The sequence below is a fragment of the Burkholderia ubonensis genome (genome assembly GCF_902833085.1).
GTDB lineage: Bacteria > Pseudomonadota > Gammaproteobacteria > Burkholderiales > Burkholderiaceae > Burkholderia > Burkholderia ubonensis.
This window is the reverse complement of sequence record NZ_CADFEB010000009.1, coordinates 1-56678: the sequence shown is the minus strand read 5'-3', so window position 1 is coordinate 56678 and position 56678 is coordinate 1. Positions and strand designations below refer to the sequence as shown.

Genomic DNA, 56678 nt, shown 5'->3' with positions numbered 1-56678 from the left:
CACCAGCCGTCGGCGCTGATCGTGCGCGCGTGGGCGCAGCGGCTCGGGCTCAGGCCGGACCAATACGTGATTCGCGTGGCCGATTGTGCTTGCCTCGTGTCGGCCGCCGTGCCGTTTGCGCTGTATGAGTCGATCCGGCGGGGCGTGATCCGGCCGGGATCGCTGGTGGTGCTTGCCGGTGCGGCCGCGGGCTGGAGCTTCGGCGCGCAATTGTGGCGCTGGGGCGAGACCGTCGTGACCGATGCGGGCGATGCGGGCGATGCCGCCGTCGCCGTAACGGAACAGGAGGTCCGGGCATGAGCGCCAGACTCGTCATCGCCGGCATGGGCCACGCGCTGCCGGAACGGATCGTCAGCAACGACGAAGTCGCCGGCATGATCGACACCAGCGACGCATTCATTCGCGAACGCACCGGCGTCGTGGCGCGACGCTATCTCGCCCCCGATCAGCATCTGGCGGACCTCGCGTGCCCGGCCGCGGAACGGGCGATGGCCGACGCCGGCGTGACGGCGCACGACGTCGACCTGCTGATCGTCAATACGCTGTCGCCGGATCATCACGATCCGTCGCAAGCGTGCTACATCCAGCCCCGGCTCGGCTTGCGGGAGGTGCCGTGCTTCGACATCCGCGCGCAATGCAGCGGCGGGCTCTACGGGATCGAGATTGCGCGCCATTTCCTCGCGAGCGGCCTGTATCGCAACGTGCTGCTGATTTGCGCCGAGGCGTTGTCGCGGCGGATCGACACCAGCAACGCCGGCCGCAACCTGTCGATCCTGCTGAGCGACGGCGCCGCCGCGCTGCTGCTGCAGGCGACGGACGACCCGGCGCACGGGCTGGTCGACCTGACGCTCGGCGCCGACGGCACCCAGTTCGACCTGCTCAGCACCGAAGCGCCCGGCGCGCGCCGCCCGCGCTTCATCGACGAAGACGACATCGCGGCCGGCCGGCACCATTTCCGGATGAAAGGCGGGCCGATGTTCGAAGACGCGACGCGGCGGATCGTCGACGCGTGCCGGCAGATGCTCGACAAGCACCGGCTGACGATCTCGGATATCGGCCTGGTCGTGCCGCACCAGCCGAACCTGCGCATCCTCGACACGGTCATCGAGCGGCTCGGGCTGCCCCGCGAGCGCTGCATGATTTCCGTCGATCAGCTGGGCAACATGGCGAGTGCGGCGTTTCCTGTCGCGCTCTCTATCGCGCGCGAGCAAGGCCGCATGCCGGCCGGGCAGCTCAATCTCCTGGTGACCTACGGCGCGGGCGCGACATGGGCCTGCGCCCTTTATCGGAGCTGAACGACATGCTGAACGATTCCCCCGGGTGGATCGATTCGCGGCTGGCGCTCATCGGCACGGCGGACGTGCCGCTGTACGTGATCGTCAACGACGAGGCAGCGACGCTGATCGAGGGCGGCCTGAGCGGCATGACGGAGCTCGTGTGGCGGCAGCTTCACGACCTGCTGCGGGACTTCGGCGGCATCCGGCATCTGCGCTACTGGCTGATCACCCACTCGCACTACGACCATTGCAGCCTGCTGATGACGCTCAAGTCGCGCATGCCGTGGCTCCATGTATCCGGGTCGCCCGATGCGTTCGATGCGTTCCAGAGTCCGTCTGCATGCCGAACCATCCGCCAGCTCGACGCGCATGCGTCGCAGTCCTGGGATCCTCCCGCCGGCATCGACTTCACCGAGCTGGCCGAGCTGCCGTTCTACCCCGTCAATCCGGGCAGGCGGCTCGACATCGGCGGCAGTATGGAGATTCAGGCGATCGCGCTCCCGGGCCACAGCCGCTGCCAGTTCGGCTACTACTGCCCGCAACTGGACATCGGTTTCGTGTCGGATGCGCTCGGCGAGTTTCACGGTCCCGCCACCTGGTTGCCGCTGGTGTTTCAGGACCTGTTCGCGTATCGGCAATCGCTGGACGACATCGAGCAACTGCAGGCGCCGAGGCTCGCGCTGGGGCACCACGGCATCCTCACGGGCGAGCTCGCCCGATCGGCCGCGCGGCATGCGCGCGCCTGCCTCGATGCGTGCGAGACCGACGCACGCGCGGTGCGCGGCAACGCCGCCGCCGCGCAGGAGCTGGCCCACCGCTGGACCGCGCGTTATGCGGCAAGGAGCGAACGCGTGGTGCCGCGTTCCCTGCATCTCAAGAGCATGGTGCGGATGATCGACCTGTTCCATCGCGCCGAATAGCCACCTTCGGATTCCCGACATTGCCAACGCATGGGCGCCGGCCGGCGCCCGGCCGCTGCTCGCTGTTTTCATTCCTCTTCCGACGACATCATGACCACTGCGACCTTGCCGACCACGCTTAGCGAATTGCTCCAGACCCGGGCCGCCACGCTCGGCGACAAAACCGCCTTCGTGTTCCTGAGCGGCCCGCCCGAACAGGAGCAGGCCGACTCGATGACCTTCGCGGAGCTCGACGCACGCGCCCGCCGGATCGCCGCGCTGCTGCAACAGAATGCGGTCGCAATCGGCGACCGGGTTTTGCTGCTGTGCCGGCCGGGGCTCGACTATGTGAGCGCCTTCATGGGGTGCCTGTATGCGGGCGCCGTCGCGGTGCCCGCATACCCGCCGCGCAACAAGCAACATATGGTGCGGATTGCCGGCATCGTCAGGAATGCAGGCGCGAACACGATTCTGTGCTCGCCCGAAGACCTGGAACGTTGCACGACATGGATCGCCGATACCGAGGCATCCGGCAGCACGCTGCTCGATGTCGGGGCCGCCGAAGCGATTGCGTTCCTGCACGCGCCGGCCGGCGTGCCGCCGTCCCACGTCGCCTTCCTGCAATACACGTCGGGGACCACCGGCACGCCCAAGGGCGTGATGGTGTCGCACGGCAACCTGATGCATAACCTGGGGATGCTGCGCGAATGGTTCGCCTATGACGAGCGGAGCACGATGGTCAGCTGGCTGCCGCCGTACCACGACATGGGCCTGATCGGCGTGATCCTGACGTCGCTCTACGGCGGCTTCCGGAGTGTCCTGATGGCCCCGGAGCGTTTCATCCAGCATCCGTACCTGTGGTTGCGCGCCATCAGCCAATATCGCGCGGATCTGACGGGCGCGCCGGATTTTGCTTACCGGATGGCCTGCAGGCGAATCTCCGACGAACAATTGGCGACGCTCGACCTGTCGTGTATTCGGACCGCCTATAACGGTGCCGAATCCGTGCGCGCCGGCACCCTGTCGGATTTTGCAAAACGGTTCGCCGCCGCAGGCTTCGCCGCCGGGAGCTTTCGACCATGCTACGGGCTGGCGGAAGGGACGCTGTTCGTCGCCGGCCGCACGGCGCAGCAGCCGATCCGGACGGTTTGCGTCGACCAGGCCGCTCTCCAGCGGCAATCCGTGGTGATTCGCGGTGAGTTCTCGGGCGTCTCGCCGGCGTCTCTGGATCGCCCGGGTGAACGTGTGCTGGTCAGCGTGGGCCGTCCCGCCGGCGACCAGCGCGTGATCGTGCGCGACCTGCAGACGAACGAGCATTGCGTCGACGGGGCCATCGGCGAAATCTGCGTGGCCGGTCCAAGCGTCGCCGCCGGCTACTGGCAGCTGGACGAGCAGACGCAATCGACCTTCCGGCACATGCTGGCGGGCGATCGGGATCAAGCGTTGATGCGGACCGGCGATCTCGGCTTCATGCTGGACGGCGAGCTTTACGTTACCGGCCGGCTCAAGGACATGGTGATTCTGGCCGGCCGCAACTACTACTCGGAAGACATCGAGTACGCGCTGATCGTCGGTGTGCCGGAACTGGTGCCGAACGGTTGCGCGGCCTTCATGGACGATCAGGTCGACGCGGAGCGCCTGATCGTTGTGGCGGAAGTCGAACGCACGCAGCGCAAGGGCAATCTCGACGGCTTCATCGACGCGATTCGCCAGGCGATCTGGAACCGCCTCGACATCGGCCCGAGCGCGATCGTGCTGGTGTCGCCCGGCAGCGTGCCGAAAACGTCGAGCGGCAAGGTGCGCCGCAGCACGTGCCGCACGCAGCTGCGCGACGGCGAGCTGACGATCCTCGCGCAGTGGGACGTCGAGACCGGTGCGCACACGCCGACGCCGGAGCGCCGGCAACCCGCGAGCCCGGTCGCCGGCATCGACAAGCCGGCGACCAACGATCACCGGCGGCACGACAGCGCCACCGTCGACGAACTGAACGACTGGCTCAGGCACTACGCGCGCACGCGCATCGATTCGCGAACCATCGACGAGCGCCGCACGATTCCGCCGCACGTCGTGCTCGATTTCGGGAACCAGGGCCTGCTCGGCATGCCGATCGACCGTTCGTATGGCGGCCTTGGCCTCACGCATCGCGACATGCTGCGCGTGATCTCGCAACTGGCCGCCATCGATTCGACATTGGCTTTCTTCGTCGGCCTGAACAACACGCTCGGAATCCTGCCGATCATGCAGCACGCCCAGCCGGCATTGCGCGACGAATTGCTGCCGAGCCTCGCAAGCGGCCGGATGCTCGCCGCATTCGCGATCACGGAGCCGGCAGCCGGCTCCCATCCGCGCGCGATCATGTCCCGCGCGCAGCGCATCGACACCGGCGACTGGCTGGTCAGCGGGACCAAGAGCTGGAGCGGCTCGTCCGCGTGGGCGGGGATCATCAACGTGTTCGCCAAACAGGCCGACGGCGCGGGGATGGTCGGCCTGGCGGTGCGCCCCGGCACGCCGGGCGTACGGATCGGCGCCGAGGAGCTGACGATGGGCGTGCGCGGGATGATCCAGAATTCGCTGCATCTGGATCGGGCGCGGATCAGCGACGCGTACCGGCTCGGCGACATCGGGCAGGGGATGCCCGTGGCGCAGCAAGCAATGAACATTGCGCGCCTCGCGATCGCGGCCGTCAGCCTGGGCGGAATGAAACGTTGCGCGCAGCTGATGCATCGCTACGGGGCGCGGCGCCGGATCGGCACCGGCCTGCTGCTGGACAATCCGGTGAGCCGCCTGCGCCTGGGCGAGCTGCGGCACCGCATCGACGGGCTCAGTGCGCTGGTCGAGCACCTGGCCGCCGAGCTGGACTTCGGCGTTGCGGTGCCCGAGGACTGTTTGCTGGTTTCGAAGATCCTCGGCTCCGAGCTGCTGTCGCAATCGGCCGACGAGATGATGCAGTTCCTGGGCGGCCGGGGCTATATCGAGACCAACCTCGCGCCGCAGATCTTCCGGGACGCGCGCCTGACCCGCATCTTCGAGGGGCCGACCGAAACGCTGCTGGTTCATCTGGGCAGCCGTCTGCTCAACGGGAGCGACGATCTGCTGCGCTATCTGGAGAATGCGCTGGGCGCCGGCGTGCTGGCACGAGAGCTGCGCCAGCTGGGCGAACAGCTGTCGGAAGACGGGCTCGCCAACGCGTCGAAGCTCGACGGCGCCGCCCACGCAGCCGTCTGGGTCAATTACTGGCTCGGCACGGTCGCGCAATGGGGCGTGCTGCTGGCGGTGATCGAGCGCGCGGCTGCGCAGCAGCGCATCGACGACGGGGCGCTGCGCTGGGCGCAGAGCCAGTACGAACTCGCGATCGAGGCGGCCCAGCGGCAGGTCGGCCTGCGCTCGGCGCTGTCCACGTCGGCGGAGTTGAACGACTGGGCGGCGCGCAACGCGTTCGAGGTCGGCTCGATCGAACAGACGATCCCGGGCGCGAGCCAGCTCATCGATCCGTTGCTGGACGCCGCGGCCGGCGCGCCTTCGGTCTCCCGCGAGCCCGACGAGCGCCATGAACTCGCCGGCGAAGACGCCGGCTCGGCGGCGGCCCCGATCGTGACCGAGCCGGCGAGCCTGATCGATCGCCAGCAGGTTTCTGCGCTCGAACAATGGCTCATTGCGTGGCTGGGCGAGCGCCTCAAGCACCGCAAGCTTCGATTGACGCGCGAGTCGACGTTCGCCGAGATCGGCTTCGACTCGATCCTCGCCGTCGAAATGACGATGGTATTCAGCGAGACGTTCAGCGTGGCCGTCGATCCGTCGGCGGTCTGGGATTACCCGTCCATTCGCGCGCTGGCCGCCCATCTCGCGCCCCGGATTCAAGGCGCCGCGCCGGCGGCGGCCGTTGCGCACGCCGATCACGACACCGATTCGCCCATTGCAGCCCAACCTTCGATCCTGTGAGACCGCCCAACATGCACACCCGATTCGACTTTGGTGATTCCCCTACCGTCCTGGCCCGGCAGCTCGAACATTATCTCGACGCGTATCCCAACGAAACGCGCGCCTTGCTCGGCCTGTCGGCCGGTACCGCGATCGGCGTCGAGGTGCTCGACAAGGAGTTGCCGGTCAGGCTCGAGCAACACACGCACGCGGCGACGCTGCGCATCGGCCGGCGCGACGCGCAGCGCGTGATGGCCTATACGCGCAGCTGCAACTGGGCGAACGGCATCGTGCTGGTGCCGACGCTGGCGCGCCTGGTGTTTGCCGGCGCGTTCCGCGGCTTGCGGGCCGGGACGCCCCGCGCGATGCGCGCGTTCGCGATGTCCCGCCAGCCCGACCCGACCCGCAACCTGGGGGTGCTGTGGGGCGCGCTGAACCTGTTGAGCCTGGCCGGCTGGCTGACCCTCGATCGCGGCGACGAGGACGCCGAATATGCGCTCACCCCGGCCGGCGAATATGTCGTCGCGTGCGTCGAGCGCACCCGGCCGCTGTTCGAGCAACTGGCGAATGCCACGTCGGTGCTCCAGCATCTGCACGCGCTGTGTCATCGAAAACGCACGGCGGCCGACGACAGCGTGCTGTATGCGCAGCTCGCGCGGATCTGCGTCGCGGGCTGGCCCGAGCTGCCGGCTCCGGCCAGCGATCTGGAGCGTCGGGTGAATGGACAGCTGCGCACGGCGATGGACGGACTGCTGCTCGGTCCGACCTGGGTCGCGCTCGATATGCCGGTGTTCGACAAGCAGCCGGACGGCCAGTATTCGCAGACGGCGCCCGCCATCTTCGACAAGCTCGACGAGCAGCCCGGCGGGGTCGCGGTCGGCGCGTGGATGCATGCGGACCCCGTCGTCCTGTACGCGGCGTGGTCGCTGATGTGCAAGTTCGGCATGGCGGAAATCGATCGGGAAAAGGTGCGCCTTACCGAGTCGGGCCGGATTCACCGGCCGATCGCCGCCCCTTATGCGGGGTTGCCCGCGTCCTATCTGCGTTCGTATGCACTGCTCGACGAACTCCTGTTCGGCAATCCCGATCCGCTCGACATCGATAGCGACGGCCACATCGATCGCGTGATGAACGTGTATGCGTCGAGCGGCGCCGGGTCGGGGCCGGCGTCGCAGGAAATCACGACCAAAATCCTGCGCGAGCTGTTCGACGACACGCCGCTGGATCGCCAGCCGGCCGGCATCGCCGACATGGGCTGCGGCGACGGCAGCGCGGTGAAGCGTCTGGCCGAATACGTCATCAACTCGACGCGGCGCGGCCGGCACCTCGCGGACTATCCGCTGCTCGTGATCGGTGCGGACTACAACGAATCCGCGCGAGGCCGGGCCGCTGCCACCTTGTCCGCGCTGAAGGACGTACCCGGCGTGCAGGTGCGCGTGATCGCCGCCGACATTTCCCAGCCCGACCGCTACGACGAAGCGGTGGCCGAAAGCGGCCTGACCGTCAGGCAGCCGGACGGCAGCGTGCGCCCGGTGCGGCTGAGCGATCTGCTGCATACCTTCATGTTCCTGGTCCACAACCGCCGGTTGAGCATCCGGCGCGAGGAGGCGGCCGAAGCGATACTCGAGCGCCATCTCCGCATCGTCGATCGATCCAGCCTGCGCGCGGTCGTCGACCAGTACTATCCGGGCCTCCTGACGGTATCGGAACAGGCCGAATACCCGGTTGCGCTCGACGACATCAAGCGTGCGTTCAAGGTGGCGTACAGCGATGCGGAAGGCCTCGTGCCCGGTTATGTGGCGGCGGCGGACCTGATCGATTTCCTGACTCGCTGGAAGCGCCACGCGAAGCACGGCTTTCTCATCGTCGAAGGACACAGTCCGTGGGCGGAAAATCTCTGCGCGAACGCGCTGGGCGGACCGGACGCGTGGTTGCGCACCGAGCAACTGCCGTCGGTGTTCAACTGGGGCATGCATTTCGTGTCGCGCCAGTTCATGGCGCCGTTCAACGAATTCATGCTCGCGTTGACGCTGGCCGGCCTGCGTCCCGGCAGCCCGATTTATGGGCGGATTCATCCGGAGGGGTTCCCGGGGCCGGACCTGCTGAGCGATTATCGCTTTTTCAGTATTGCAAACTACGTTGCCGATATCGGGATGAATCGCTAGGCGGGCTTGCGCGCTCGGTCGCGGCCGGTGTCGCCGATGCCCTGTCGTTGGGTGGCGGACGCGCACCGGCGCGGATCGATCTGCCGGAGCCGGATGAAGTCATATCAGTTTCCCGCGTTGCGCCGATACAGGCTCAGCGCTACGGCCAAGCCCGCCAGCATGCCGGCGCAGCCGCGATTGAGCCATTGCAGTGCGCGCCCGGACAGCACTTTCATCGCATGGTGACCGCCGATCGCGTACACGCACATCAGTGCGATATCGATCAGTGCGGTCGTGATCGCAAGCGTGACGTACTGCGGCGCGACAGCCGCGCGCGCATGAATGAACTGCGGCAGAAAGGCGGAGAAGAACAGCAGGCCTTTGGGATTGGACAGCGCGACCAGCAGCGAACGCCTGAAGGCGGACCAGCCGTCATTTGCCGCGACCGTCTCCGTGTTTTCGGGACGAGCGAGCGTCGCCGGCGCGCGCCAGAGCGCCCACGCGAGATACAGCAGATAGGCGGCGCCGATCCATTTCACCGCGGCGAACAACTGCTCCGATGCCTGCAGGATTGCGCCGAGCCCGCAGCCCACGGCGCCGATCAGGATCAGATCGGACAAGGCGGCGCCGGCGATGCCATAGGCCGCGACGCGCAGGCCGCGCGTCGCGCCGTTGTTCAGCGCCAGCAGCATCGTGGGGCCGGGCGTGATGGTGACGGCCGAGACCGTGACCGCGTACAGCAGAAGTGTCGTCGAATCCACGTTTCGGCTCCGGAATGGGGGGATAGGCAAACGTCGATCAGGAGGTTCGGCAGCGGAATATTGTCGTCGAATTTCTGGTTTCCGTGATGCGGCGTTGCGCAACTGCGTGACGACGGGCGATTGCACATGCATGGCTTGCGCCAGCGTCATCGTTAGGGAAGCGGCCGCCTGCGCGCTCCGCAAGCGGCCGAAGTCGACGCGACGGACGCACCGATCAGGGCGGCCCACCCCCATCACTGCATCACTTCTTCTCCGGCAGGAACCAGTTCATCACCAGCGCACAGATGCCGCCCGTGGCGACGCCCGATTCCAGCACGTTCTTGAGCGCATGCGGCAAGCTGGCGAGAATCTCCGGCACCTGCGACACGCCGAGGCCCAGCGCCAGCGATACCGCGATGATCAGCAGCGCGCGGTGATCGAGCCGGACGCCCGCGAGGATGTTGATGCCGGATGCGGCCACTGCGCCGAACATCACCATCGCGGCGCCGCCGAGCACGGGCTCGGGCACGGCCTGCAGCACGCCGGCCACCGGCGGGAACAGGCCCAGCACGACGAGCATGCCCGCGATCCAGAGGCCGACGTGACGGCTCGCGATGCCGGTGAGCTGGATCACGCCGTTGTTTTGCGCGAACACGGAACTGGGGAAGGTATTGAACACGCCGGCCAGCAGCGAGTTGGCGCCGTTCACGAGCACGCCGCCCTTGATGCGCTGCATCCACAGCGGGCCTTCGACGGGCTGCTTCGAGATCTTGCTGGTGGCGGTGACGTCGCCGATCGCCTCGAGCGACGTGACGAGGTAGATGATCAGCATCGGCACGAACAGCGGCCACGAAAACCCGATGCCGAAGTGCAGCGGAGTCGGGATCTGGAACAGCGCGGCTTCGTGCGCGCCGGTGAAGTCGAGCCGGCCCATGAACGCGGCCGCGAGATAGCCGACCGCGAGCGCGATCACGAGCGCGGTGCTGCGCACCCAGACGACGGGCACCCGGTTCAGCAGGATGATGGTGCCGAGGACGAGCCCGGAGAGCGTCAGGTTGTCGACGCTGGCGAAGGTGCCCTTGGCCATCGCGCCGTAGCCGCCGCCCATGCTGACGAGGCCGACCTTGATCAGCGTGAGGCCGATCAGCAGCACCACGATGCCGGTGACCAGCGGCGTGATGAGGCGCTTGATGAACGGCAGGATGCGCGACACGCCCATCTCGACGAACGAGCCGGCGATCACGACGCCGAAGATGGCGGCCATCACGGTCTCGACCGGAGTGCCTTGCTTGACCATCAGGCTGCCGCCGGCGATCAGCGGGCCGACGAAGTTGAAGCTGGTGCCCTGCACGATCAGCAGGCCCGCGCCGAGCGGGCCGAAGCGCCGGCACTGGACGAAGGTCGCGATGCCGGAGATCACCAGCGACATCGACACGATCAGCGTGGTGTCGCGGCTAGGCACGCCGAGGGCCTGGCAGATCAGCAGGCCCGGCGTGACGATCGGCACCAGGATCGCCAGCAGATGCTGCAGGGCGGCGACGAAGGCGACGGTCGGGGCCGGCCGGTCGTCGGGGCCGTAGACGAGGTCGCGGGCGGGTTCGGCGTCGTCGGCGCCATGGGAAGCGGGTTGGTCGAGGGAGGCGGGTTGCATGGCGGAGCGGCCGGTCGGGATGGAAAGTGCAGGATTTTAACGGGAAGGCCCGCCGCCCTCCCGGAACGGCCGCCGAACGTCAGTGCGCGCCGGCCGCGCCCGGGTGACGCGATCGGGCCGGCGAGCGCCGTCACGCGGGCGGCGAATAGGGCGTCAGCGCGTCGAAGAATGCGACCGCATGGTCGATGAACGTCCGCACCTTGGCGGGCAGCAGCGTGCGCGAGCTGTACGCGAGACGCAGCTCGGTCGCGGCGTCGACGATCCTGAACGAATCGAGCACGCGGACGAGCCGGCCGGACGCCAGATCGTCCTGGACCAGCGGGCTCGGCAGCAGGCCGAGGCCGAAGCCCTGCAGCACCATGCCGAGGTTGAAGACGGCGTTGTTCGACGCGATTTCGTAGCGAAACGGCACGGCCACGTCGTCGTCGCCGACGCGGAACGTCAGCTCGGCCTTGCGGATCGACGGCGAGATCGCGACGAACACGTGCGCGTCGAGGTCGGCAGGATTCTGCGGCGCGGCGTGCTGTTTCAGATAGTCGGGGGATGCGACGAGCGTAAACGGGATGCGCTCGACGAGCCGCGTGACGACCGTATCGGACGTCAGCATGAACGGCAGCAGCAAGCCCACGTCGAATCCTTCGGCGACGAGATCGACCGGGCGCTCGGCCAGCGTCACGTCGATGTCGATCTTCGGGTGCTTGCGCTTGAAGCTCGCGAGCAGCGGCGTGATGCGGCTCGTCGCGGCCGTGGCGTGTGCGATCACGCGCAGCACGCCGGTCGGCTCGCGCGCCAGCATCGATGCGCCTTCCTCGAGCGCGTCGAGATCGGCGAGCACGCGCATGCACCCTTCGTAGAACTGTTCGGCGGCTTCCGTCAGCGAGATCTGGCGCGTCGTGCGATTGAACAGCCGGATGCCGAGCCGCTTCTCGAGCCCCGCGATCGCGCGCGACACCACCGGCGCGGAGAGTCCGAGGATATCCGCCGCGCGCCTGAAGCTGCGCGCTTCGACGACCGAGCAGAAGATCCGTAAGCTATCGATGTACTCCATTGCAGACCGTAGAGAAGGGCGTCGTGAAAGGGGCGGCAGCAGGTCCGCTTGCGCAGGGCATCCTCGAAGCGCCGGACCGGGGCGGCATGCGCGAATTCTATCGCCCGTCGCACCGGATGACGACGCCGATTCACTCACCGCCGCTCAAATACGCGAGGCTGGCTGTGCGTGCTTTTCTCCATGATCTTGCGTTGCAGCTGCATCAATCCATAGATCAATGCCTCGGCAGTCGGCGGGCAGCCCGGAACGTAGACGTCCACCGGCACGATCCGGTCGCAGCCGCGCACCACCGAGTAGCTGTAGTGATAGTAGCCCCCGCCGTTGGCGCACGATCCCATCGATACGACGTATCGCGGTTCGGCCATTTGATCGTAGACCTTGCGCATGGCCGGAGCCATCTTGTTGGTCAATGTGCCGGAAACGATCATCAGGTCGCATTGTCGCGGTGATGCGCGAGGGATCATGCCAAAGCGATCCATGTCATATCGAGCCCCCGCCGCATGCATCATTTCGACCGCGCAGCATGCGAGACCGAACGTCATGTACCAAAGGCTGTTCGTCCGTGCGGCCGCCACGACGGCTTCGAGCGAGGTCACGACGAAGCCGTCTTTCTCCAGCGTGAATGGTTGATCGATCATGGTTGGAAGGTCGAGATCGGTTGCCCGCCATCGGTTGGAAACGTTTGATGTGCGTGCCAGTCGCCGTCCTTCCGGGTCAGTCGAGCCGAGTTGAGGCCCAGTGGAGCGGGCGCAATCCCGCGCATGTGCGACCACAGTTCAACCCAGGCCGGCTCGCAGGTGACGGTGATCACGCAGGGGTCATCCGGCCCGTTGGGGAACCAGGTGCGCAGCGATTCCTTCCAGATGCGCTGCTTCAGCGCAGTGTCCGCGGAGGTTTTCGGGGCGGTGCCGATCGTTACGTATCCTCGGTCAGCCATACTGAGGAAGGACAGGCTGATCGTCTTCCCTTGGCGAATCTCCAACGCTTTGCGCGTTCTCGAGTCGGTCATGAAACGAATCGTGAGATCCGTCCCGATCTCCAGAATCTCGACGACCCTGGAGTTGATCTGACCGGAAGCGTCGGTCGAAGACATAAAACAGAAGGTGCAATTGCCGACGATTTCGTGCGCGTGTTGAAGGAGTTGACTTGCATTCATGGCGATGTCCGGCAGGGTTTCGGGCTGATCCAGCATGCAATGCATATTAAATGCACTATGTGCAACTGTATACGTCGTGCACAATTATGGCAATATGCGACTGGTCGAGGGTGTCGGATTGGTGTTCAGCACGTGTTCGAACACGTCCATCCGGTATTCGCTCGCGTCGCGGCTGATGCCGACGCCGTTGACGAGCGCGGCAAGCCGCAGCTGCGACGCGATCGTGCCCGACAGCGCATCGACGTCGGTGACGTCGAGCTCGATGCAGCACACGCGCGGATGAATGGGCACATGCGCGCCGTCCGCATCGAGCCCGAGCGCGACGACCGATGCGCCCGCATCCGCGAACCGGCGCGCGATCGCCGCGCCGATACCCGAGGTGCCGCCCGTCACGAGGGCGGTCCTGCCTTCAACGCCGGCTGCTGATCCGGCGCATTTCAGCCGCGCGATCCGCGAGCGCCATGGCGCGTCGCCGATGGCGCTGCGCGAGGCGGCGCGCGGCTGACGCATCACCGCAGCTGCACGGCCGCCAGAAACAGCACCATGCTGCCGATCGCGCCGTCGAGCACGCGCCACGCAACCGCCTTGCGGAACCACGGCGCGAGCAGCCGCGCACCGTATCCGAGGCCGAGGAACCACACGACGCTGGTCGCCATCGCGCCGATTGCGAACGCGAGCCGCGCGCCTTCCGGCTCGCGCGCGCCGGCCGTGCCGATCAGCAGGAACGTGTCGAGATAGACGTGCGGGTTGAGCCACGTGAACGCGAGCGTCATCAGCACGACCGCGAGCCCGCTCTGCGGCGGCGGCGCGACGCCGTCGCCGCGCACGTCGAGCGTCGCGTGCCCCGGCTTGAACGCGCGCCGCAACGCGTTGAGGCCGAACCACGCGAGATAGGCGAGGCCGACGTACAGCACCGCGTGGACGAACGTCGGATAGCGTTCGACGAGCACCGACGCGCCGCCGACGCCCGCGCCGATCAGGATCATGTCGGACAGCGCGCACAGCAGCACGATCTTGCCGATGTGCGAGCGCATGATGCCCTGACGGAGCACGAACGCGTTCTGCGCGCCGATGGTGACGATGAGCGACGCGCACAGCGCCGCGCCATGGGAAAAAGCGAGCCAGTTCATGATGGGGCAGCAGTAGACGAAAGAATCGAGTGACGCTAGTCTGCGGGGACTGACCGGCTAAGAAAAGCTAAATCAGCTAATGGTGATTAAGGAAATCTGATGCTCGACTATGCATTGCTCGACGCGCTCGCGGCGGTGATCCGGCACGGTTCGTTCGAACGGGCGGCGAAGGAGCTGAACGTCACGCCGTCGGCGGTGTCGCAGCGCGTGAAACTGCTCGAGGAGCGCGTCGGCAGCGTGCTCGTGAAGCGCGGGCAGCCGTGCGTCGCGACCACCTCCGGCGCGCTGCTGTGCCGCCATACCGAGCGCGTGCAGCTGCTCGAAGCGGAGCTGTCCGGGCGGATGCCCGCGCTGCCGGGCGCGCTCGCGGCCGACTGGCCGACGTTGCGCGTCGCGGTCAACGACGACAGCGTCGCGACGTGGTTCATCGACGCGGTGGCGCCGTTCTGCGCGGAGCGCGAGACGCTGCTCGATCTCGTGATCGACGATCAGGACCACACCGCGGCGCGCATCCGCGACGGCAGCGTGCAGGGCGCGGTGACCGCGCAGGCCGAGCCGATCCAGGGCTGCCGCTCGACGCGGCTCGGGCGCATCCGCTATCACGCCGTGTGTTCGCCGGAGTTTCATGCGCGCTATTTCGGCGCGGGGATCAATCGCGATGCGCTGCGCCGCGCGCCGTGCGTGATGTTCAATCCGAAGGACGGGTTGCAGGCGCGCTTCATCCGGCGTGTGACGCGCGCGGACCTCGATCCGCCGCAGCACTGGATACCGCACGTCGCGGGCTATCTGCGCGCGTGCGAAACGGGGCTGGGATGGGGAATGTGTCCGGACCGGATGATCGCGCGCCAGCTGGCGGCGGGGGAACTCATCGAGATGTCGGCGGGGCGCACCGTCGACATCGAGCTGTACTGGCAGAGCTGGCGCCTGTCGATCGGCTGGCTCGACGATTTCAGCGCGGCGCTCAAGGCGCGGGCCGCGCTGTTTCTCGATTGACGCGCGAGCGGTAACGCATCGCGCGCTGCAGCCGGCCGCACGCGGTGCGCGCGGCCGGGTTCCGGGTCACACGTGGCGCAGGCCGTCGAAGTCGACGATGTGCACGAGGCGGCCGTGCATTTCGATCAGGCCGCGCTTCTGGAATTTCGACAGCGTGCGGCTGACCGTTTCGAGCGTCATGCCGAGGTAGCTGCCGATGTCCTCGCGGGTCATCCGCAGGTTGAATTCCGTCGGCGAATAGCCGCGCTTCAGGTAGCGCGACGACACGTCGAGCAGGAACGCGGCAACCCGCTCCTCGGCGTTCAGCGAGCCGAGCAGCATCGTCTGCGACGTTTCGCGCACGATCTGCTCGCTCATCAGCTTGTGCATGCGCAGCTGCATCGAGCCGGCTTCGGAGCACAGCGACTTGAGCGCGCTGTACGGAATCACGCAGACGGAGCTGTCTTCGAGCGCGACCGCGGTGCGCGGGTGCGTGTCGTCGCAGATGCCGTCGAGGCCGAGCGCCTCGCCCGCGAGATGCAGGCCGGTGACTTGCTCGCGGCCGTCGTGGCGCGTCGCGACGGTCTTCAGCGAACCCGAGCGCACCGCGTACAGGTTGTCGAAGGCGTCGCCTTCGCGGAACAGCGCTTCGCCGCGCTTGACCGCGCGTGCGGCGCAGATGACCGTCTCGAGGCGGCTGAGCGCTTCGGGCGCCAGGCCCTGCGGCATGCACAGGTGCCGCATCGCGCACGACGAGCAGTGCGCAGCCTGGCGCGGTGCCCAGCTGGCGGTGTGAGTCGTGGTGGCGTGGCGTGTGGCGACGGGCGTCAACATGATCGGTTTCTCCGGCGTTGAATCGACGGAATCATTGTCCCACCGCAAGTTGGTGGCGGTCGGGTGACAAAACGTCGCGATTCGTTATAGGCATGCAGGCATGACCGGCGGCGCGACGGCGTCCGTTGCGCGCGCCGCCGGCCGGGTTCAGTTCGGCTGTTCGCCGGCGTGCGCGGCGGCGGGAATCAGCAGCACGGGCAGCGACGCGTGCCGCACGCATTGCTCGGCGATGCTGCCGAGTACGAGCCGGCGGAAGCCGCGCCGGCCATGCGTGCCGAGCACGAGCAGGTCGGCGCCGAATGCGGTCGCGCCTTCGAGGATCAGCGACGAGACATCCGTGAGCGACGTCGCTTCGCCGAACCGGGCCTCGCCCTTCACACCGGCGGCCTGCATCCGCTGCGTGTATTCCTTCGCGAGCGCGTTGCCCTGCTCGACGAGCTGATCGCGCAGCACGGACGGATCGTAGCCGGGCACGTTGTAGTAGATCGCGGCGTTCTCGACGACGTAATACGGCTGCAGTTGCGCGCCGTGCGCTTGCGCGAGCGCAAGCGCGGCATCGAACGCGTGGCGGGAGGTATCGCTGCCGTCGACGGCAACCAGAATACGCTTGTACATGGTTTCTCCGAGATGCGGGTTGAAAAGGAACCGGCCGGAGGCCGGTTGCACGGCAGCGCTGCTGCGACGCAGGTTAAACGAATGCCGGCGACCTTGCAGTGCCGTCTGCCGTGCAGCACGACGCCGACGTCGGTTGCGATCGGGCGAGCCGCGGCCGATTGCTTCGCGGGACCGCCGCATGACCGCAACAGGACCGCAACAGGACGATAAGCACGTCGGTATTGGGTGCCTGCGCAACGATCGCCGGACCGGCGATGCGCGGGCTTCGCCATTGAATCGCAAATGACGTCACGCGACCTGACGTCGATCAAACGATGTGCACGTTGAAACCGCGCGGCGACATGCCGGATGCGGCACGAACATGCTAGGAAAGCGGCGGACAGGGCGCCGGCGATGGAAGGGAGCGCGAAGGTGCGACGGGGCGTCGCAGCTTCCGGCGTCCGGGCGTCGCGATGGTGGTGGATTGACCGTCAGGTTCGCCGTTCGGGCAGTCGAATGTCTGCTGCCGCGGACGCGGTCGCAAGCGCGTGCACGCCGCCGCGCCATGATGGTGCGTGTCGTTTCGCGGCCGCGCCGACGTCGCGACGCGCGCGGCAACGGCCGTGCAAACGGTTGCTTCAAACGCCGCCGCTAGCGCGGCGTCGTCGTCAGCTCGATCACCCGTTCCGGCCGGCGCGCATGGCCCGGCCAGTGCTCGCGCCCCCGCGCCCGGCGCACGGGGTTCACGACCTCTTCGTCGAGCGGCTGCGGCGCATCGAAGCCCTTCTCGATCATCACGTAGCCCGCGCGCAGCGCAAGCGCCGGATGATTGCCGCCCGGCCGGCTGTCGTATCCCGCGAGGCCGTCGCCGGATTCGGGCATCGCGTTGTCGAGCGACGCATTGCTCGTCGTGATCTGATCGGGCGACATCGGCTCGCCCCGCGCGAGGCGTGCCGCTTCGCGATTCTTGCCGTCCGTGTCGACGGTGCTGTCGTGAGCGTCGTCGTTGTACAACTCGATGCTGCGCGGATGCGCGGAACGCATTTGTGCAGACGATTGCATCGCGAATCTCCTGGCGGCGAATCTCTCCGGATCGAAGCAAATCCCGTTCCGGACGCGACGGGAAAAGGCGCGCGCGCGGTCGCCGCGGCCGTGCGGCGCGCGCTGATTTGTCATGATTTATTTCAGCTAGAAGATGCGTTTTCTACAGAGTATGATTCTTTTCCGATGAAGCGGCGACAGGGGACGCAGCATGGCCGCTTCCGCCCCGACCAGGGCGCCGCAACACCTTGCGGACAGATCGTGAACAAAAGAAAGAAAGGGACTTGAGGTGGCGGACTCATGCAAGCGACTACTGCCTTCACGCATCGCGGTTACCTGTTGAACTGCGCGCCCGCGCGCGCCGGCGACGGTTCGTTCAAGCCCTACGTCGTGATCTCGCGATCGAGCGACGGGGAACTCGTCGCCAATCGTTTCTTCCCGTCGGAGCTCCAGTTCAACGACGCAGACGCCGCGATCGCGCACGCACGCGACTGGGCGGTGCGCTGGATCGACGCGAGCAGCGTCACGATCTGACGCCGGCCTCCGGCTGAAAAACGCGGTAATCTTGGCAGACCCGTCACTTTTATTTGCGGCCGCGCGCGCAGCGCCGGCTGCCTGCCTTTTGCATATGTCGAAATCGCTTGCCCGTCAGTGGGGCCTCGAAGAGATCGTCGCCGGTTTGCGCGAGTCGCGCGAGGAACTGCATCGCACGCGCCATCCGCGCGGCATCCGTGAGCTCCCGTCCCGCGATGCGATCTGCAAGATCGTGACCGGCCTGCGCGCGTCGATGTTCCCGACGCATTACGGCGCGCCGGACCTGACCGACGAGACTGTCGACTACTACGTCGGCCATACGCTGGAGAGCACGCTGCGCGTGCTCTCCGAGCAGATCCGCCGCGCATTGCCGTTCCTGCCCGAGCATGAGGATACGCCGGCCGCGGAACTCGACGAACGCGCGTTCGACATCGCGCGCAGGTTCGGCAAGCAGCTGCCGGCGATTCGCGCGCTGCTCGTCAGCGACATTCAGGCCGCGTATGCGGGCGATCCGGCCGCGCAGCACATCACGGAAATCCTGCTGTGCTACCCCGGCGTGCTGGCGATGATGCATCACCGGCTCGCGCATGCGTTGCATCGCCTCGGCGTGCCGCTGCTCGCACGCTTCATCAATGAAATCGCGCATTCGGCCACCGGCATCGACATCCACCCGGGCGCGCAGATCGGGCCGAGCTTCTTCATCGACCACGGCACCGGCGTCGTGATCGGCGAAACGGCGATCATCGGCGAGCGCGTGCGCGTGTACCAGGCCGTCACGCTCGGCGCGAAGAGCTTCCCGGCCGACGGTGACGGCGCGCTCGTCAAGGGCAATGCGCGGCACCCGATCGTCGAGGACGACGTGGTGATCTACGCGGGCGCGACGATTCTCGGCCGCGTGACGATCGGGCGTGGCTCGGTGATCGGCGGCAACGTGTGGCTCACGCACAGCGTGCCGCCCGGCACGAGCGTCGCGCAGAGCAAGGCGCGCGAGGGCGACCGCGCGGAGAAGCCGTAACGGCGGCGCGCGCGTCAGCGCTCGCCTGACGGCGAACGGTGCTTGTACAGCACGTCCTGATCGACGCGGATCAGGTTCTGTCCCGCATCGACGACGAAATCCACGCCGTTGTATGCGGCTCCGGTCAGCAGCAGGATCGCGCGCGCGACGTCGCTCGGCCCCGCGATGCGCGCGAGCGGCGTCGACGCGCGGCTCGCGTGTTCGAAATCCGCCTGGGTCTGGTCGTCGCTCGGCAGCATCAGGCCCGGAAACACCGCGTTCACGCGCAGCACCGGCGCGGCCGACAGCGCGAGCATCTGCGTCAGGTTGCCGAGCGCCGCCTTCGCGACCGTGTAGCTGAAGTGGTCGCGATGGAAGTTCTCCTTGATCTTCTGGTCGACCACGTTCACCACGACGCCTTGCGCGCCCGCCTTGCGCGCCCGCTCGTAGAACGCGCGCGTGAGCAGGATCGGCGCGCGGCAATTGACGGCCCACGCCTGGTCGAGCGCGGCGAGGTCGAAGCTCGGGAAGTGGTCCTGCCAGAACACCGACGCGTTGTTGACCAGCACGTCGAGGCGGCCGAAGCGCGCATAGACGGCGTCGATCAGCGCGGCCGCCTGCGCGGCGTCCGACAGGTCCGCCTGCAGCGCCACGGCGTCCGTCCCGCGTTCGACGATCGCGTCGGCGGCCGCGTGCGCGGCGTCGGCCGAGCGGTCGAAGTGGATCGCGGTGCGATAGCCCTGCGCGGCGAAATACTCGGCGAATGCGCGCCCCGCCCGGCGCGCCGCGCCGGTCACGAGCACCACCGGCGCATCCGCCGTCTGCTTCGTAGGCTCCATTTACGTATTCGTCAGGTTCACGGAAGAAGGATTCGCGACGATCGACAGGAATTCGCGCCGCGTCGACGGATCGGTGCGGAACGTGCCGAGCATGCGCGACGTGACCATCTCGACGCCCGGCTTGTGGATGCCGCGCGTCGAGATGCACTGGTGCGCGGCTTCGAGAATCACGCCGACGCCTTTCGGCTGCAGCACGTCGAACAGCGTGTCGGCGATCTGCACGGTCATCTTTTCCTGGATCTGCAGACGCTTCGCGAATGCGTCGACGAGCCGCGCGAGCTTCGAGATGCCGACGACGCGGTGATTCGGCAGGTACGCGACGTGCGCGCGGCCGATGATCGGCACCATGTGGTGCTCGCAGTAGCTTTCGAAGCGGATGTCCTTCAGCACGATCATCTCGTCGTAGCCGTCGACCTCGCTGAACGTGCGCGCGAGGATGTCGCGCGGTTCGATCGCATAGCCGGCGAAGAACTCCTCGTACGCGCGCACGACGCGCGCCGGCGTGTCGACGAGGCCTTCGCGCGCGGGATCGTCGCCGGCCCAGCGCAGCAGCACGCGGACGGCTTCCTCGGCATCCGAACGGCTCGGCCGGGACGCGGCCGGCTCGGGCCGCGAGGATTTTTTACCCATGTATTCGCTCCATCGAGTATGGCCGCCTGCGGCGGCGGCGAGATGGGGAGCATTGTTTCATGCTTTCGACGGTCGTGCGTCGCGCGGCGGACGCACGGCCGGCTCACTTCGGCCACTCGTCCTGCTCGTCGTTGAACAGCGACGTGACGACGCCGCGCAGCCATGCGGTGCGTGGATCGTTGTGAAACTTGCGATGCCAGTGCTGCTTCAGGTCGAAGCGCGGGAGCGCGAGCGGCGGCTCGACGGGCGTGATGAACGCGTGCTCGGCCGCATACGCGTAGCCGATCGCGTGCGGCACCGTCGCGATCAGGTCGGTGCGGCTCAGGATGAACGGCAGGCTCATGAAGTGCGGCGTCTCGAGCACCGCGCGCCGATGCATCCGCTGCTTGGCGAGATATTTCTCGAGCACTTCCTGGCTGCGTCCCTCCGCGCGCACCACTGCATGCCCGCACGCGAGGTACTGCTCGACCGTGAACGGCCGCGCCTGTTCGAGCGGATGGCCGCGCCGCATCAGGCACACGAAGCGGTGCGTGAAGAGGCGCTGCTGGAAGAAGTTGTTGCCGTCGAGATCGGGGAAGTAGCCGACCGCGAGATCGAGCGAACCGGCTTCGAGGCCGCGCGCGACTTCGTCATGCGACAGCGACGCCGAGCGCAGGTTCGCATGCGGTGCGCGCGTCGCGAACGCCTGCAGCAGCTTCGGCAGGAACACGATCTCGCCGACGTCCGACAGCGCGATCGAGAACGTATGCGTGCTCGCCGCCGGATCGAAGTCGTGCGGTGCGACGAGGCCGCGCTCGATCTGCGCGAGCGCGTCGCGCGCGGCGGGCAGCAGCGCCAGCGCGCGCGGCGTCGGCTCCATCCCGCGCGACGTGCGCACGAACAGCGGATCGCCGAAGTATTCGCGCAGGCGGCCGAGCGCCGCGCTCACGCGCGGCTGGCTCACGCCGAGCCGGTCGCCGGCGCGGCTCACGTTGCGGGTGTCGTCGAGCGCGACGAGGTAGGGAATCAGGTTCAGATCGAGCGCATCCATCAGAGCACCACTATTTGCGAGACGTATACAAGTTATCTCCTGAATCGCGTTGCCGCATAGTCGGGAAAGCGCTGAAATTCGTTTCATTAATCGAACCAATGTTCTGGAGACGAACAATGCGCACCCAGGTCGCCATCATCGGCGCCGGCCCGTCCGGCCTTCTGCTTTCCCATCTGCTGCGCCTGCAAGGCGTCGATTCCGTGCTCGTCGAAGCCCGTTCGCGGGAATACTGCGAGAACCGGATCCGCGCCGGCGTGCTCGAGCAGGGCACGGTCGACACGCTGAATGCGGCCGGCCTCGGCGATCGGATGCGCCGCGAAGGGCTCGAGCATCACGGCATCGAGCTGCTGTTCGGCGGCCAGCGTCACCGCATCGACCTGACCGGGCTGACCGGCGGGCGCGCGATCACCGTGTACAGCCAGCACGAAGTGGTGCGCGACCTGATCGCGGCCGGCGTCGAGCACGGCCATGAAATGCACTTCGAGGTGAGCGACGTCGCGCTGCACGACGTCGACGGCGACAAGCCGTACGTCACCTTCAAGCATGCGGACGGCCGCGCGGACCGCATCGACTGCGACTACGTCGCCGGCTGCGACGGCTTCCACGGCATCGCGCGGCAGACCATTCCCGCCGAACGGCAGCGTACGTTCGAGCGCGTTTACCCGTATGCATGGCTCGGCATCCTCGCCGACGCGGCGCCGTCGCTCGACGAGCTCGTCTATGCGCACCACGAGCGCGGCTTCGCGCTGTTCTCGATGCGCTCGCCCGCCGTCACGCGCCTCTACCTGCAATGCCGGCCGGACGAGAACGTCGACGAATGGTCCGACGCGCGGATCTGGGACGAGCTGCACACGCGCTTCTCGAACGACACGGGCTGGACGCCGTCCGAGGGCCGGATCACGCAGAAAAGCGTGACGCCGATGCGCAGCTTCGTGTCGGAGACGATGCAGTACGGGCGCCTCTTCCTCGCCGGCGACGCCGCGCACATCGTGCCGCCGACCGGCGCGAAGGGGATGAACCTCGCGGTGGCCGACGTCCGCGCGCTGGCTCGCGCGCTCGGCGCGCGCTACCGGGATGGCGACGCGGCGCTGCTCGACGCGTATTCGGCGACCTGCCTCGACCGCATTTGGCGCGCCGAGCATTTCTCCTACTTCATGACGAACATGCTGCACCCGTCCGAGGACGACACGCCGTTCGTCAACCGCCTGAAGCTCGCCGAACTCAAGTATGTGACGCGTTCCCGGGCCGCCGCCCAGGCGCTCGCGGAGAACTACGTCGGGCTGCCGTTCGACGACGAGACCCCCGAGGCATCCCGCCTTGACAACGCGCTGTGCGCGACCCTATGATCGGCCGTGGTTCGCTAATCGAATCATGGTTCGAATAGCGAACAAAACCGGGCCCGGACACGGGCCCGGCGCGGCACGCGAGACGCGCGTGTCCCCTCGACAGGCCGCGCTTCGTGCCGCGGGTACGTATCAGGAAGAGACATGGTCAACAAGATTTTCGAATCGCTTCAGTCGGCGGTCGCCGACGTTCACGACGGCGCGACGATCATGATCGGCGGCTTCGGCACGGCCGGCATGCCGTCCGAGCTGATCGACGCGCTGATCGAGCAGGGCGCGCGCGACCTGACGATCGTCAACAACAACGCGGGCAACGGCGAAACCGGCCTCGCGGCGCTGCTGAAGGCGAAGCGGGTGCGCAAGATCATCTGCTCGTTCCCGCGCCAGAGCGATTCGCAGGTGTTCGACGCGCTGTACCGCGCGGGCGAGATCGAGCTCGAGCTGGTGCCGCAGGGCAACCTCGCCGAGCGCATCCGCGCGGCGGGCGCGGGCATCGGCGGCTTCTTCACGCCGACCGGCTACGGCACGAAGCTTGCCGAAGGCAAGGAAACGCGCGAGATCGACGGCAAGCTCTACGTGCTCGAGAAGCCGATCCACGCGGATTTCGCGCTCGTGAAGGCGTACAAGGGCGACCGCTGGGGCAACCTCGTATACCGCAAGACCGCGCGCAATTTCGGGCCGATCATGGCCAGCGCGGCGAAGGTGTCGATCGTCCAGGTGTCGGAAGTCGTGCCGCTCGGCGGGCTGAACCCGGAGCACATCGTGACGCCGGGCATTTTCGTGCAGCGGATCGTCGAGGTGCCGCAGGCCGCGCATGCGGCCGAACTGGCCGCCGAACGCGCCGCGTCCCAAGCTGCCTGACCCGAGGAAAACCGACATGAAACGACTGACCCGCGATGAAATGGCCAAGCGCGTCGCCCAGGACATTCCCGAAGGCGCGTACGTGAACCTCGGCATCGGCGTGCCGACGCTGGTGGGCAACCACCTCGACCCGAACAAGGAAATCTTCCTGCACAGCGAGAACGGCCTGCTCGGCATGGGCCCGGCGCCCGCGCCCGGCGACGAAGACGACGAGCTGATCAACGCCGGCAAGCAGCACGTGACGCTGCTCACGGGCGGCGCATATTTCCACCACTCGGATTCGTTCGCGATGATGCGCGGCGGCCATCTCGACTATTGCGTGCTCGGCGCGTTCCAGGTGTCGGCGACGGGCGACCTCGCGAACTGGCACACCGGCGCGCCGGATGCGATTCCGGCCGTCGGCGGCGCGATGGACCTTGCGATCGGCGCGAAGCAGGTGTTCGTGATGATGGAGCACCTGACGAAGCAGGGCGACAGCAAGATCGTCGCGCAATGCTCGTATCCGGTCACGGGCATCAACTGTGTGAGCCGCATCTATACGGACCTCGCCGTGCTCGACGTGACGCGCGACGGCCTCGCGGTGACGGAGATCTTCACCGACCTGTCGTTCGACGAGCTGCAGAAGCTGACCGGCGTGCCGCTGATCGACGCGACGCAGAAGGCTGCGGCCTGAACCGGAAGCAGCCGGCGTGCGCGCCAAAGCGCACGCCGGCGCGCTTCGGTGGACAATAGCCGCACGCCGCTTCCCATCCCTGACGCCATGCTCGAAGACAGCGCCCGCCTGACCTCCCTCATCTGCGGCACCGAGCCGCTCAACCGGATCTGGTCGCCCCGTGCGACCGTCCAGCGCATGCTCGACGTCGAGGCGGCGCTCGCGCGCGCGCTCGCCGCGCAGCAGGTGATTCCCGCCGCCGCCGTCGCGCCGATCGAGCGCGCATGCCGGGCCGACCAGCTCGACGCCGACGCGCTCGCGCGCGACGCCGCGCTCGGCGGCAACCTCGCGATTCCGCTCGTCAAGCAACTGACCGCGCGCGTGAAGGCCGACGACCCCGAAGCCGCGAAGTTCGTGCACTGGGGCGCGACGAGCCAGGACATCATCGATACCGCCACCGTGCTGCAGCTGCGCGACACGCTCGACGTGCTCGAACCGATGCTCGACACGGCCTGCGCGTCGCTCGCCGCGCTGGCGCGCACGCACCGCGCGACGCCGACGATCGGCCGCACGTGGCTGCAGCAGGCGCTGCCGATCACGCTCGGCCTGAAATTCGCGCAATGGCTCGACGCACTGCTGCGCCACCGCGCGCGGTTCGCCGAATTGCGCGCGCGGGCGCTGGTGCTGCAGTTCGGCGGCGCGGCCGGCACGCTGGCAAGCCTGCGCGAGCACGCGCAGGGCGTGGCAGCGGCGCTCGCCGACGACCTGACGCTCGCGCTGCCCGCGGTGCCGTGGCATACGCAGCGCGATCGCATCGCGGAAGCCGCGTCGTGCTTCGGCATGCTGATCGGCACGCTCGGCAAGATCGCGCGCGACGTGTCGCTGCAGATGCAGACCGAAGTCGGCGAGCTCGGCGAGCCGGCCGCGGCCGGCAAGGGCGGCTCGTCGACGATGCCGCACAAGCGCAACCCGGTCGGCTGCGCGGCCGTGCTGACCGCCGCGGTGCGTGCGCCGGGCCTCGTCGCGACGGTGTTCGCGGGGATGGTCCAGGAGCACGAGCGCGCGCTCGGCGGCTGGCAGGCCGAATGGGACGCGCTGCCGGACCTCGCGCGCCTGACCGGCGGCGCGCTCGCGCAGATCGCGCAGATCGTTGCGGGCCTCGACGTCAACACCGAACGCCTTGCCGCCAATCTCGACCTGACGCGCGGCCTGATCCTCGGCGAAGCGGTGATGCTCGCGCTTGGCGACAAGATCGGCCGGCTCGACGCGCACCACGTCGTCGAGCACGCGTCGAAGGAAGCGGTGCGCACGGGCGCGACGCTGTTCGACGTGCTCGCTGCCGATCCTGTCGTCTCCGCCCATCTGTCGCGCGACGCGCTCGCAAGCCTGCTCGATCCCGCCCATTACGTCGGCGAGGCGCACGCCTATGTCGACGCCGTGCTCGCCGCGTATGCGGGCCCGAATTCTCAAGGAGAACACTGATGCCTTTCGCCACTGTCAACGGCGTGCAATTGCATTACCGGATCGATCGCGCCGCGCGCGACGACGCGCCGTGGCTCGTCTTTTCGAACTCGCTCGGCGCCGACCTGCAGATGTGGGCGCCGCAGATCCGCCCGCTCGCGCAGCATTTCAACATCCTGCGCTACGACACGCGCGGCCACGGCCATTCGGCCGCGCCGGCCGGCTCGTACACGATCGACCAGCTCGCGGGCGACGTGATCGGCCTGCTCGATCACGTCGGCATCGCACGCGCGCATTTCTGCGGAATCTCGATGGGCGGCCTGACGGGCGCGGCACTCGCGGCGCGCTTCCCGGCGCGGATCGGCCGCGCGGTGCTCGCGAACACCGCTGCGAAGATCGGCTCGCCGGAAGTGTGGGCGCCGCGCGCGCAGAAGGCCCGCACCGAAGGGATGGCCGCACTCGCCGATGCGGTGCTGCCGCGCTGGTTCACGAATGCGTTCGTCGAGCGCGAGCCGCGCCTGATCGACGCGATCCGCGACACGTTCGTGCATACCGACAAGGACGGCTATGCGGCGAACTGCGACGCGCTGAACGCGGCCGACCTGCGCGACGAAGTGAAGGGCATCGCGCTGCCGGTGCTCGTCGTGACGGGCGTGCACGACATGTCGACGCCGCCCGACCAGGGCCGTGCGCTCGCAGCGGCGATTCCCGGCGCGAAGCACGTCGAATTCGACGCCGCGCACATCTCGAACATCGAGTGCATGGACGGCTTCAACCGCGCGCTGCTCGATTTCCTGACCGCCTGAGGAGCTCGAGATGGATGACCAGCAACGTTACGAAGCGGGGATGAAGGTGCGCCGCGCGGTGCTCGGCGACGCGCACGTCGACCGTTCGCTCGAGAACCGCAACGAGGTGACCGAGGAATTCCAGAACCTGATCACGCGCTATGCATGGGGCGAGATCTGGACGCGCGACGGGCTGCCGCGCCATACGCGCAGCCTGCTGACGATCGCGATGATGGTCGCGCTGAATCGCGGCGAGGAGCTTGCGCTGCATCTGCGCGCGGCGCGCAACAACGGCGTGACGCGCGACGAGATCAAGGAAGTGCTGCTGCAGACCGCGATCTATTGCGGCGTGCCGGCCGCGAACTCGGCGTTCCATCTCGCGGACAGGATCTTCAAGGAGCAGGACGAGGCGGGTTGACGGCCTGCCGGATGCCGACGACGAAGCCCGCGTGAACGGGCTGACAACAAACGTGCCGACAGTGCATCGGCACGCAGCGCATCGAATCCGGTGCGCAATCAAAGGAAGGCGCGGCCGATGAGCCGCGACGCTTATATATCAGGAGACAGGCGATGAATCGCACCCCGGTCGTCAACGTACAGACCTTCATCAACGAGCAGCCGTTCGGCGGCTTCCAGTGGCTCGTCTTCCTCATGTGTTTCGTGATCGTCCTGCTGGACGGTTTCGACACCGCCGCGATCGGCTTCATTGCGCCGTCGCTGCTGACCGAATGGCATCTCACCAAGCCGGATCTCGCGCCCGTGCTCAGCGCCGCGCTGTTCGGCCTCGCGTGCGGCGCGCTCGTGTCGGGCCCGCTGTCCGACCGTCTCGGGCGCCGCGCGCTGCTGCTCGGCTCGGTGTTCCTGTTCGGCGCGGCGTGTCTCGTTTCCTCGTTTTCGTCGGGCATCGAACAGCTGACGGTCCTGCGTTTCGTCACTGGCGTCGGCCTGGGTGCGGCGATGCCGAACGCCGTCACGATGATGGGCGAGTTCTGCCCGGACAAGCGCCGCGCGACCGTGATCAACCTGATGTTCTGCGGCTTTCCGCTCGGCGCCGCATTCGGCGGTTTCCTCGCCGCGTGGATGATTCCGCATTTCGGCTGGCGCAGCGTGCTGATGCTGGGCGGCGTGACGCCGTTGCTGCTCGGCGTCCTGCTGCTCGTCAAGATGCCGGAATCGGTCCGCTTCATGGTCGCGAACAGCCAGCCCGTCGACCGCATCCGCGCGACGCTGGCGCGCATTTCGCGCGACGCGCTGAACGCCGCCTCGTTCGTGATGACGGAGACGGCGCCGCAGACGGGCAGCAAGGGCATCGGCGTCGTGCTGTCGCGCTCGTACGTTGTCGGCTCCGTGATGCTGTGGCTGGCCTACTTCATGGGCCTCGTGATCTTCTACGCGTCGATCAACTGGATGCCGATCCTGCTGAAGGAGGCCGGCCTGACCCCGAAAAGCGCGACGCTGATCTCGGCGCTGTTCCCGCTGGGCGGCGTCGGCGCCGTGCTGTGCGGCGTGCTGATGGACCGCTTCAATGCGAACCGCGTGATTGCCGTGTGCTATGCGCTGACGGCCGTCAGCGTCTACGCGATCGGGCAGGCGGTCGGCAACGTCGGGCTGCTCGTGCTGATCGTGTTCGTCGCCGGCGTACTGATGAACACCGCGCAATCGTCGATGCCCGCGCTGGCGGCCGCGTTCTATCCGACCGAGGGGCGCGGCACCGGCGTCGCATGGATGCTCGGCGTCGGGCGCTTCGGCGGGATTGCCGGTTCGTTTCTCGTCGCCGAGCTGACGCGCCGCCACTTCACGTTCGCGGGCGTGTTCGCGACGATCGCCGTTGCAGGCGTGCTGTCCTGCGTCGCGCTGCTGATCAAGCAGACCGCGCGGCCGTATGAGGCCGCGCCGTCGTCGGGCAACGCGGAGCCGCTCGGACATTGATCGAGGAAGCCGGGGCGCTGCCGGGCGGTAGGGCTGGGCAGCGCCGCTATTCTTCCGCGTCGTGTTCCTTGACGAAGTTGCGCAGATACGCGAGCAGCGCGGCATCGCGGCTGCGATGATCGGCGAGGTTGGGGGCGCCCACGTCGTCCTCCTCGCCGAACAGGCTCGGCGGCGCGCTATACGTGCCGACCTCGATGTCCTCGCGCAGAATCCGGATGTGGTGGGTCTCCTGGTGATATTCGGCGACCCAGTGCATTCCTTCGATGTGCTCGCCTGCTCTCAGCGTTGGCTTCATCCGTTGTCTCCCGACAGCAGCGGCTCTACCGGCGCAGCGGTTTTGCACGCCCGGAATTCAAGCGTACGCCAGCGTGCCGTGAATCTCAACGAGCGCGCTCATTGCCGCTTATCGCGCCAGCAGATGCGCGACGAGCGGATACAGGGACAGAATCAACAGCACGGCCATCGTGACGTTGAACATGCGCAGCGCGCGCGGGTTCGACAGGAAATGTCGCAGGCCCTGGCCGAACGCCGCCCACAGGCAGATGCACGGGAAGCCGATCAGGATGAACACGACGGCCATCCACGCGGCGTTCATCCCGTAGTCGGCTGACAGCCGGACCGTCGTCGCGGCGGTCAGCACCATCATCCATGCTTTCGGATTGACCCACTGGAACGCGGCGGCTTCGACGAACGTCATCGGCCGCGCCTTGCCGCCGTGCGCGCTGACCTGGCCGGACGTGCCGATTCGCCACGCGAGATACAGCAGGTAGGCGACGCTCGCGACCTCGAGGATCGTGTACAGCGCCGGGACGCGCTTGAATGCTTCGCCGAGACCGAAGCCGACGCACAGCATCAGGATCGCGACGCCGATGCTGATGCCGAACAGATGCGGCATCGTGCGGCGGAAGCCGAAGTTGACGCCGGACGCGAGCAGCATCGTGTTGTTCGGGCCGGGCGTGATCGACGTGACGAGCGCGAACAGCATGCCGGCGGGCAGCGCGCTCAGGGTGAGGAATTCCATTGCGTGACTCTCCATCGGTGAGGCGGGGGATGGAGGCAGTCTAGCGACAGTTTTCTGTACAGTACCGGTACAGTTGGTTTGACGGATGCCGGTACGGAGAGGGGGTGTCGTGCTGATTGACGGGCGATTAGACGGAGGTTAGGCGCCGATTTCGCAATGCAGAATACGTAAATTTATGCATCTACGACGCCTATGTCTTCCGCTTAGTCAAAAATCGCCGTACCTTATTTCGGCGCTTGGCCAACTTTGACTAAAGAGCACATTTCCGTGGAAGTTCGAACTTCACGCCGGTGACTCCCTTTGCGGCCGTAACATAATTCTCATCACCTAAGGACGCCGTTCGATAGTTGGATGGCATCTTGCACTCCACGCCTGGGTACATGTCAAACTCGTATATCGAGTTGCCAATGAGCCATTCTATTTTTGGATTGTTCTCGCCTAGGGCGTACAGAAAAATTTTTGGTGTAACGGCTCCAACCACGGAATAGAAGATCGTTTGAAAAATAACCGTCGCAATTATGTAGCGGTATCTTTCATTTTTAATCTCAATGCCCAAAAGCCATTTCGTGATTCGTGGCGAGTCCTTCATGAATTTTGAGGTGTATATCACGATTGGGGTGAGGAATATGGATAGTGGCACATAGATTGCGCCGGCGGCCACAAACAGGAAGGGAATGGTGAAGATCGCCAGAAATGACAGGGTGTGCGGGAATGTCGAAGGTGGAACGTGAGTCAATTCACCGATGACTTTTCCTGAGATGCTAAAGGCAAGATTGGAGCCAATGGCAAATGCAATCGCAATGAGGCCTTTTCCAATCAAGGTGCTGGAAAGTGAAGTGTATATCCGACAAATATCATATGTCGCTACGCCGAGGCAGTATGTGTAGAACAAAAATAGAAGCGGAACGAACAGCGTCTTGGGGTCCAGCAAGTAGATGTATATCAGAAATGGAATGCAAAGTACAACGTTAAGGTACAGTTGCTGATGGCGACTGAGTCCTTCATACCAACTTAGTGAGATTTTTAGAATATTAGAAAACAAAAATCTCCCGGGATAGTTGATCTGCAAGGTTCTTATGCCGACGGTCGGAATTAGTAATATTAAGCTTGTGGTGAGGTATACGGTTCGCCAACTGGCTGGGATTAAAGTCATCAGTGCCGCCAGCATCGCAGTGCATATGAATACTCTCTTTAATAAGTCCCGAAAATTTTCGCGTCGACTCGGAGATGGGCTTGGATTGTTGTCGACTGGTTTGGGATTGTTTGATTTTGCGCTATTCTGCATCGGCTGGTTCGATTGTTGATGGGTTGTCGTGCTTTGGGATGTGATGCCCGTTCCTGATATCGGCGGGAGGAAGAATAACTTTAGATCTGATGCGCCAATGGCAAATGTCGATGTGAAGCAGCCGATCTTTGTTGTGATATGAATTTCAAGAAAAGTGACCTTTAGTCTGATATCGGTGAGTGATGCATATTGCGTTCACGTGGAGGTCTGATGTGGTTTGGGCTGCCGGAGAGCTCACACCAAGTTGTCAGGATCCAAAATTCATGCTCAGGGAATCCTGATTCCCACCTTGGTTGCGGCCATGTCGTGCTCACCAGCACCTTGATTCCGGCACTTCGTCGATAATTGCGAGCAGTTCACTCTCTTAACGATGTCGCGCAAAAATGCAGTACACAAGCTAACGGCGATGAACCTTGTCTTCAGGGGGGCGACAGGACAACACAAATTTGAACGAGCAACGAGCAATTCCAGTGGCCGTTGCCTCCGCCGGCAACGGCCAGTGGTGACCGGTTGAATCCGCCACCCATTACGGTCGTTCAAATTTCGGCGACCGACGTCTGCTTTGCGGCTTATTGCTGCTGATGGTCCCGGTGCACGTACTCTCGCTTTGGAGCGTATCGATCGTGCCGCACATCTTTTCCTCAAGCGGCTTGAGCAATTTCGTGGCGCCGACGTTCGGCATAATGCTGCTTACGGAGGTGCAATCAGATGTCGAGTGAAAATTGGGGAGGGAGTGCAGCGGCGGGCGGCTTAACCTTTCAAGCTGCTATTTCCGCTGTCTGCATGGTTCACATGGCATGTGGTCGACCACTTCACTGGTCGACTTGCGCGAACGACACGCCGATCAATATTGCCTCTGAAACCGGCGGTGCAGGCGACGACGTTGCTTTGCAGCTGGTGGGAGGCGAAAGTCTTGAAATTCAAGCCAAGCGACGCCTTACGAGTGGGCCGGAGCTCTGGAATGCTTTGATGGCGCTGTGTCGCCGCGCGATCGAAGATTCAAGCTTTTATGGTGTGCTGGCTATCGGGCCGTCATCCAGTGCGTCGATCCGCGAGCAGCTCGCACGCGACCTCGTGCGGCTCGGGGCGAATCGACGCGACGACCTTTCATCGAACGGTGCCAACCTTGCCAATAAGTTGGACGACGCTGGAATCTCGATTACTGCCTGCGCTCGAGTGCGGATCCAAACCGTCCATGTTCTAGACCAAGATGGCGCTTCCTCACAAGCCGCGATCGCTCATCTGGGCTACATCACAGCGCAACCTAACGCTGCGTGGAAGGAGCTGACCGCCGAAGGAATGCGCATGATCCAGATGCGCGGTCGCCAAGATACCGTTTCGATTGCCAATGTTATTCCGGGCCTGCGCGATACCGCTACCGGCGGCGTGGCCCCGGTGGTGCTTGCAAAACAGCTCATCCGTTGGACCCTGAGTACAACCGGCGCCTTTGAAATCCCCGGTTTCGCCAAGACTTTTTCCCTGGATGACGACTGGATCCAGTTGAAGGCTCGTGCTCGTGACAATTCCGAGGGTAGCTTCTCAAGCCTCCAGGACGCCCTGAGTCGATATCACGACGGGCCGTCGGCAGGCAAGCGGCGACACGAAGCACATGACTACAGCGCAGAGACGCTGGGCTATTTTGTGAGACATTGCGTCGTGGTGGCCGGTCCAGGAATGGGTAAAACACTGCTGCTGCGCCGGATCTCTCGTCTCCTCGCGCACAAGAACGAACCCGCCCTGATTGTCCGTCTGCGCCCTTTGGCCGAGCGCATCCGAGCGGGGGACACATGCCTCGATGCAGCCCTGCACGTTGGGTTGGACGGGTCCTCCTTGCGACCGCAAGACGTTCTCACGATCGGCCTGGAGAACCTCACGCTCCTGCTTGATGGGCTGGATGAGGCAGGGGGCGAGCAAGAACAAATTGCGAATACCGTGGCTGCGTTCGCGGTCTCATTTCCTCGTTGCCGAATCGTCGTCGTCACGAGGCCAATCGGCTACGACACCGCGCTGCTGAATTCATGGGCGCATTACGAACTGCTTCCCATCGAGTCGTCAGATGCCAAGCGCAGCGTAGAACGATTGGTAAACGCTGGTGAGAGCAGTGCAACTGCAAACATCAAGCAGGCGACTGCCGCCGCTACAAGCCACTTTGATTACAAGAGCGAGCATCAGTTCTCAGCAAGGAGCCCTTTGCTGGTTGCTCTCCTAGCCTCCTTAGCGCTCAACGGAATAGTCGCTGCGGAGACCAGGGAAGGTCTCTATGGGCAGCTATTCACTTTAATTGAGCGGATGGCTGCGAGGAAGCAGAACGATGGAAAAGTCACCCCTGCTGTCCTTAATGCATTTCTACAGCAACTTGGCTGGGAGCTCACCGAACACCCGTACGCGGATCTCAAGACGGTGCTGACTGCGTGCGCAGAGAGACTCGGACCCCAGTTGGCCGAACCACCCTTGAAAGCGCGTTCAATCTGCGACGAAGCGCTGAGGTTCTGGGAGGCGGGCGGCATTATCGAACGCGTCCGCTTCAAGACCACCGAGGCCTTGACGTTTGTCCACAAGACATTCGGAGAGTTTGCAGCAGCCCAGTATGTCCTGGCGCAGCCAGCAGATGAGCAATTGGAATTGTTGCGACGCATCGAGCCCTTGCGGCAATGGTATGAGGTCGTCGTGTTTCTTAGCGCGCTCGGATTGGGGCTGGAACTCGTACGGCTTGCTCTTGAAGACACCGCACCGGAACCGCATCGTGAGCTGAAGTGGGCTAGGTATAGCAAAGACGCGCTGGATGAGACGACAGCTCAAGTCGTCCTAAAGCGTTCGTGGTATGCCGTCGCTGGCCTTCATAGCGGTCAGGCGCTTCAAGCTGGAGTAGCTCTTCTGGCTGCTGTGGATAAGCTTCCTGGCGCTGACGTCACCGCCCAAGGTCACCTTGACCACGATCAGTGGTGGACTGCGCTGGTGGGGTGGGCGTGCACGATTCGTTCCAACCCTGGGCTGCTGGACTTCGCGCGACTGAGCAATTTCATGGATTCGTATGTGGAGCGAGCGGATACGATCAGGCTCAATCGGGGTTTCAACGTGAATAATCCATCGCGTCAGCTTTGGGAGGATGTGCTGCTTCCTGCCGCCAAGGAGGCTGTTCGTCGCGGTATAGGGCCGGACGAGCAATTGTTCATTGCGCGTGTGAAGCAATCTCTTGGTGCGCGGAGTATGGGCTTCGTGAGCGAGCTCTCTTACATACTGAAAGAAGCAGGTGTCGAAGTAGAGCTTTCGGGCTACGGGTCCGAGATATCAAGGTTCTTCTCCCCAGAGTATTTCGAAGAGGGACGCAGAGAAATGCTTTGGCTCTTGGAAGCCATCTGCCCACAAGGCTATAAAGCGCCCGAGCCAGTAGAGCCTCCATTTCTTCACCTGAGTGCTTTCTGGTATGGGTCAGGGCTGATGGATATGGAAATTTCAGCTGCGACTCTGGCAACGGATGCGGAAGGGGCAACCGGGGCGAGAGCGCTCATCGCGCTTACAGCGCATCTGAGCACCTACAACTACCGGCAACTAATTGCCGAAGCGCAGACAAAAATCACCACACTGAAGGCGGCCAGTGGTTTGATGCGTAGCTTCGAGGGTCTGGAGGCCGTTGACGCGCCAGTTCATTTTCACGGTGATCCGCCTGACGAGATGGTCAACGTGCTGACAGCAGGCCTGCTTCATCGATCGAGGTGGATTGTCTACCTGGCGGCGAACTTGGCGGAACACTACCTCACCACGGCCCAAGCCGCCGAATTGACGCCGAAGGTCTTCGCGAAGGCGCAGGATTTTGGACTCGCGGGAGCAGCCCATCTAGCCCTGCACTTTCTCGGAAAAGACGTTGCTCGCGAGTTGATTGTTCAACGTCTCAAAGAACCTTTGAATCAGGGCTGCATGCACCTGTTCGACTACCTGATACAGGTCTGGGATCCGTCTCTCGAGTTACGAGCAGACGAACTCCTCAGGCGCTCCTTGTTCCACGAACCGCATACCGCTGAGGCTGCCCTTGAGTTGGTGCAGGCGTGTACAGCGGAACGTCGCCAGGCGTTGGAGCCGTTGCTAAAGCAAGCATATGATCATTGGTTGCAGCACGAGGACCCGTACCCCACGGGAGGGGGGGTGATCCCACCAAGTCCGAGGGGCAAAATCCTCAAGCTCATGATCGAGGGTCAGTCAGTCGCGACCAACGTACTTTTCACGGCTGCTTGTGACGTCCGCTCAGACGTGGCGAGCGCCGCGAGGTCGGCTCTTGTGAAGCTAATGGTGTCGTCCAGTGATGCGAGAAAAGAGTTGGTCCAACGCATTGCTGCGGGCGAGCCGCTGCAAGCACTTCTGCGTGAGTCGCTAGGCGAGAAGGTCGCATTTGATTCCGATGAGGTGCAGTCAATTGTGACTTTGCTCGCATCGTCACATGCGGAGGACCGGCACGGCGCGATTGACATCCTTGACCTTAGGTATCTCGACGCGGATCAAATCAGAGTTTGGTGCGAGAAGCTCCGCAGTGACACCACTCAATACATTCGCGACAGTGCGTATGAAAAGTTGTCGGCACTTGATCAAACCTTGTGACAAAGCAGCTTGATTTCGCATCCACAGTGGCGCACCGTCCTGAACGATCTTGATTTTTCTGAAGACTGATAGAACCTTTAAGACGGTAGGGCTTGGACTTCCTATGCCTGAGCTGCCGCCCGCGTCATGTGCTGGTTGCGCGATGCGTCTATCGGTCCGGCCTTCATCACGCCCGGTGGCCCATGGCAAAACGGCTTCGTTGAAAGCTTCAATGGCAAGCTGCGCGACGAGTTGCTGAATCGCGAATGGTTCCGTAGCCGCGCCGAAGCCAAGGTGCTCATCGAGCAGTGGCGACAGTTCTACAACGAGCGACGCCGGCATAGCGCTCACCGCTACCAACCTCCGGCCACGGTCCGTCGAGCCTGGCTGGAGTCCGATAATATCGACGCGAGACTCACTGCCTGATTGGCTACAAAATTCCGCCGCAGGTCAATCCCGCACGGTCACGTCGCTCGATAGGCGCGCAGCGATAGCGCGCGCTGCCAGGTCCAGCAGAAAGCCCAGTACGCCGATCACGAGTATGACGGCCATCAGTTCCGAATACGCCAGCCGGTCACGTGTGTCGAGAATCAGATAGCCGAGTCCCGCGCTCACGCCGAGCATTTCCGCCGGGACCAGCACGATCCACAAGATGCCGATGGCGAGGCGCACGCCGGTGAGCACATGCGCAGCGATGCCCGGCACGTAGATGTGCCAGAGCATTTCCGCGCGCGTGGCGGCAAGACTTTCGCCAAGCTGGATCCAGCGCCGGTCGAGATGTGCGACGCCCGATGCCGTGCTCATCACGAGTGGCCATACGGCGGAGAACCCGAGCAGAAAATACACCGCACGATCGCCGACGCCGAGCGACATCACCGCAAGCGGCATCCACGAAAGCGGCGAGATCATACGGAGAAACTGCAGCGTCGGCGAGAGCGTCCGTTCGAGCCAGCGCAGACGACCGAGCGCGAATCCCAACGGCACGCCGACCACGAGCGCCCACGCAAGCCCGACAGCGATGCGCTTGAGACTGGTCGCCACATGCACGAGCAACTGATCTTCGGCTACGAGCGAGGGCAGAGCTTCAAAGGCCCGCTGCGGGGCGAACTGTGCGGCCATCGCATTGTGGCCCGCGAGCAGCGTGACGGCGAGCCACCAGAGCGCCAATGCGGCCGCCAACCCCGCACCCCCCAGCGCGATGCTGCGCCAATGCGTGGACGCAGGCGCACGGCGCCGCGCGGATGACAACGTTTCCCGGACAAGCACGCTAGACAACGATCGTCTCCTTGCGCGTATAACCCGTATCCAGACCGAACGCCGACAAGCCCCCCAAAGCTTCCATGCTCTTTTTCACGAACCGGTCATCGACCAGATCGCTTGCGACCCGTTTCGGATCGAGCGACGCGAGGAACTGGCTCGCGCCTTCCACTTGTGTCGTTTTCAGCCGGCGCACGAGTTCTTCCGTGTAGCTCGGATACGGATACGGCTGAAAGTCGATGCGCTTCGAGCCCCAGTTCGCGTGCTGGATCACCCGATCGCCGAGATAGCGCCCCTGATCGGCTGCTTGCGGTGCGAGCACGCGTGCGAGCAGTTGCGATGCGTGCGGCGTGTAGCGATTCGGGCCTTCTTTCGACAGCAGCTTTGCCGCCTCTTGCGGATTGGCGCGCGTCCACAGTTGCGCGTTGACGATCGCATCGACGACCTTCTGCGACCACGCCGCGCGTTGCGTCAGGTCCTGTTCGTGCATGAAGATCACACAGCATGCGTGGTTGCGCCACACGTCGCCCGTGAAGCGGAGAACCTTGCCGACGTTCAGTCGCTCGGCTGCCGCATTGAACGGCTCGGCGACGATATATCCCGCGATCTTTTTCGAGGCCAGCGCGGGCGGCATGTCGGACGGCGCCATCACGATCAGGTTGACTTCTTTCGGCCCTGGCGAGCCCGAATGCTTGAGCACGGGCGTCAGACCTTGCGCGCGCAGCATGTCCTGCAGCACGACGTTGTGAATCGAATACCAGAACGGCACGGCAACCGTCTTGCCGCCGAGGTTTGCCACGGTGTTCACGTCGGGCGAAACCGTCAATGCCGATCCGTTCACGTGATTCCATGCGACGACCTTCGCGGGCGCCTTGCTGCCGTAGCGCGCCCACACGGTCATCGGCGACAGCAGATGCACGACGTTGACCTGTCCCGAGAGGAAGGCCTCGACGAGTTGTGCCCAGCTTCGCAAGAGCGTCGGCTTCTCCGCCTGAATGCCGGCTGCATCGAAATAGCCGTTGTTGTGAGCCACGAGCAGCGGCGTCGCATCGGTGATCGGCAGATAGCCGATGCGCACGGGCGCATTCGGATCGGCTGCCGCGCGCGCATCGAACGATTTCAGAAGCGGCGCCGCACCCGCGACGGTAAAGAGCGACGCGAGCTTGAGCCATTCGCGTCGTGACATAGGTACGTTGCACATGAAGATTCCCCGCTTGTGTCTGCCGGATTCAAGCCGCCTCTGATATCGAGTTCTGCAGCGCTTGAAGAATGGATATGCGCAGCTCGCCGAGCGAGCGCACCTGCGTTTGCCGCGGCTGCGGAAGTTCGACTGCCCAGCGTCCGACCAGCGTGCCTCGATTGCCGAGCAGCACGATCTGATCGGCGACGAGCAGCGCTTCGTCGATGTCGTGAGTGACAAAAAGCGCTGACGCGCCCGTGTTTCGCACTGCTGCGATCAAAAGCTGCTGCATGTCGGCGCGGGTCACTTCGTCGAGCGCGCCGAACGGTTCGTCGAGCAGCAGGGCACGCGGCTCCCGGGCCAGACAGCGCGCCAGGGCCGTGCGTTGAGCCATCCCGCCTGAAAGTTGCGAGGGCAGCGAGTGCCGCGCATGTTCGAGCCCGACAGCGGCCAGTGCGTTTGTCACGCGTTCCTTGCGGTGCGCGCGCGTCAAGTGCGGTTGACGCGCGAAGGTGAGCCCGAACCCAACGTTGCGCTCGACCGTGAGCCACGGCAGCAGACACGGGTCCTGAAACGCGAGTGCGACTTCGGGACGTGGTCCGGCGACCGTCTCGCCGTCGACGCGAATCGTGCCGGATGTGATTCGCGTCAGACCGGCGATGGCACGCAATAGCGATGACTTGCCGCAACCGCTCGGCCCGAGCAGCGCAACGAGTTCACCGGGTGCGACCGACAGGTCGACGCCGTTCAGCACACCGCGCGAGGCATACCGGAGCGTGACGCCGCTCGCGACGATATGCGCGCTTTGCATCATGCCGCCGCCGTTCGTTGATGCCGCGCGAGCTGCGTTTTCAACTGGACGAGGCTCGGTGTCACGATGGGGATGAACGAAGCCTCGCGCACGCGTCGTGCACCGCCGCTCTGGCCGCGCAGATAGCCGCGCCCCCCAGTGGCCTGTACCTCGAGCGAGACCGCGTGCGAGACGGTACCGACGAGCGCGATGCGCAGTTCGAACATCGTCGCAGGCGAGTTGAAGAACGTGCCGTCGAGCACGCCTTGCTTCAGTTGCGCTGCCTGATCGGCGAGCTTCGTCTCGAGTTCGCGAATCTCCGCGCCGATCGATTCGCGCGACGCCTCGCTCGCCTCCAGCGCAGCCAGCAATGCACGTCGCGCGAGTCCGATCGACATACCGCATTGCAGACCGAGAAATGCCGGGCGCAAGCGTGCAAGCCATGCCGGTGCGTTGGTCGCGAGGCGATACGTTTCGGCGAGGACGGTGTTGCTCACACGCAGCGCGGCCGTATTGCTCGCGCGCAGGCCGATCAGGTCGAGATCTTCGCTGCGCTCGACGCCGGGCGCGTCGTGAGGTATAGCGAAGATGGAGGGCGGCGAGCCGTCGTCGTGATCGAACGCAGCCGCGGCGATGAAACCTTCACGCCGCAGGTTCGTGATCCACGGCAGGCTGCCGTTCAGAACGAACGAGGTTCCCCCGCGTGCCGCATGCATCTGCAAGGGCTCGATGTCGGACAGATACTTCATCGCGTTCGAAAGACCCGTGGCTCCCGCGATCTCACCGTTGAGCAGTGGCGTCAGCCAGCGTGCGCGCAGCGCCTCGTTGTCGCTTTGCAACACGTATTCGATGAAGGTGCGATGTCCCCACAGCACGAAGGCTGCCGTCAACGAGCGTTGCGCGACGGCGGCCACCGTGTCGATCGCGTCCGCGATCGTGCCGCCCGTGCCGCCCAACGCTTCCGGCACGCCGACGGCGACCGCGCACGAGCGCACCAGCTGCGGCAGGATATCTGTCGCGCGGGACGGGTCGACGTCGAGCGCTTCGGCGTTCGCGTCGAGCCAGGCGTCGAGCGCCTCGAAGCTCACCGGCGCGTTCATGCCGCCTGCGCCTTCGGCTCCCAGCGATACGCTTCGAGCTGCGGATTCAACGCGTTGCGCGCCAGGTTGTTCGCGAAGTTGCAAAGCGTCGCGAGGCTGATGCCGAGAATCACTTCGAGCGCGCCGGCGTCGCTGTAACCGGCGGATTTGAACGCGGCGAGCGCTTCGTCGGACACGGCGCCGCGCGTCGCGATCACTTCGCGTGTGAAGGTAGCGATCGCATTCAGGCGTACATCGGACAGCGCGCCCTGGGCGCGGATTTCATCGACGAGTGCTTCGGGCAATTGCGCCTTCTTCAGCGCGACAGCCGTATGACCAGCGACGCAGAAACCGCAGCCGTGAATCGCGGCGGCGGTGATCTGCACGACTTCGCGCTCGGCCAGCGTGAGACCGCTGCGCGAATTGATTTCGCCGACGGTCAGGTACGTTTCGATCGCAACCGGTGCATTGGCGAGTGCAGCGACCAGATTGGGCAAAAAACCATTGGCGGCTTGCGACTTCTGGAGAAAAGGACGGCTGGCTTCAGGTGCGCTTTCGATGGTTTGGAGAGGCAGGCGACTCATGGCATTCTCGATCGGAAAGCCATCATTGTTGGTGGCGCCAGTCGAGTCGGCAATGCGCCGCCGTCTCGCTTTCATGCGCGTTTGTCTCACGTCAATGTACGGGTGTTGCGCCGATGCTCTCGGGCTCGCGGCGGCATGTGCCCGGCGGTAGGCCGGTGACGCGTTTGAATGCCTGTGCAAAGGCGGATTCCGACTGATAACCGACATGCTCCGCGGTGCTGAGCGTCGATGCCCCATGCCGCAACATTTCCGCCGCGACCTTCATGCGCAGCAGCGCAAGGAATTGGGCGGGGGGCTGTCCGCATGCTTGCGCAAACTGCTTGCAGAAACGTGCGCGGGACATGTGGCAGAACGCCGCCATCGCGTGCGTGGTCCAGTCGTCGCCGGGTTTCTCGATGATCGCGCTGACGAGTGGCGTAAATTCGGTGCGACGCATGACTGACCAGAGGCCAGGCGCAAAATCGTCGTCGCTCGCGACCGCACGCAACGCGTAGAAAAACAGGGCATCCGTCAGACGGTTGATGAGCGGCGACGGCGCGTCTTGCGCACGCGCCGCTTCGGTGCGGATCAGATCGAACAGTGTGCGCGCGCCTGCCGTCTTCGCGTCGTTGTGCCGCGCGACGATGTGATCGGGCAGAAGACTCGTGATCGCATCGCCGAGATCGGAACGGAATTCAAAGAAACCACACGCCAGTGCGACGCCATCTTGTGCAGGGTCGTGCGCGGCGAGCGGCGTCATTGCGCCGATACGCACGGTGTATTCGTCATCGGACGGCGCGTTCGAGTCGGGCGTGAGGCAATGCGCCATGTCGTGCATCAGGAATACCGCATCGCCCGCGACGAGGTGCGTGCTTTGCGCAGCACGGCCGTTCCTGGCGGGCAAGTGCATCCAGCATGCGCCTTCCAGCACGAGATGGAAGCTCGCTTGCTGATGACCGGCGGTCGATGCACGATATACGCCGCAATACCGACCCACGTGGAAGAGGGTGCTGCGCAGTTCGAGTCCGGAGAGCAGCCAGTCGGCAGCCTGTTCGGCGGAGGTCGGCATGATGGGCGAAAGCAGCGAAGCCATTGGGAAGTCGACTGCGGACCTTGATCTTAGCGTCGTCCCGTTGCGTCGCAAAACAAGCGATCGTGGAAAGCATATATGTTCGCGGCATATATGCTCCCTGGCCGTTGGCGTCGACAGGTCGGTGCTTTTGCTCGACGTCACGCCGACTTCGAACAGACGATGTGTTTCATCGCGCCCGTTTCCGGCCGAGAGCTCGGCCGTAGGTGTCGAGGGATCTGTCCCGCACGAGTGGCGAGGCTTTCGGTCGGGAAGATGTCAGCAGTCTTGTAGCCAAAGGTCGGCAACGGCTCGGATGATCCGGAGCGCTTCCCGAAGGCACTTTTTGTGAGCTTTCGGACTTTGCCAGGCGGATCACCGTATTGCGATGGGCATGGGCTAGCCGTGCGAGCGTTTGCATATCGATATGCAAAGCGGCCGCGAAGCGTCGTGCCTAGACGATCGGCGCGGCGCAATCCGGGCCCCTCATGCCGATCGGTATCGCCGGAATCTAATACGCACTTCTGCGGCGACGTTTGTCGCCAAGTTCCTCCGAGACACTCGGACGGAGGCGGTTGACATTCCCAAAGACGACTTTTCTGAGGATTCCCGTGCCCAAGGACATCTTTTCTGAGAGCCCACAGTTGTTGTTATCTACAGGGAATACTCGTCACGCATGTTGCGTATGGGCGTCCGCATGTTTCGCGTGCTCGGCGCCGGCACGCATTTCCTGTTCCAGAAGCGATTTTGCGGCTTGCCACGCCCGCCCCGCAGACGCCGAATCGTTGAACGCTCTCGCTTCCACTGTCGCACCGTCCAGCAGCATCATATAGACGGCCGCCAGCCGCTTTGCCGTCTCGGGCGAAACGAGATCCGCGAGCAGTTCGCCGATCCATTCGACCATCTTGCGGCGATAGCGGATCGCGACATCCGAGATGGGCGCATACGCCGTCCCGAATTCGGCCAATGCACGCTCGAACAGGCAACCGGCGAATGCCGGCGTATTGAACCACGCTTCGTACCAGTCGAAGATCGTCTTGACCCGCTCGACCGGATTGGTGGCGTGCTGCAGTTGCGCGCCGATACTGCCTACGATCAGGTCGTAACGCTGGACCAGCACTTCCCGGATGAGTTCGTCCTTGCTCGGAAAATGCCGATATAGCGTCATTCGGGCGACGCGAGAATCGTCGATGATCCAGTCGACGCCGACCGGATGAAAACCGTGCTTCGAGAACAGTTCGGTAGCTTTGTCTACCACCAACTGGCGTTTGCTGGCTCGCACGAACGGCTCCCTCCTTGATCCTTCCGACTGCGTAGATCGGGCATTTTAGCATCGTACCGCTTGGTCACATTCGGTCTCGCCTACTGGCCTTCCCGACACGGCCCGCCCGCCCACCATACGTGTTCGCAAGTCGTCTTGACTATTGGATAGACCGATATGTATCATTTGAAATCAGAAAATGACGATCGATGTTTTCTGCTTAAAAAAACCGGAACGTCAGCTGACATTCACCGCTCGACGGCGCCCCGGCGGGCGCAGTCACGGGATTGAGCGAATGCCGGGGCGGCGCGCTTGTGCCCCCTGTCTTCGCCGACTTCGGACGGTGCAGTGGCATTGCAAGACGAAAAGAGAACCTGAGAGGGCCTTGGACTGCGTGCCGACGTTGGCGGATTGTCTTCGCCGCGTCGCCGGCAACCGGGTGAGGCGAGCTCACGGGGTGGGATAGCTCGAAAATTGCGGCGCAAATAAAACTTGAGGAGAGTACCAATGCCTCGCCGTTTACTCACACTGGAGTTGCTGTTGCTATTGGCCGCGTGCGCGCAGGATCCGTCCGCCACCAGCAACACGGTGCGGATCTGCGACGACACCGGGTGTTCCGATCGGCCTAAAGATCAGGTCTCCTATCAAAAAAGGGACGATTCGGAAGACCGGGAAGATCCACGCATCGTATCGCTGAAGCAAGCCGCGAAGACCCAGCCGAAGGCCGCCTACGACCTCGGCCTGCGTTATTTCCGTGGCGACGGCGTGCGCCAGGACAGCTACCAGGCGCTCAAGTGGATGCGCGATGCCGCGGAGCGCGGCGACCTGCAGGCGCAGAAGGCGCTCGGCAGTTTCTATCTGTTCGGTCTCGAGGAAATGGGCTCCGATCCGCGCGAAGCGGACAAGTGGCTGTCGATCGCGGCGGGCCGCGGCGACAAGGAGTCGAAGAAACTGCTCGAGCTCGCGCGCAAAGCCAAGAAGGAAGACGAAGAAGACTGGAAATGGCGCACGCAATGGCGTGACGTCTATTACGGCTACTGGTATTCGGGCTATCCGTACTACGGCGTCTGGAATCAGACGTCCTGGTACGGCTATTGACCGCAGCCGGAAGTAACGGAGGCGGCAGCGGGGAGACCACCATCGCGTGCCGCGCCGGGGGGCTTATCGAAGTTCGCACGAACACATAAGCCGAACAACGACTCTATCGATCGATAACGACATGAAGACCATCCTTTCCCATCGTCTCACCCAAGGTGCGCTCGTCGCAGCGCTTTGCGCGTCCGTCGCGGGCTGCGGCGGCATCGTTTCGCCCGGCGGCCAGAACGCCGGCGTGACCGGCGCCGCGGCCGGCGGCGCGAGCGCCGGCGCGGATTCGGGGCTGCAGCGCTGCGCGTCGCCGCTCGGCACGATCGCGGTCGATGACGGCCGCAATGCCGACTGGTGGGGCCCGTTCGGCAGCGCGACCAAGATGACGACTATCGACCCGCTGCTGCGCCTGGCCGTCCAGCAGTCGAACTGCTTCGTGATCACGTCGATCGGCAACCAGAAGAGCGACGCGCGCCTGTCGCGCATCACGCAACTGCAGCGCAACTCCGGCGAATACCGCACCGGCTCGAAACAGCAGAGGGGCCAGCGTGTCGCAGCCGATTACTACATGGAGCCGCAGATCGTCATCAACGATTCGCCGATCGGCGGCATCGGCAGCATGATCGGCGGGCTGATCGGCAACGGCGCGGTGGCGGCGGTGGCAGGCCACCTGCAGACGAAGGCATCGGTCGTCACGCTGACGCTGTTCGATGTGCGCTCGGCCGTGCAGATCGCGGCGTCGGAAGGCAGTTCGACGGCGACCAACTACGGCGCGGCGCTGGGCGGCTTCGGCGGCGGCGTGGGCGGCGCGCTTGCGGGTTTTTCGGCGACGCCGGAAGGCAAGGCGACCGTCGTCGCGTTCATCGACGCGTACAACAAGATGGTCGTCGCCCTGCGCAGCTACAAGGCGCAGGACGTCAAGGGCGGCCTCGGCCGCGGCGGCCAGTTGCAGGTCAACTGATCGCTTCTCCGACATCCAGCTGGTTCGGGGGCGCCGAGCATCGTCGCGCCTTCTCGCCCGAGGCGATCTACCGGCGGACAACTTTCCAACAAAACGACGTGCCGACCTTGAGAGAAAAAAATGAAGAAGACAGCGATGATGGCGTTTCCGATGGCAGTACTGGCGAGCATGGTGCTGGCCGCTTGCGGGGGAGATGATGCAGCGGCTCCCGGCGCCACGAGCGGCAATAGCAGCGCAACGCCGACCGAGGGTGCACCGAACGGCAATTCCGGCGCGACGCCAACCTCGAACGTCGCGTGCGATCCGGTCTACCAGCAAGGCGATACCGTGAAATTGCACATGTACACGCAGGCCACGCCGCAAAGCCCGGCCGTCGACAACGGTATATACACGCGAACGTTCGCGCCAGCGACGTTCCAGGGTATCGCCATGACGCAGCAGGCTGAAACGTCATCCGGCTCGCCCATCCAGACCAACCACTACTATCTCGTCGGCAATGGCGTGCGCACGAATTACGGTGGCGAGGTCTATAGCTCCGGAACCCTGGCGCTGCGTGACGTGAACTCGCCGCCGTATGTCGAGACGATCGGGCTTGCGGGGAGCGAGACGGCGACTTATGTGGATACGCCAGTCTTTCCGTCCGGCGGGGGACAAACATCGATATCGATACAGCGGACGTATGTCGCCCGCGAAACAGTGAGCCTCAAAAACGGCAAGGTCTTCGATGACGCATGCCACTACCGCACCACCGAGACCCTGTCCAATCCGGTTCGAACGAGCACGACGACCGCGGACGACTGGCTGGCGCCAGGCGTCGGTCTGGTCAAGTCGGTCGCGGACGTCGGCGGCATCCAGATCCTGACGCGCGAACTGGAGTCGGCCACCGTCGGCGGCAAGTCGTACTGAACACACCGACGGACGTGCCGGCCAGGTCGTTTCGACCGGGATTCAGAACGGCTTGGTCGGCAGGTACTTGCCGTCCAGCGTGATGACGGCGCGCGAGCCGCCGTCCGGATCGTCGACCTTCTTCACGTCGAGCTTGAAGTTGATCGCGCTGATGATCCCGTCGCCGAACTTCTCGTGAACCAGGGCCTTGAGGGTCGTGCCGTAGACCTGCAGCATCTCGTAGAAGCGGTACATGGTCGGGTCGGTCGGCACGCGGTCCTCGATGCTGCCGCGCAGCGGGATCGTCTGCAGCAGCGCCACGGCATCGGCGTCGAGGTCCAGCGTCTTGCCGACGCGCTCCGCAGCTTCGGCCGGCAGCGGATGCTGGCCGAGCAGCGCCGCGGTCACGAACACTTCGTGCAGGCCCGTGCCCTCGGCGATCTGGGCGAACGACAGATTCTTCCTTGCCTTGGCGAGGAGGATGGCGTCTGCCAGGTCGAGGCGGGCGTTCTTGCTGGCTTGGGATTGGATCATGGTGATATCTCCTTGAGTGAGGGACGGAAATCAAACAGCTGCCACGAGCTGATGAGGGGTAGCACGGACTTCGGGGTTGTCCGCGAGGGAAACGAATTTGCGGGTGGCGCCATCGAACGCGTCGATGCGACCGCTTTCGATGTCATAGATCCAGCCATGGAGCGCAACGCGCTCCTCGTCGAGGGCCAGGCGTACGGACGGATGCGTCTGGATGTTCGCGAGCTGCGCGATCACGTTCTCGCGCACCATCGCATCCACCCGGTGATGCGCGCTCTCGTGGGTGCGAGCCTCGTTCACGACGCGAGCCGAATCGGCGTAACGCAGCCAGCTGCCCACCGCCGGCATGTGATCCATGCATTTGCAGGCGGCGATCGCGGTCATTGCTCCGCAGTCCGAATGTCCGCAGATCACGATGTCCGATACGCGCAGAGCCGCAACCGCATATTCGACCGAAGCCGAGACGCCGCCCGGCTCAGGGCCGTAGGACGGGACGATGTTGCCGGCATTGCGGATCACGAACAGGTCGCCCGGCTCGCGCTGCGTGACGAGTTCGGGCACCAGACGGCTGTCGGAGCACGAGATGAACAGTGCTCGAGGGTTCTGGTGCGTGGCGAGATCCTTGAACAGTTCGGCACGCTTGGGAAAGGCGTCTCGCTGGAACTGCAGGAAGCCTTCAATGATGTCCTTCATGGTGAATTCTCCGTGGGCAATCGCGTTGGGCGATGCGATGGACTGGAGATTACGCGTCGACTTGCATAAGGAAAAATATCGATTTATTATGCGGCCGATTTGATTTGCTTATGTAATGCCGACATGCTCGTACGCCACATCAGATACTTCCTGGCCGTTGCGGAACACCACAGCTTCACGCGTGCCGCCGCTGCGTTGCATGTATCCCAGCCGGCCTTGTCGCAGCAGATCAAGCAGCTGGAGGAAAGCCTCGGGGCGCAGCTCTTCGATCGCACGGGGCGAACGACGCGGCTGACCGACGCGGGTGAGGTGTACTGCCGATATGCGCGCCGTGCGTTGCAGGGCCTGGAGGAAGGCAAGCGCGCGATCCACGACGTGGGGGACCTGAGCCGAGGCTCGCTGCGTATTGCCGTGACGCCGACGTTCACGTCCTATTTCATCGGGCCGCTGGTCGAATCGTTTCACGGTCGTTACCCGGGCGTCACATTGACGGTGCGCGAGATGTCCCAGGAGCGCATGGAGGAACTGCTGGTCGACGACGAACTCGACGTAGGCATTGCATTCGAAGAGGTCCACTCGCAGGACCTCGACGTGCAACGCTTGCTGGTCGAGACGCTCGCCCTGGTCGTGGGGCGGCATCATCCGTTGGCGAAGCGGCGCTCGGTGCGCGTGAGCGCACTGAACGACGAATCGCTGATCTTGCTGAGTGCTGAATTTGCGACGCGCGAGCATATCGATCGCTATTGCCGCCAGAACGACCTGCGTCCTCGGGTGCTCATGGAGGTCAATTCGATCAGCGCGGTGATCGAGGTCATTCAGAGAACCCGTTTGTCCACCTTGCTGCCGGCAACGATCGCGCGCGGGCGGGACGATCTGGCCGCCGTCGCCCTGGACCCGTTGCCGCTGCAACGAACGGCGGTCCTCATGCAGCGCAAGGGCGCCTACCAAACGGCCGCTGCGCGCGCCTTCATCGAGGTTGCTTTGGACGTAGCGGAGACGCTCGCACGGCGTCCGAAGCAAGCTGCACCGGCATCCGGACAGTAAATGCTGCTGGCTACACCGTTCGATTTTGCGCGGTAGCGCTACGCAAGTTTCCTCCGGAACAATTTTCAGCAGCAGTAAAATCCGCTCCGACGAGGCAGCAGCGCATCGAAAAAAGCATCCCAAAAACCCGGTTTCGGTGGCGGTGGACCCGCGGTCAGCCGGATGGGTTTTTCATCGTTTCCGCATCCTTCGAATTTCCACTTTTCCGGGGCGAGAGGTTCCCTGAATGAAACTCCGGGTGTGGTGTAGTGCGCCATGTCTCCCTTCTTGCAGGATTGGCCGTTTATCGTTTGATCTTTGGAGAGCTCTACATATCCGTAGTTATGAAGGTTGGTGCTGTTGTAGCCATCCGGGACAAGCGCAATGAACTCGATTCCTTGTGCAGTTACCGGGCGAGAAAATCGCGCGGCACAAAGCTCTTCCGTCAGATTGAGGGCCGTTAAGCGATCGACGGTTCCATAGTCGTATCCAAGGCACTCCACTATCGATCCGGCCGGAATCAATAATCCATGGTATTCAATGTCGGTTTTTGTTAAGACCGAATCGTTTCCGGTGTATGAAATCTTCATCCGATAGTCGTTCATCTGCCTTTCGTGGCTTTCCCGAATTTTGGGAACAAATGCTGCATCGAGGATCAGCAGGATGCATGCCGTCAGCCACCACCAACGTTTCCTTTTCAAGCGTAGCCGTTTCCGGTTTTGCGGAGTGGATACGTTGAATACGAAGCAGGACAGCCAGATGAGGGTGCCTGCCACGGCAACCCATGGAAATATAAGTGCGATGAGCCCGACGAGAATGAACAACGGAAAGAAAAGGAATTCCACGGGCGCGATGCTCGTTCATGTTTCGTTTCAGTCATGTCCGTCAAGGTTTCGCTTTACGAACACGCTCCTTCCGTGATGCTAACACCGCAAAGTGGCGTGAGTATCCGGCAGGCGATCCGAAGCGATCTCGTCGTGTGCATGAAAATCCCTGACGACGGCGATACCCAGGTCCGGATACCGCAGGCTTCACGAGCAGCGAATCATCGAGGCGGGCAAGGTGGATTTGGTTTGGCCAACATGTCGCGGGCGTCAACAATCGAAGTCTTTGATTCGCCTGCGCGCCCGATTCCCGAGGCGGTTCGCGCGGCGGTAGTGCTCGTTCCGCAGGTGTACTAAAACATCAATGAGCCGGCTCGCGATCGCTCGTGCAACAAGACCACATGATCCGGTCGGCAAACCATTTCGTCCAGCGGAGAGGGAAATGTGTCGACAACCTGCGGACAACGATTCGCCGAAGCCCGAGCTGGTTTTACTCTCGCCGGAGCTTTTGCTGCCGACCGAGGAATGCCGGTCCGATCGCATACGAGAGGTGGCGGCGGAGATACTCCGGGAAGGGATGTGGCGAGTTCCGATCATGGTCGAACGCACGTCCAGGATCGTGATGGATGGCCACCATCGCCGGATATTCGCGTTGGATCACCGGCTGGCGCGCGTGCCGTGCCTGCTGCTGGAGTACTCGGATGTCGTGCTCAGCGCGTGGCGAGACGACGTGGTCGTGCATCCGCAGGAAATCATTGATCGCGGGCTTGCGGGGCGGCTCTATCCCCCCAAATCGACGCGGCACAGGCTTTTGAAGCCCATCGACATTGTGTGCGAGTACCCGCTCGCGGAGCTGTGGGCTGCCGCCAGAGGGTAGCGCTTTGGAGATGTCGGTGAAACGGTTGCCTGCTTCGGAGACAACCGTCACGTCATCCGCTTTCGGTATTTCGGTTTGGCGAACAAATTCGTTCAATTTTTTTCGCTTTTCGTGGCTCAGTGCCTCCGTTTACTCTCACGGCACCCAATTGCGCGCCGTCGTCGGCCATCCGTGCACGCAATTGAAATAACCGAAACGGAGACTTGACGTGCCCAAAGCCAGCCCCCTCGCACCTACCGCCGGCGTCCGGCAGACCGGGACATTCGCGCACCTTCGCTCCATTTTCAGCGGCTCGGTGGGGAACCTCATCGAGTATTACGACTGGTACGTGTATTCGGCCTTTTCGCTTTATTTCGCCAAGGTCTTCTTCCCGAGCGGAAGCCAGACGGTCCAGTTGCTCAATACCGCGGCCATCTTTGCCGTCGGCTTCGTCATGCGTCCCATCGGCGGCTGGCTGGTGGGCCTGTATGCCGATCGCAAGGGGCGCAAGGCCGCCTTGCTCGTATCCGTGCTGGCGATGTGCGCGGGCTCGTTGATCATCGGCCTGACGCCGGGCTACAACAGCATCGGCCTGGCGGCGCCGATTCTGCTGGTCGCCGCGCGTCTCATGCAGGGGTTGAGTCTCGGCGGCGAGTACGCCAGCTCGGCCACCTACCTGAGCGAAATGGCCGACAAGACGAATCGCGGCTTCTACTCCAGCTTCCTGTTCGCGACGCTCTCGCTCGGTCAGTTGCTGGCGATGGCCGTGCTCGTCGTGCTGCAGCAGTTCTTTCTGAGCGCCGAGCAACTGGAAAGCTGGGGCTGGCGCATCCCCTTCCTCATCGGGGCGTTGGCGTCCTGCGCGGCGATCCTGCTGCGCCGTAACATGGAAGAAACCGAGTCGTTCGAACTGGCCCGCAAGCACAAGCGCCCGCCGCCTTCCCTGGCGGCATTGTTCAAGCACAAGCGCGAATGCCTGATCGTCGCCGGTCTGACGCTCGGCGGCACGGTCGCGTTCTACGCCTACACGACGTACATGCAGAAGTTTCTGGTCAACAGTGCGGGGATGAGCAAGGCCGACGCTTCCATGGTGTCGGTGGTCAGCCTGATCGTGTTCGTGTTGCTGCAGCCGGTGTTCGGCAGTCTGTCCGACAGGATCGGCCGCCGCCCGTTGCTGATCGCCTTCGGCGTACTGGGAACGGTATGTACCGTGCCGATCTTCCACGAGCTGACCCGGGTCCAGAGCATCGGGGGCGCGCTCGTGCTGATATTGGCTGCGTTGTTGATCGTCAGCCTGTATTCGTCCGTCAGCGCGGTGGCCAAGGCCGAACTGTTCCCGGTCGGCATCCGGGCACTGGGCGTGGGGTTGCCCTATGCCATCACGGTGTCGCTGTTCGGCGGCACGGCCGAGTACATCGCCCTGTGGACCAAGAGCATCGGGCACGAAAGCTGGTTCTTCTGGTATGTGTCCGCATGCGTGCTGGTGTCGCTGCTTTGCTATCTGTGGATGCCCGATCCGAAGAAAGTCTCCTGCATCGATCAGGATTGAGCACCGCGACCGCGCGACCGACGCAGCAACGCACCGGTTGGGCTAGCGAAAATCCGCGTACTGCCGCACCAGCGCCAGCATCGATGGAATCAGGCCGCGCATGTCGCCGCGCCGCCACTGAAACGCATAGGGCAGCGGCGACAACGCGGGCTTGCTCGCCAGTCGCACCAGCGCCGCGTCCGTGTGCGCGGCGGCCCAATCGGCAGGCAGGAAGCCGATGCCGACACCTTCGCGCATCATGCCCGCCAAGGCGCTCCAGTTGTTGCACGTGATTCGGCGCGCATGGTTGACGCCGGTCGCCAGCAACCACTCGTCCAGGATGTGCGTCGTGCCGGCGCCGGCGGGCAACGTGACGAGCGGGTGTTGCTCCAGCAACGCGGGCGTCAACGTGCGTGCGCTGCCGACCAGACGCTCCGACGCCATCCACGCGAACCGGGCCTCCGTTACCTGTTGCGACAGGATGCTGCCGCGCGACGAACGGCCCGCTATCACCGCGAAGTCGAGCTCGCCCGCATCGACCTTGGCTTCGAGCACGGCGCCGACGTCGACGTACGGCTCCAGCTTCAATTGCGGATGCAGTTTCTGGACGGCGGCCACGAATCGCGGCAGCCAGGTCAACGCGGACAGCTCGCCCACGCCAAAGCTCAGGCGACCGGTCAGGCCCTTGTCTTGCGCGAACGCATCCTGCAGCGCAGCCACGGATTCCAGCACCCGGATCGCGGCGGGCAGCAACGTCTCGCCATCCTCCGTCAATACGGCTCGATGGCCGCTGCGGTCGAACAGCACGCGCCCCGTGGCCTGCTCCAGCTCGTTGATCCGCTTGGACAACGACGAGATGGACAGATTGAGCCGCTGCGCCGCGGTTGCGAAATTCGCAGAAGTCGCCGCCCAGTAAAAGGCATCCAGTTGCTTGAATGTCGGAGTCGCCAAAGTATTTCGCTTTTGTAGAACGATTTCGTTTGAATATTATCGCTTTTATTCGATGATGCGGCTACCTAGAATGGCTGCGTCGTTTCACGGAAACTCATTGATGACCACCGTTACTTCTCGAATCGCGGAAGCGCGCCAACCTGCGGCCGGCGCCGGCGTGTCGCCCCGTGCCTTGCGGAACGTGCTGAGCCTGCACGACTTCGAGGCCCGGGCGCGGCGAATCTTGCCGCGTCCGATCTTCGGTTACGTCAGCGGCGCCGCGGAAGACAACCGCACCCTGGACGACAATCGTGCGGTGTTCGATGAATACGGGTTGCTGACGCGCGTACTGCGTGACGTTTCCCAGCGGCAACAGACGGTCGAATTGTTCGGTCAGCGTTTTGCGTCGCCTTTCGGCATCGCGCCGATGGGCATCAATGCGCTGTCGACGTATCGAGGCGACATCGTGCTGGCGCGCGCGGCGAAGGCGGCCGGGATCGTGTCGATCATGAGCGGCTCGTCGCTCATTCCGTTGGAAGACGTCGCCGAGGCTGCGCCGGGAACGTGGTTTCAGGCGTACATTCCGGGCGATCATGCCCGCATCAGCGCGCTGCTCGAGCGCATTGCGCGCGCCGGCTACCGGACGCTGGTGATCACCGTGGACATTCCCGTGTCGGCCAACCGCGAAAACAACGTCCGTGCGGGATTCTCGACTCCGCTGCGCCCCAGCCTGCGCCTTTGCTGGGACGGGCTGACGCGGCCGCGATGGCTGCTGGGCACCTTCGCACGGACGTTGGCCACGCACGGCATGCCGCACTTCGAGAATTCCTTTGCGACACGCGGCGCGCCGATCCTCTCCGCCAACGTGCTGCGGGACTTCTCCGCTCGCGACCATCTCAACTGGGAACACCTGACGCGAATCCGACAGCAATGGAAGGGCGAGCTGGTCATCAAGGGCATCCTGAGTGTCGAGGATGCCGTCATCGCGCGCGAGGCGGGCGCGGACGGGATCATTCTGTCGAATCATGGCGGCCGCCAGCTGGACGGCGCCACGTCGCCGATGCGAATCCTGCGGGACGTGGTGCAAGCCGTGGGCCGCGAGTATCCGGTGATGGTCGACAGCGGTTTTCGGCGGGGAGCGGACGTGCTCAAGGCACTGGCGCTGGGCGCGCGCATGGTGTTCGTGGGACGCCCGTTCAATTATGCGGCTGCCGTCGCGGGTGAGGCCGGCGTGACGCACGCCATCCGGCTGCTGCGGGAAGAGATCGATCGGAACATGGCGATGGTGGGCGCAAACGGCTGCGGCGAGCTCACGTCCGACATGCTGATCCATAGGCGCTGACCGCGGGTGGGCGTCATTGCTGTCATGGAAACGTCTTTGCTGTAACCATGTGTAATTGACCGGTCCGGAACGGGATCGGTCATCCGCGTGACATTGGGCGGAGCTGTAATGCCGGGGCGCCGACGATCGCCGGCACAAGGCATTCGATCGACTGGCACGGACTCTCGACGCAGCGCGACACGGCCTGACGAAGCCTCGATCATGTCAGACGATATCCGTCTCTCCCATGTCATGAGGAATCCTATGAAACACTGCAACGTCAAGCGCGTGCTCCGGCTCGGAGCCGTCATGTCCGCCGTGCTTCTTGCGTCACCGGCTCGCGCCGATGGTTTCGGCGCCGCCGATGCCGCCCGCGTGCCGAGCGGTCAGTTCGTCACGCCGCTGGCCGTGCGCGGCGCGGTCCAGCAGTTTCTGAATCCGGGCCTGCCGGCCTACCCGCATTTCGTCGCGGGCGAAGCGGTGCGCTCGCAACTGAGCCCGGACGGCAAGACGCTGGCGATCATCACCGCCGGACAGAATTCGCTGTACCGGACGGACGGCACGGTCGACACAGCGAACTCGACGCAATACATCTTCCTGTACGACGTCTCGGGCGCGAACAAGACCCGCCCGGCGCTGAAGCAAATGATCCAGCAGACCAACGCGTTCGTCGGCCTGGCCTTCTCGCACGACGGCAGCAAGCTCTACGCGACGGGCGGCAGCGACGACGCGGTTTACGTCTACGCCCGGCAAGGCGGCGCATGGGCGCTGTCGAGCACGATCGCGCTCGGCCACAACGGCAAGGGCGTCGGCATTCGCGTCCAGCCGAACGCGGCCGGTCTCGCGCTGTCGTCCGACGGCAAGACGCTCGTCGTCGCGAACAATTACAACGATTCGATCAGCGTGATCGATACCGCGACCAACAGCGTGCGTTACGAGCACGACCTGCGTCCGTTCTTCTCCGGCAACGAAGGCCGGAACGGCGAAGCCGGCGGCACCTTTCCGTTCGCGGTGGTCGTAAAGGGCAACGGTGTCGCGTACGTGTCGTCGGATCGCGATCGCGAGATCGTCGCGATCGACATCGCGTCGCCGTCCCACGGCCGCCTGATCAAGCGCATCAAGCTGGACGGCAGTGCGCTCGGCATGACGCTCGACGCGTCGCAATCGATGTTGTTCGTCGCGCAGGACAACGCCGACCAGGTCGCGGTGATCGATACGAACAGCAATGCGGTCGTAACCCGGATCGACGCGCGTGCGCCGGCCGGCGTGCTGGCGCATGGCCAGACGCACACCGGTGCGGCGACCTACTCGGTCACGCTGTCGCGCGACGGGCGCACGCTTTACGCGACCAACGCCGGCGCGAACGAGATCGCCGTCATCCCGCTCGTCGGCCCGCGCGCATATCGCGTCACCGGGCTGATCCCGACCGCCTTCGAGCCGCATGACGTGACGTTCAGCGCCGACGGCACGTGGATGTACGTGGTCAACGGCAAGAGTGCGACCGGCCCGAATCCGGACCATCTGTTCGGTGCGACCCCGGCGCAGGCCGCCGCGTCGCGCGCGTCGAACGAGTACCAGTTCCAGCTCGAGCGCGCGTCGCTCGTGAGCGCGCCGGTGCCGGCGGCCAACGAGTTGCCGAAGCTGACGCAGCAGGCCGCGCGCAACAACTTCTATCGTCCGGAGGAAAACGACCAGGACAATGAAGTGATGGGTTTCCTGCGCCGGCACATCAAGCATGTGATCTACGTCGTCAAGGAAAACCGCACGTTCGACCAGGTGCTCGGCGACATCGGCAACGGCGCCAACGGCGACCCGCGGCTGGCCCAGTTCGGCCGGAGCATCACGCCGAACTTCCATCGCCTGGCGAGCCAGTTCGTGACCCTCGACAACTTCATGAACCCGGGCGACGGCAGTATGGACGGCTGGTCGTGGGCGCTCCAGGGGCGGGTCACCAACACCGAGACGATTACCCAGCAGATCAACTACGCGGCGGTCAACCGCGGCCTGTCCTATGAGAGCGAGGGCTCGAACCGCAACGTGCCGGTCAACTGGGATACGGTGCAGCAACGCGATGCGGCGGCGGGCCCGGCCGGCACCACGAACTACAGCAATGCCGCCGCCGGCCTTCCGGGCGGCGCGGCAAACCTGCTGCCCGGCACCGGCAATCACGCGTCGTCCGATGCGCCGTTCGGCCGCCAGCGAGGCTATATCTTCGACGCGGTGCTTGCCGCCGGCGGCACGGTCCGCAACTACGGCTTCCTCGTGAACAACATCGGCAGCATCGGCACGGCCGCGAATCCGATCACGGATCCGCGCGCGGCAGGCGTCGTCCAGGCCGCCGCGCTCGATCCGAGGCTCGCGTCGATGACCGATGTGTACTTCCGCGGCTTCGACCAGACCTATCCGGATCAGTGGCGTCTCAATGAGTGGAAGCACGAGTTCGACCAGTACGTCGCGGGCGGCAACCTGCCGACGCTGTCGCTGGTGCGTCTGTCCCACGATCACATGGGGGCGTTCGGCACGGCGTTCGCCGGCGTGAACACGCCGGAAACGCAGCAGGCGGACAACGATCTGGCGGTCGGCCGGCTCGTCGAGGCCGTCGCGAAGAGCCCGTATGCGAACGACACGTTGATCGTCGTGACCGAGGACGACGTGCAGGACGGTCCCGATCACGTGGATTCGCACCGCGGGCCCGCGTACATCATCGGGCCGTACGTGAAGCAGGGCGCGGTGATCAAGACGCGTTACAGCCAGGTCAACGCGCTGCGCACGATCGAGGACGTGCTCGGCACGCAGCACATGAACCTGAATACTGCGTACCAGCGCCCGATGACCGACGTGTTCGATGTCCACGGTCCGGCTTCGTGGAGCTACACGGCCGTCGCATCGACGGTGCTGAAGACCACCGGCTTGCAACTGGCCCAGGGAACGGACGCGAGCGTGCAATACGCGGCCGGGTCGGACGTCACGCCGAAGCATGACGCGGCGTATTGGGCGAAGGTAACGGCGAAGTTCAACTTCGACGATGCCGACGAGGTGCCGGCGGATCAGTTCAACCGCGTGCTGTGGAAGGGCATGATGGGCTCGAAGCCGTATCCGAAGCTCAAGGGCCGCACGCAGAAGGTGGCGAGCCGCGACGACGACTGATCGTTTGATCGGCTGCGCGTTCTCCTTCTATATATAGGGATGCGTCAACGCAAAAGCCCCCGTGCGCGGCAGCGCACGGGGGCTTTTACATTTATTTCACGAAACCCCTTGCGCTTGGCGCGAGACGTGCCTAGAATCACGCCTCTTTCGCGCTGACGGCAACGCGGCGCGGAAGGGGAAGCGGAGCTGGTTGGAGGTCCTGTTGGGGCGCCCGGTCAGCGAAGGAAGATGAACCCCGCAGTCGCAACGATGTAGTAAAAAAAGTTGTTGACGAACTGCGAAACAGTGTTCATAATCTCGTTTCTCTGCTGCTGACAACGCAGCGCTGCTGAGAAAGACGGTTTTCTCGCAGAAACG

General features: G+C 64.4%; 51 protein-coding genes and 3 pseudogenes (1 of these 54 running past the window's edge). 26 read left to right on the top strand and 28 right to left on the bottom strand.

All coding sequences use genetic code 11. The features are described 5' to 3' along the window. From HWX31_RS24465 to HWX31_RS24445, 5 genes are all read left to right on the top strand, one after another. Positions 1-300 carry the final stretch of a 3-oxoacyl-ACP synthase III family protein gene (locus HWX31_RS24465; protein WP_174960713.1) on the top strand. Its footprint begins 831 nt before the window's first position, so the window shows 300 of its 1131 coding nt (coding positions 832-1131); the start codon falls outside the window, past its left edge; its stop codon occupies positions 298-300. Beyond that, a complete protein-coding gene (locus tag HWX31_RS24460) occupies positions 297-1295 on the top strand; it encodes a ketoacyl-ACP synthase III (protein ID WP_174960711.1) in 999 nt (332 codons plus the stop codon). Before HWX31_RS24465 ends, HWX31_RS24460 begins: the two co-directional genes overlap by 4 nt. Before the next feature lie 5 nt (positions 1296-1300). Next, positions 1301-2197, top strand: coding sequence for an MBL fold metallo-hydrolase (locus HWX31_RS24455; protein WP_174960709.1), 897 nt, complete (start codon positions 1301-1303; stop codon positions 2195-2197). Positions 2198-2287: 90 nt separating this feature from the next. Then, positions 2288-6115, top strand: coding sequence for an AMP-binding protein (locus HWX31_RS24450; protein ID WP_174960707.1), 3828 nt, complete (start codon positions 2288-2290; stop codon positions 6113-6115). An 11-nt stretch (positions 6116-6126) separates the two neighbouring features. Next, positions 6127-8259, top strand: a complete 2133-nt coding sequence (locus HWX31_RS24445) for an AprA-related methyltransferase (RefSeq protein WP_174960705.1) — start codon at positions 6127-6129, stop codon at positions 8257-8259. Positions 8260-8363: 104 nt separating this feature from the next. Here the strand turns inward: HWX31_RS24445 and HWX31_RS24440 are convergent, their stop codons facing one another. The 7 genes and pseudogenes from HWX31_RS24440 to HWX31_RS24410 all read right to left on the bottom strand — a co-directional run bounded on the left by HWX31_RS24440 (position 8364) and on the right by HWX31_RS24410 (position 13963). Next, on the bottom strand, positions 8364-8999 hold the full coding sequence (locus HWX31_RS24440; RefSeq protein WP_174960872.1) for a LysE family translocator: 636 nt from the start codon (positions 8997-8999) through the stop codon (positions 8364-8366). A gap of 241 nt (positions 9000-9240) precedes the next feature. Next, positions 9241-10629, bottom strand: a complete 1389-nt coding sequence (locus tag HWX31_RS24435) for a uracil-xanthine permease family protein (protein WP_174960703.1) — start codon at positions 10627-10629, stop codon at positions 9241-9243. A 130-nt stretch (positions 10630-10759) separates the two neighbouring features. Beyond that, positions 10760-11677: a LysR family transcriptional regulator gene (locus HWX31_RS24430; protein WP_174960701.1), complete on the bottom strand. Its 918-nt coding sequence runs from the start codon at positions 11675-11677 to the stop codon at positions 10760-10762. A gap of 134 nt (positions 11678-11811) precedes the next feature. Next, positions 11812-12315, bottom strand: a complete 504-nt coding sequence (locus HWX31_RS24425; RefSeq protein ID WP_174960698.1) for a NuoB/complex I 20 kDa subunit family protein — start codon at positions 12313-12315, stop codon at positions 11812-11814. Further along, on the bottom strand, positions 12312-12869 hold the full coding sequence (locus HWX31_RS24420) for a pyridoxamine 5'-phosphate oxidase family protein (protein WP_174960696.1): 558 nt from the start codon (positions 12867-12869) through the stop codon (positions 12312-12314). The genes HWX31_RS24425 and HWX31_RS24420 overlap by 4 nt, the downstream gene beginning before the upstream one ends. A gap of 75 nt (positions 12870-12944) precedes the next feature. Beyond that, positions 12945-13274 (bottom strand): annotated as a pseudogene (locus HWX31_RS24415) (SDR family NAD(P)-dependent oxidoreductase); the annotation flags it as partial. A gap of 68 nt (positions 13275-13342) precedes the next feature. Then, positions 13343-13963 (bottom strand): LysE/ArgO family amino acid transporter, encoded by a 621-nt coding sequence (locus HWX31_RS24410; RefSeq protein ID WP_059615307.1) that lies wholly within the window; start codon positions 13961-13963, stop codon positions 13343-13345. Between the two features lie 99 nt (positions 13964-14062). On the opposite strand from HWX31_RS24410, the gene HWX31_RS24405 reads away from it, so the two are divergent. Beyond that, positions 14063-14956 (top strand): LysR family transcriptional regulator ArgP, encoded by an 894-nt coding sequence (locus HWX31_RS24405; RefSeq protein ID WP_059613650.1) that lies wholly within the window; start codon positions 14063-14065, stop codon positions 14954-14956. A gap of 66 nt (positions 14957-15022) precedes the next feature. Here the strand turns inward: HWX31_RS24405 and fnr are convergent, their stop codons facing one another. From fnr to HWX31_RS24390, 3 genes are all read right to left on the bottom strand, one after another. Continuing rightward, positions 15023-15769 (bottom strand): fumarate/nitrate reduction transcriptional regulator Fnr, encoded by a 747-nt coding sequence (gene fnr / locus HWX31_RS24400; protein WP_059488302.1) that lies wholly within the window; start codon positions 15767-15769, stop codon positions 15023-15025. A gap of 147 nt (positions 15770-15916) precedes the next feature. After that, complete coding sequence (locus HWX31_RS24395) at positions 15917-16384, bottom strand: universal stress protein (protein WP_010093343.1); 468 nt, start codon at positions 16382-16384, stop codon at positions 15917-15919. Between the two features lie 630 nt (positions 16385-17014). Next, positions 17015-17425, bottom strand: a complete 411-nt coding sequence (locus HWX31_RS24390; RefSeq protein WP_174960694.1) for a DUF3005 domain-containing protein — start codon at positions 17423-17425, stop codon at positions 17015-17017. 279 nt (positions 17426-17704) lie between these two features. Here HWX31_RS24390 and HWX31_RS24385 point away from each other — a divergent pair, with 279 nt between their 5' ends. Together HWX31_RS24385 and epsC are read left to right on the top strand one after the other, a co-directional pair. Then, a complete protein-coding gene (locus tag HWX31_RS24385; RefSeq protein WP_010093347.1) occupies positions 17705-17938 on the top strand; it encodes a hypothetical protein in 234 nt (77 codons plus the stop codon). A 94-nt stretch (positions 17939-18032) separates the two neighbouring features. Continuing rightward, positions 18033-18953 (top strand): serine O-acetyltransferase EpsC, encoded by a 921-nt coding sequence (epsC, locus tag HWX31_RS24380; protein ID WP_059656876.1) that lies wholly within the window; start codon positions 18033-18035, stop codon positions 18951-18953. 14 nt (positions 18954-18967) lie between these two features. On the opposite strand, the gene HWX31_RS24375 is transcribed toward epsC, so the two are convergent. The 3 genes from HWX31_RS24375 to HWX31_RS24365 form a co-directional block, all read right to left on the bottom strand. Continuing rightward, positions 18968-19771 carry an SDR family NAD(P)-dependent oxidoreductase gene (locus HWX31_RS24375; protein WP_174960692.1) on the bottom strand — a complete coding sequence of 268 codons (804 nt, stop codon included), beginning with the start codon at positions 19769-19771 and terminating at the stop codon, positions 18968-18970. Continuing rightward, positions 19772-20401, bottom strand: coding sequence for a GTP cyclohydrolase I FolE (folE, locus tag HWX31_RS24370; protein WP_059613639.1), 630 nt, complete (start codon positions 20399-20401; stop codon positions 19772-19774). A gap of 103 nt (positions 20402-20504) precedes the next feature. Further along, positions 20505-21431, bottom strand: coding sequence for a LysR family transcriptional regulator (locus HWX31_RS24365; protein WP_174960690.1), 927 nt, complete (start codon positions 21429-21431; stop codon positions 20505-20507). A gap of 116 nt (positions 21432-21547) precedes the next feature. Here HWX31_RS24365 and pobA point away from each other — a divergent pair, with 116 nt between their 5' ends. The 7 genes from pobA to HWX31_RS24330 all read left to right on the top strand — a co-directional run bounded on the left by pobA (position 21548) and on the right by HWX31_RS24330 (position 28462). Next, complete coding sequence (gene pobA, locus HWX31_RS24360; protein WP_174960688.1) at positions 21548-22777, top strand: 4-hydroxybenzoate 3-monooxygenase; 1230 nt, start codon at positions 21548-21550, stop codon at positions 22775-22777. 141 nt (positions 22778-22918) lie between these two features. Beyond that, positions 22919-23635 carry a 3-oxoacid CoA-transferase subunit A gene (locus tag HWX31_RS24355; protein ID WP_059613633.1) on the top strand — a complete coding sequence of 239 codons (717 nt, stop codon included), beginning with the start codon at positions 22919-22921 and terminating at the stop codon, positions 23633-23635. A gap of 16 nt (positions 23636-23651) precedes the next feature. After that, the gene (locus tag HWX31_RS24350) at positions 23652-24308 is read left to right on the top strand and encodes a 3-oxoacid CoA-transferase subunit B (protein ID WP_095402222.1); all 657 of its coding nucleotides are present in this window, start codon (positions 23652-23654) and stop codon (positions 24306-24308) included. 87 nt (positions 24309-24395) lie between these two features. After that, positions 24396-25769: a 3-carboxy-cis,cis-muconate cycloisomerase gene (locus HWX31_RS24345; RefSeq protein WP_174960686.1), complete on the top strand. Its 1374-nt coding sequence runs from the start codon at positions 24396-24398 to the stop codon at positions 25767-25769. Next, positions 25769-26554 carry a 3-oxoadipate enol-lactonase gene (gene pcaD / locus HWX31_RS24340; protein ID WP_174960684.1) on the top strand — a complete coding sequence of 262 codons (786 nt, stop codon included), beginning with the start codon at positions 25769-25771 and terminating at the stop codon, positions 26552-26554. The genes HWX31_RS24345 and pcaD overlap by 1 nt, the downstream gene beginning before the upstream one ends. Before the next feature lie 10 nt (positions 26555-26564). Next, positions 26565-26951, top strand: coding sequence for a 4-carboxymuconolactone decarboxylase (pcaC, locus tag HWX31_RS24335; protein ID WP_174960682.1), 387 nt, complete (start codon positions 26565-26567; stop codon positions 26949-26951). 152 nt (positions 26952-27103) lie between these two features. Then, positions 27104-28462, top strand: a complete 1359-nt coding sequence (locus HWX31_RS24330) for an MFS transporter (protein WP_174960680.1) — start codon at positions 27104-27106, stop codon at positions 28460-28462. A gap of 46 nt (positions 28463-28508) precedes the next feature. On the opposite strand, the gene HWX31_RS24325 is transcribed toward HWX31_RS24330, so the two are convergent. The 3 genes from HWX31_RS24325 to HWX31_RS24315 all read right to left on the bottom strand — a co-directional run bounded on the left by HWX31_RS24325 (position 28509) and on the right by HWX31_RS24315 (position 30414). Continuing rightward, positions 28509-28757, bottom strand: coding sequence for a hypothetical protein (locus HWX31_RS24325; RefSeq protein ID WP_010093371.1), 249 nt, complete (start codon positions 28755-28757; stop codon positions 28509-28511). Between the two features lie 108 nt (positions 28758-28865). Further along, the gene (locus tag HWX31_RS24320; RefSeq protein ID WP_059725764.1) at positions 28866-29483 is read right to left on the bottom strand and encodes a LysE family translocator; all 618 of its coding nucleotides are present in this window, start codon (positions 29481-29483) and stop codon (positions 28866-28868) included. Between the two features lie 250 nt (positions 29484-29733). Next, a complete protein-coding gene (locus HWX31_RS24315; protein ID WP_174960678.1) occupies positions 29734-30414 on the bottom strand; it encodes a hypothetical protein in 681 nt (226 codons plus the stop codon). 1062 nt (positions 30415-31476) lie between these two features. On the opposite strand from HWX31_RS24315, the gene HWX31_RS24310 reads away from it, so the two are divergent. Next, a complete protein-coding gene (locus HWX31_RS24310; RefSeq protein ID WP_174960676.1) occupies positions 31477-35358 on the top strand; it encodes an NACHT domain-containing protein in 3882 nt (1293 codons plus the stop codon). Positions 35359-35472: 114 nt separating this feature from the next. Next, positions 35473-35763: pseudogene (locus HWX31_RS24305) on the top strand (integrase core domain-containing protein); the annotation flags it as partial. Positions 35764-35787: 24 nt separating this feature from the next. Here the strand turns inward: HWX31_RS24305 and HWX31_RS24300 are convergent. The 8 genes and pseudogenes from HWX31_RS24300 to HWX31_RS24270 all read right to left on the bottom strand — a co-directional run bounded on the left by HWX31_RS24300 (position 35788) and on the right by HWX31_RS24270 (position 42557). Continuing rightward, a complete protein-coding gene (locus tag HWX31_RS24300) occupies positions 35788-36585 on the bottom strand; it encodes an ABC transporter permease (RefSeq protein WP_244143851.1) in 798 nt (265 codons plus the stop codon). A gap of 19 nt (positions 36586-36604) precedes the next feature. Continuing rightward, a complete protein-coding gene (locus HWX31_RS24295; RefSeq protein ID WP_174960672.1) occupies positions 36605-37795 on the bottom strand; it encodes an ABC transporter substrate-binding protein in 1191 nt (396 codons plus the stop codon). Positions 37796-37823: 28 nt separating this feature from the next. Then, positions 37824-38585, bottom strand: a complete 762-nt coding sequence (locus HWX31_RS24290; protein ID WP_174960868.1) for an ABC transporter ATP-binding protein — start codon at positions 38583-38585, stop codon at positions 37824-37826. Continuing rightward, positions 38585-39664 (bottom strand): acyl-CoA dehydrogenase family protein, encoded by a 1080-nt coding sequence (locus HWX31_RS24285; RefSeq protein WP_174960670.1) that lies wholly within the window; start codon positions 39662-39664, stop codon positions 38585-38587. The genes HWX31_RS24290 and HWX31_RS24285 overlap by 1 nt, the downstream gene beginning before the upstream one ends. Beyond that, positions 39661-40227 carry a carboxymuconolactone decarboxylase family protein gene (locus tag HWX31_RS24280; RefSeq protein ID WP_174960866.1) on the bottom strand — a complete coding sequence of 189 codons (567 nt, stop codon included), beginning with the start codon at positions 40225-40227 and terminating at the stop codon, positions 39661-39663. The genes HWX31_RS24285 and HWX31_RS24280 overlap by 4 nt, the downstream gene beginning before the upstream one ends. 91 nt (positions 40228-40318) lie before the next feature. Continuing rightward, positions 40319-41299: an AraC family transcriptional regulator gene (locus HWX31_RS24275; protein WP_341829973.1), complete on the bottom strand. Its 981-nt coding sequence runs from the start codon at positions 41297-41299 to the stop codon at positions 40319-40321. Positions 41300-41572: 273 nt separating this feature from the next. Beyond that, positions 41573-41753, bottom strand: a pseudogene (locus tag HWX31_RS35045) (DUF2384 domain-containing protein); the annotation flags it as partial. A 192-nt stretch (positions 41754-41945) separates the two neighbouring features. After that, positions 41946-42557, bottom strand: coding sequence for a TetR/AcrR family transcriptional regulator (locus tag HWX31_RS24270; protein WP_059615289.1), 612 nt, complete (start codon positions 42555-42557; stop codon positions 41946-41948). Positions 42558-43043: 486 nt separating this feature from the next. Between HWX31_RS24270 and HWX31_RS24265 the strand changes: the two genes are divergently transcribed. The 3 genes from HWX31_RS24265 to HWX31_RS24255 all read left to right on the top strand — a co-directional run bounded on the left by HWX31_RS24265 (position 43044) and on the right by HWX31_RS24255 (position 45489). Beyond that, positions 43044-43634 (top strand): tetratricopeptide repeat protein, encoded by a 591-nt coding sequence (locus HWX31_RS24265; protein WP_174960668.1) that lies wholly within the window; start codon positions 43044-43046, stop codon positions 43632-43634. 121 nt (positions 43635-43755) lie between these two features. Continuing rightward, positions 43756-44583, top strand: a complete 828-nt coding sequence (locus tag HWX31_RS24260; RefSeq protein WP_059613618.1) for a hypothetical protein — start codon at positions 43756-43758, stop codon at positions 44581-44583. Between the two features lie 120 nt (positions 44584-44703). Then, the gene (locus tag HWX31_RS24255; protein ID WP_244143836.1) at positions 44704-45489 is read left to right on the top strand and encodes a hypothetical protein; all 786 of its coding nucleotides are present in this window, start codon (positions 44704-44706) and stop codon (positions 45487-45489) included. A gap of 42 nt (positions 45490-45531) precedes the next feature. On the opposite strand, the gene cynS is transcribed toward HWX31_RS24255, so the two are convergent. Together cynS and HWX31_RS24245 are read right to left on the bottom strand one after the other, a co-directional pair. After that, positions 45532-46002 (bottom strand): cyanase, encoded by a 471-nt coding sequence (cynS, locus tag HWX31_RS24250; protein ID WP_059656885.1) that lies wholly within the window; start codon positions 46000-46002, stop codon positions 45532-45534. 30 nt (positions 46003-46032) lie between these two features. Then, positions 46033-46692, bottom strand: coding sequence for a carbonic anhydrase (locus HWX31_RS24245; protein ID WP_059656887.1), 660 nt, complete (start codon positions 46690-46692; stop codon positions 46033-46035). A gap of 123 nt (positions 46693-46815) precedes the next feature. Here HWX31_RS24245 and cynR point away from each other — a divergent pair, with 123 nt between their 5' ends. Continuing rightward, positions 46816-47736: a transcriptional regulator CynR gene (gene cynR / locus HWX31_RS24240; RefSeq protein ID WP_174960666.1), complete on the top strand. Its 921-nt coding sequence runs from the start codon at positions 46816-46818 to the stop codon at positions 47734-47736. Positions 47737-47801: 65 nt separating this feature from the next. On the opposite strand, the gene HWX31_RS24235 is transcribed toward cynR, so the two are convergent. Then, positions 47802-48560, bottom strand: a complete 759-nt coding sequence (locus tag HWX31_RS24235) for a hypothetical protein (protein ID WP_174960664.1) — start codon at positions 48558-48560, stop codon at positions 47802-47804. Positions 48561-48593: 33 nt separating this feature from the next. Here HWX31_RS24235 and HWX31_RS24230 point away from each other — a divergent pair, with 33 nt between their 5' ends. The 3 genes from HWX31_RS24230 to HWX31_RS24220 all read left to right on the top strand — a co-directional run bounded on the left by HWX31_RS24230 (position 48594) and on the right by HWX31_RS24220 (position 50944). Further along, positions 48594-48896, top strand: coding sequence for a hypothetical protein (locus HWX31_RS24230; RefSeq protein WP_174960662.1), 303 nt, complete (start codon positions 48594-48596; stop codon positions 48894-48896). Positions 48897-48981: 85 nt separating this feature from the next. Further along, a complete protein-coding gene (locus HWX31_RS24225) occupies positions 48982-49416 on the top strand; it encodes a ParB N-terminal domain-containing protein (protein WP_174960660.1) in 435 nt (144 codons plus the stop codon). Positions 49417-49624: 208 nt separating this feature from the next. Next, positions 49625-50944, top strand: coding sequence for an MFS transporter (locus tag HWX31_RS24220; RefSeq protein WP_174960658.1), 1320 nt, complete (start codon positions 49625-49627; stop codon positions 50942-50944). Between the two features lie 42 nt (positions 50945-50986). Here the strand turns inward: HWX31_RS24220 and HWX31_RS24215 are convergent, their stop codons facing one another. Beyond that, the gene (locus HWX31_RS24215; protein ID WP_059615272.1) at positions 50987-51874 is read right to left on the bottom strand and encodes a LysR family transcriptional regulator; all 888 of its coding nucleotides are present in this window, start codon (positions 51872-51874) and stop codon (positions 50987-50989) included. Between the two features lie 100 nt (positions 51875-51974). Here HWX31_RS24215 and HWX31_RS24210 point away from each other — a divergent pair, with 100 nt between their 5' ends. Together HWX31_RS24210 and HWX31_RS24205 are read left to right on the top strand one after the other, a co-directional pair. Continuing rightward, positions 51975-53195 (top strand): alpha-hydroxy acid oxidase, encoded by a 1221-nt coding sequence (locus HWX31_RS24210; RefSeq protein ID WP_174960656.1) that lies wholly within the window; start codon positions 51975-51977, stop codon positions 53193-53195. 243 nt (positions 53196-53438) lie between these two features. After that, entirely contained in the window at positions 53439-56321 is a 2883-nt protein-coding gene (locus HWX31_RS24205) for a bifunctional YncE family protein/alkaline phosphatase family protein (RefSeq protein ID WP_174960654.1), read from the top strand. Positions 56322-56678 lie beyond the last annotated feature (357 nt).

Excerpts from the sequence above, each read along its gene's own strand:
- HWX31_RS24295 (WP_174960672.1), bottom strand. The coding sequence starts at position 37,795 with ATGTGCAACGTACCTATGTCACGACGCGAATGGCTCAAGCTCGCGTCG.
- cynS (WP_059656885.1), bottom strand. The coding sequence starts at position 46,002 with ATGATCCAATCCCAAGCCAGCAAGAACGCCCGCCTCGACCTGGCAGAC.
- HWX31_RS24350 (WP_095402222.1), top strand. The coding sequence starts at position 23,652 with ATGAAACGACTGACCCGCGATGAAATGGCCAAGCGCGTCGCCCAGGAC.
- folE (WP_059613639.1), bottom strand. The coding sequence starts at position 20,401 with ATGGGTAAAAAATCCTCGCGGCCCGAGCCGGCCGCGTCCCGGCCGAGC.
- HWX31_RS24205 (WP_174960654.1), top strand. The coding sequence starts at position 53,439 with ATGAAACACTGCAACGTCAAGCGCGTGCTCCGGCTCGGAGCCGTCATG.
- fnr (WP_059488302.1), bottom strand. The coding sequence starts at position 15,769 with ATGTTGACGCCCGTCGCCACACGCCACGCCACCACGACTCACACCGCC.
- epsC (WP_059656876.1), top strand. The coding sequence starts at position 18,033 with ATGTCGAAATCGCTTGCCCGTCAGTGGGGCCTCGAAGAGATCGTCGCC.
- HWX31_RS24260 (WP_059613618.1), top strand. The coding sequence starts at position 43,756 with ATGAAGACCATCCTTTCCCATCGTCTCACCCAAGGTGCGCTCGTCGCA.
- HWX31_RS24210 (WP_174960656.1), top strand. The coding sequence starts at position 51,975 with ATGACCACCGTTACTTCTCGAATCGCGGAAGCGCGCCAACCTGCGGCC.
- HWX31_RS24405 (WP_059613650.1), top strand. The coding sequence starts at position 14,063 with ATGCTCGACTATGCATTGCTCGACGCGCTCGCGGCGGTGATCCGGCAC.
- cynR (WP_174960666.1), top strand. The coding sequence starts at position 46,816 with ATGCTCGTACGCCACATCAGATACTTCCTGGCCGTTGCGGAACACCAC.
- pcaD (WP_174960684.1), top strand. The coding sequence starts at position 25,769 with ATGCCTTTCGCCACTGTCAACGGCGTGCAATTGCATTACCGGATCGAT.
- HWX31_RS24375 (WP_174960692.1), bottom strand. The coding sequence starts at position 19,771 with ATGGAGCCTACGAAGCAGACGGCGGATGCGCCGGTGGTGCTCGTGACC.
- HWX31_RS24450 (WP_174960707.1), top strand. The coding sequence starts at position 2,288 with ATGACCACTGCGACCTTGCCGACCACGCTTAGCGAATTGCTCCAGACC.
- HWX31_RS24255 (WP_244143836.1), top strand. The coding sequence starts at position 44,704 with ATGAAGAAGACAGCGATGATGGCGTTTCCGATGGCAGTACTGGCGAGC.
- HWX31_RS24460 (WP_174960711.1), top strand. The coding sequence starts at position 297 with ATGAGCGCCAGACTCGTCATCGCCGGCATGGGCCACGCGCTGCCGGAA.
- HWX31_RS24430 (WP_174960701.1), bottom strand. The coding sequence starts at position 11,677 with ATGGAGTACATCGATAGCTTACGGATCTTCTGCTCGGTCGTCGAAGCG.
- HWX31_RS24385 (WP_010093347.1), top strand. The coding sequence starts at position 17,705 with ATGCAAGCGACTACTGCCTTCACGCATCGCGGTTACCTGTTGAACTGC.
- HWX31_RS24320 (WP_059725764.1), bottom strand. The coding sequence starts at position 29,483 with ATGGAATTCCTCACCCTGAGCGCGCTGCCCGCCGGCATGCTGTTCGCG.
- HWX31_RS24365 (WP_174960690.1), bottom strand. The coding sequence starts at position 21,431 with ATGGATGCGCTCGATCTGAACCTGATTCCCTACCTCGTCGCGCTCGAC.
- HWX31_RS24245 (WP_059656887.1), bottom strand. The coding sequence starts at position 46,692 with ATGAAGGACATCATTGAAGGCTTCCTGCAGTTCCAGCGAGACGCCTTT.
- HWX31_RS24285 (WP_174960670.1), bottom strand. The coding sequence starts at position 39,664 with ATGAACGCGCCGGTGAGCTTCGAGGCGCTCGACGCCTGGCTCGACGCG.
- HWX31_RS24330 (WP_174960680.1), top strand. The coding sequence starts at position 27,104 with ATGAATCGCACCCCGGTCGTCAACGTACAGACCTTCATCAACGAGCAG.
- HWX31_RS24225 (WP_174960660.1), top strand. The coding sequence starts at position 48,982 with ATGTGTCGACAACCTGCGGACAACGATTCGCCGAAGCCCGAGCTGGTT.
- HWX31_RS24420 (WP_174960696.1), bottom strand. The coding sequence starts at position 12,869 with ATGCTGGATCAGCCCGAAACCCTGCCGGACATCGCCATGAATGCAAGT.
- HWX31_RS24310 (WP_174960676.1), top strand. The coding sequence starts at position 31,477 with ATGTCGAGTGAAAATTGGGGAGGGAGTGCAGCGGCGGGCGGCTTAACC.
- HWX31_RS24290 (WP_174960868.1), bottom strand. The coding sequence starts at position 38,585 with ATGCAAAGCGCGCATATCGTCGCGAGCGGCGTCACGCTCCGGTATGCC.
- HWX31_RS24455 (WP_174960709.1), top strand. The coding sequence starts at position 1,301 with ATGCTGAACGATTCCCCCGGGTGGATCGATTCGCGGCTGGCGCTCATC.
- HWX31_RS24325 (WP_010093371.1), bottom strand. The coding sequence starts at position 28,757 with ATGAAGCCAACGCTGAGAGCAGGCGAGCACATCGAAGGAATGCACTGG.
- HWX31_RS24425 (WP_174960698.1), bottom strand. The coding sequence starts at position 12,315 with ATGATCGATCAACCATTCACGCTGGAGAAAGACGGCTTCGTCGTGACC.
- HWX31_RS24265 (WP_174960668.1), top strand. The coding sequence starts at position 43,044 with ATGCCTCGCCGTTTACTCACACTGGAGTTGCTGTTGCTATTGGCCGCG.
- HWX31_RS24280 (WP_174960866.1), bottom strand. The coding sequence starts at position 40,227 with ATGAGTCGCCTGCCTCTCCAAACCATCGAAAGCGCACCTGAAGCCAGC.
- HWX31_RS24410 (WP_059615307.1), bottom strand. The coding sequence starts at position 13,963 with ATGAACTGGCTCGCTTTTTCCCATGGCGCGGCGCTGTGCGCGTCGCTC.
- HWX31_RS24395 (WP_010093343.1), bottom strand. The coding sequence starts at position 16,384 with ATGTACAAGCGTATTCTGGTTGCCGTCGACGGCAGCGATACCTCCCGC.
- HWX31_RS24390 (WP_174960694.1), bottom strand. The coding sequence starts at position 17,425 with ATGCAATCGTCTGCACAAATGCGTTCCGCGCATCCGCGCAGCATCGAG.
- pcaC (WP_174960682.1), top strand. The coding sequence starts at position 26,565 with ATGGATGACCAGCAACGTTACGAAGCGGGGATGAAGGTGCGCCGCGCG.
- HWX31_RS24355 (WP_059613633.1), top strand. The coding sequence starts at position 22,919 with ATGGTCAACAAGATTTTCGAATCGCTTCAGTCGGCGGTCGCCGACGTT.
- HWX31_RS24275 (WP_341829973.1), bottom strand. The coding sequence starts at position 41,299 with ATGGCTTCGCTGCTTTCGCCCATCATGCCGACCTCCGCCGAACAGGCT.
- pobA (WP_174960688.1), top strand. The coding sequence starts at position 21,548 with ATGCGCACCCAGGTCGCCATCATCGGCGCCGGCCCGTCCGGCCTTCTG.
- HWX31_RS24230 (WP_174960662.1), top strand. The coding sequence starts at position 48,594 with ATGTCCGTCAAGGTTTCGCTTTACGAACACGCTCCTTCCGTGATGCTA.
- HWX31_RS24445 (WP_174960705.1), top strand. The coding sequence starts at position 6,127 with ATGCACACCCGATTCGACTTTGGTGATTCCCCTACCGTCCTGGCCCGG.
- HWX31_RS24345 (WP_174960686.1), top strand. The coding sequence starts at position 24,396 with ATGCTCGAAGACAGCGCCCGCCTGACCTCCCTCATCTGCGGCACCGAG.
- HWX31_RS24435 (WP_174960703.1), bottom strand. The coding sequence starts at position 10,629 with ATGCAACCCGCCTCCCTCGACCAACCCGCTTCCCATGGCGCCGACGAC.